The 51,752-nt window shown below is 71.7% G+C and carries 54 protein-coding genes and 1 pseudogene (1 of these 55 only partly in view); 48 read left to right on the top strand and 7 right to left on the bottom strand.

Features of this window, described 5'->3' with window-relative positions:
• From ABD205_RS11920 to ffh, 10 genes are all read left to right on the top strand, one after another.
• Positions 1–643, top strand: a 643-nt coding sequence (locus ABD205_RS11920; RefSeq protein WP_344045055.1) for a TetR/AcrR family transcriptional regulator, incomplete at its 5' end; no start/stop codon positions are given.
• Positions 644–785: 142 nt separating this feature from the next.
• A complete protein-coding gene (smc, locus tag ABD205_RS11915; RefSeq protein WP_344045054.1) occupies positions 786–4,328 on the top strand; it encodes a chromosome segregation protein SMC in 3,543 nt (1,180 codons plus the stop codon).
• A gap of 96 nt (positions 4,329–4,424) precedes the next feature.
• On the top strand, positions 4,425–4,616 hold the full coding sequence (locus ABD205_RS11910) for a hypothetical protein (RefSeq protein WP_344045053.1): 192 nt from the start codon (positions 4,425–4,427) through the stop codon (positions 4,614–4,616).
• Between the two features lie 51 nt (positions 4,617–4,667).
• A complete protein-coding gene (gene ftsY, locus ABD205_RS11905) occupies positions 4,668–5,792 on the top strand; it encodes a signal recognition particle-docking protein FtsY (RefSeq protein ID WP_344045052.1) in 1,125 nt (374 codons plus the stop codon).
• 11 nt (positions 5,793–5,803) lie between these two features.
• Positions 5,804–8,179, top strand: coding sequence for a glycosyltransferase family protein (locus ABD205_RS11900; RefSeq protein WP_344045051.1), 2,376 nt, complete (start codon positions 5,804–5,806; stop codon positions 8,177–8,179).
• A 183-nt stretch (positions 8,180–8,362) separates the two neighbouring features.
• Entirely contained in the window at positions 8,363–9,643 is a 1,281-nt protein-coding gene (locus tag ABD205_RS11895) for an ammonium transporter (protein WP_344045050.1), read from the top strand.
• Positions 9,640–9,978 (top strand): P-II family nitrogen regulator, encoded by a 339-nt coding sequence (locus ABD205_RS11890; RefSeq protein ID WP_344045049.1) that lies wholly within the window; start codon positions 9,640–9,642, stop codon positions 9,976–9,978. Before ABD205_RS11895 ends, ABD205_RS11890 begins: the two co-directional genes overlap by 4 nt.
• A gap of 119 nt (positions 9,979–10,097) precedes the next feature.
• Positions 10,098–10,436, top strand: coding sequence for a P-II family nitrogen regulator (locus ABD205_RS11885; protein WP_344045048.1), 339 nt, complete (start codon positions 10,098–10,100; stop codon positions 10,434–10,436).
• Between the two features lie 28 nt (positions 10,437–10,464).
• The gene (locus ABD205_RS11880; RefSeq protein WP_344045047.1) at positions 10,465–12,687 is read left to right on the top strand and encodes a [protein-PII] uridylyltransferase; all 2,223 of its coding nucleotides are present in this window, start codon (positions 10,465–10,467) and stop codon (positions 12,685–12,687) included.
• Between the two features lie 42 nt (positions 12,688–12,729).
• On the top strand, positions 12,730–14,292 hold the full coding sequence (ffh, locus tag ABD205_RS11875) for a signal recognition particle protein (protein WP_344045046.1): 1,563 nt from the start codon (positions 12,730–12,732) through the stop codon (positions 14,290–14,292).
• Positions 14,293–14,458: 166 nt separating this feature from the next.
• Here the strand turns inward: ffh and ABD205_RS11870 are convergent, their stop codons facing one another.
• Positions 14,459–14,821 (bottom strand): PPOX class F420-dependent oxidoreductase, encoded by a 363-nt coding sequence (locus tag ABD205_RS11870; RefSeq protein WP_344045045.1) that lies wholly within the window; start codon positions 14,819–14,821, stop codon positions 14,459–14,461.
• 46 nt (positions 14,822–14,867) lie between these two features.
• On the opposite strand from ABD205_RS11870, the gene ABD205_RS11865 reads away from it, so the two are divergent.
• The 3 genes from ABD205_RS11865 (at position 14,868) to ABD205_RS11855 (ending at position 18,566) form a co-directional block, all read left to right on the top strand.
• On the top strand, positions 14,868–15,233 hold the full coding sequence (locus ABD205_RS11865) for a hypothetical protein (protein WP_344045044.1): 366 nt from the start codon (positions 14,868–14,870) through the stop codon (positions 15,231–15,233).
• Between the two features lie 142 nt (positions 15,234–15,375).
• Positions 15,376–17,415, top strand: a complete 2,040-nt coding sequence (locus ABD205_RS11860) for a glycoside hydrolase family 3 protein (RefSeq protein ID WP_344045043.1) — start codon at positions 15,376–15,378, stop codon at positions 17,413–17,415.
• An 80-nt stretch (positions 17,416–17,495) separates the two neighbouring features.
• Entirely contained in the window at positions 17,496–18,566 is a 1,071-nt protein-coding gene (locus tag ABD205_RS11855; RefSeq protein ID WP_344045042.1) for an amidohydrolase family protein, read from the top strand.
• On the opposite strand, the gene ABD205_RS11850 is transcribed toward ABD205_RS11855, so the two are convergent.
• On the bottom strand, positions 18,563–19,984 hold the full coding sequence (locus tag ABD205_RS11850; protein ID WP_344045041.1) for a hypothetical protein: 1,422 nt from the start codon (positions 19,982–19,984) through the stop codon (positions 18,563–18,565). The genes ABD205_RS11855 and ABD205_RS11850 overlap by 4 nt on opposite strands.
• Positions 19,981–20,469 carry a hypothetical protein gene (locus ABD205_RS11845; protein WP_344045040.1) on the bottom strand — a complete coding sequence of 163 codons (489 nt, stop codon included), beginning with the start codon at positions 20,467–20,469 and terminating at the stop codon, positions 19,981–19,983. The genes ABD205_RS11850 and ABD205_RS11845 overlap by 4 nt, the downstream gene beginning before the upstream one ends.
• 213 nt (positions 20,470–20,682) lie before the next feature.
• Between ABD205_RS11845 and rpsP the strand changes: the two genes are divergently transcribed.
• The 10 genes and pseudogenes from rpsP to ABD205_RS11795 all read left to right on the top strand — a co-directional run bounded on the left by rpsP (position 20,683) and on the right by ABD205_RS11795 (position 26,550).
• Positions 20,683–21,162, top strand: coding sequence for a 30S ribosomal protein S16 (rpsP, locus tag ABD205_RS11840; protein WP_344045039.1), 480 nt, complete (start codon positions 20,683–20,685; stop codon positions 21,160–21,162).
• A gap of 2 nt (positions 21,163–21,164) precedes the next feature.
• A complete protein-coding gene (locus ABD205_RS11835; protein WP_344045037.1) occupies positions 21,165–21,407 on the top strand; it encodes an RNA-binding protein in 243 nt (80 codons plus the stop codon).
• Between the two features lie 106 nt (positions 21,408–21,513).
• Complete coding sequence (locus ABD205_RS11830) at positions 21,514–22,344, top strand: CHAD domain-containing protein (RefSeq protein WP_344045035.1); 831 nt, start codon at positions 21,514–21,516, stop codon at positions 22,342–22,344.
• A gap of 34 nt (positions 22,345–22,378) precedes the next feature.
• Positions 22,379–22,939: a ribosome maturation factor RimM gene (gene rimM / locus ABD205_RS11825; RefSeq protein WP_344045033.1), complete on the top strand. Its 561-nt coding sequence runs from the start codon at positions 22,379–22,381 to the stop codon at positions 22,937–22,939.
• Positions 22,936–23,616, top strand: a pseudogene (trmD, locus tag ABD205_RS11820) (tRNA (guanosine(37)-N1)-methyltransferase TrmD); the annotation flags it as partial. The gene rimM and the pseudogene trmD, both read left to right, overlap by 4 nt.
• Positions 23,617–23,622: 6 nt before the next feature.
• Positions 23,623–24,129, top strand: a complete 507-nt coding sequence (locus ABD205_RS11815) for a GNAT family N-acetyltransferase (RefSeq protein WP_344045875.1) — start codon at positions 23,623–23,625, stop codon at positions 24,127–24,129.
• 190 nt (positions 24,130–24,319) lie between these two features.
• Positions 24,320–24,670 carry a 50S ribosomal protein L19 gene (gene rplS, locus ABD205_RS11810; protein WP_344045031.1) on the top strand — a complete coding sequence of 117 codons (351 nt, stop codon included), beginning with the start codon at positions 24,320–24,322 and terminating at the stop codon, positions 24,668–24,670.
• Positions 24,671–24,707: 37 nt separating this feature from the next.
• Complete coding sequence (gene lepB, locus ABD205_RS11805; RefSeq protein ID WP_344045030.1) at positions 24,708–25,511, top strand: signal peptidase I; 804 nt, start codon at positions 24,708–24,710, stop codon at positions 25,509–25,511.
• Entirely contained in the window at positions 25,508–26,248 is a 741-nt protein-coding gene (locus tag ABD205_RS11800) for a ribonuclease HII (RefSeq protein ID WP_344045028.1), read from the top strand. Before lepB ends, ABD205_RS11800 begins: the two co-directional genes overlap by 4 nt.
• Entirely contained in the window at positions 26,245–26,550 is a 306-nt protein-coding gene (locus tag ABD205_RS11795; protein WP_344045027.1) for a DUF2469 domain-containing protein, read from the top strand. Before ABD205_RS11800 ends, ABD205_RS11795 begins: the two co-directional genes overlap by 4 nt.
• A gap of 13 nt (positions 26,551–26,563) precedes the next feature.
• Here the strand turns inward: ABD205_RS11795 and ABD205_RS11790 are convergent, their stop codons facing one another.
• A complete protein-coding gene (locus ABD205_RS11790; RefSeq protein ID WP_344045026.1) occupies positions 26,564–27,235 on the bottom strand; it encodes a TadE family protein in 672 nt (223 codons plus the stop codon).
• A gap of 347 nt (positions 27,236–27,582) precedes the next feature.
• Between ABD205_RS11790 and ABD205_RS11785 the strand changes: the two genes are divergently transcribed.
• From ABD205_RS11785 to ABD205_RS11710, 16 genes are all read left to right on the top strand, one after another.
• Positions 27,583–28,074, top strand: a complete 492-nt coding sequence (locus ABD205_RS11785) for a TadE/TadG family type IV pilus assembly protein (RefSeq protein WP_344045024.1) — start codon at positions 27,583–27,585, stop codon at positions 28,072–28,074.
• Positions 28,065–30,002 carry a hypothetical protein gene (locus ABD205_RS11780; protein ID WP_344045022.1) on the top strand — a complete coding sequence of 646 codons (1,938 nt, stop codon included), beginning with the start codon at positions 28,065–28,067 and terminating at the stop codon, positions 30,000–30,002. The genes ABD205_RS11785 and ABD205_RS11780 overlap by 10 nt, the downstream gene beginning before the upstream one ends.
• A 134-nt stretch (positions 30,003–30,136) precedes the next feature.
• Complete coding sequence (locus ABD205_RS11775) at positions 30,137–30,505, top strand: YraN family protein (RefSeq protein WP_344045020.1); 369 nt, start codon at positions 30,137–30,139, stop codon at positions 30,503–30,505.
• A complete protein-coding gene (locus tag ABD205_RS11770; protein WP_344045019.1) occupies positions 30,505–31,449 on the top strand; it encodes an ATP-binding protein in 945 nt (314 codons plus the stop codon). Before ABD205_RS11775 ends, ABD205_RS11770 begins: the two co-directional genes overlap by 1 nt.
• Positions 31,450–31,615: 166 nt before the next feature.
• The gene (locus ABD205_RS11765) at positions 31,616–31,795 is read left to right on the top strand and encodes a hypothetical protein (protein ID WP_344045017.1); all 180 of its coding nucleotides are present in this window, start codon (positions 31,616–31,618) and stop codon (positions 31,793–31,795) included.
• On the top strand, positions 31,795–32,037 hold the full coding sequence (locus ABD205_RS11760) for a hypothetical protein (protein ID WP_344045015.1): 243 nt from the start codon (positions 31,795–31,797) through the stop codon (positions 32,035–32,037). The genes ABD205_RS11765 and ABD205_RS11760 overlap by 1 nt, the downstream gene beginning before the upstream one ends.
• Positions 32,034–32,843, top strand: coding sequence for a hypothetical protein (locus tag ABD205_RS11755; RefSeq protein ID WP_344045013.1), 810 nt, complete (start codon positions 32,034–32,036; stop codon positions 32,841–32,843). The genes ABD205_RS11760 and ABD205_RS11755 overlap by 4 nt, the downstream gene beginning before the upstream one ends.
• Entirely contained in the window at positions 32,840–33,055 is a 216-nt protein-coding gene (locus ABD205_RS11750; protein ID WP_344045012.1) for a hypothetical protein, read from the top strand. The genes ABD205_RS11755 and ABD205_RS11750 overlap by 4 nt, the downstream gene beginning before the upstream one ends.
• Complete coding sequence (locus ABD205_RS11745) at positions 33,052–34,683, top strand: terminase large subunit domain-containing protein (RefSeq protein ID WP_344045011.1); 1,632 nt, start codon at positions 33,052–33,054, stop codon at positions 34,681–34,683. The genes ABD205_RS11750 and ABD205_RS11745 overlap by 4 nt, the downstream gene beginning before the upstream one ends.
• A 333-nt stretch (positions 34,684–35,016) precedes the next feature.
• Complete coding sequence (locus ABD205_RS11740) at positions 35,017–35,235, top strand: hypothetical protein (protein WP_344045009.1); 219 nt, start codon at positions 35,017–35,019, stop codon at positions 35,233–35,235.
• Positions 35,235–35,402 carry a hypothetical protein gene (locus ABD205_RS11735; protein WP_344045008.1) on the top strand — a complete coding sequence of 56 codons (168 nt, stop codon included), beginning with the start codon at positions 35,235–35,237 and terminating at the stop codon, positions 35,400–35,402. Before ABD205_RS11740 ends, ABD205_RS11735 begins: the two co-directional genes overlap by 1 nt.
• A gap of 212 nt (positions 35,403–35,614) precedes the next feature.
• Positions 35,615–37,450 carry an AAA family ATPase gene (locus tag ABD205_RS11730; RefSeq protein WP_344045006.1) on the top strand — a complete coding sequence of 612 codons (1,836 nt, stop codon included), beginning with the start codon at positions 35,615–35,617 and terminating at the stop codon, positions 37,448–37,450.
• Between the two features lie 349 nt (positions 37,451–37,799).
• Positions 37,800–38,075, top strand: a complete 276-nt coding sequence (locus ABD205_RS11725; RefSeq protein ID WP_344045005.1) for a hypothetical protein — start codon at positions 37,800–37,802, stop codon at positions 38,073–38,075.
• Between the two features lie 387 nt (positions 38,076–38,462).
• The gene (locus tag ABD205_RS11720; protein ID WP_344045004.1) at positions 38,463–39,323 is read left to right on the top strand and encodes a hypothetical protein; all 861 of its coding nucleotides are present in this window, start codon (positions 38,463–38,465) and stop codon (positions 39,321–39,323) included.
• Positions 39,313–40,254 (top strand): hypothetical protein, encoded by a 942-nt coding sequence (locus ABD205_RS11715; RefSeq protein WP_344045003.1) that lies wholly within the window; start codon positions 39,313–39,315, stop codon positions 40,252–40,254. Before ABD205_RS11720 ends, ABD205_RS11715 begins: the two co-directional genes overlap by 11 nt.
• Positions 40,255–40,426: 172 nt before the next feature.
• Positions 40,427–41,290, top strand: coding sequence for a TIR domain-containing protein (locus ABD205_RS11710; RefSeq protein ID WP_344045002.1), 864 nt, complete (start codon positions 40,427–40,429; stop codon positions 41,288–41,290).
• 27 nt (positions 41,291–41,317) lie between these two features.
• Here ABD205_RS11710 and ABD205_RS11705 read toward each other — a convergent pair whose 3' ends face one another.
• Positions 41,318–42,691, bottom strand: a complete 1,374-nt coding sequence (locus ABD205_RS11705) for a recombinase family protein (protein ID WP_344045001.1) — start codon at positions 42,689–42,691, stop codon at positions 41,318–41,320.
• Positions 42,688–43,023, bottom strand: a complete 336-nt coding sequence (locus tag ABD205_RS11700) for a hypothetical protein (RefSeq protein ID WP_344045000.1) — start codon at positions 43,021–43,023, stop codon at positions 42,688–42,690. The genes ABD205_RS11705 and ABD205_RS11700 overlap by 4 nt, the downstream gene beginning before the upstream one ends.
• A gap of 40 nt (positions 43,024–43,063) precedes the next feature.
• Between ABD205_RS11700 and ABD205_RS11695 the strand changes: the two genes are divergently transcribed.
• Genes ABD205_RS11695 through ABD205_RS11685 form a run of 3 tightly spaced genes read left to right on the top strand, consistent with a single transcriptional unit; the run spans position 43,064 to position 45,841 of the window.
• The gene (locus ABD205_RS11695) at positions 43,064–43,717 is read left to right on the top strand and encodes an ATP-binding protein (protein ID WP_344044999.1); all 654 of its coding nucleotides are present in this window, start codon (positions 43,064–43,066) and stop codon (positions 43,715–43,717) included.
• On the top strand, positions 43,714–44,871 hold the full coding sequence (gene dprA / locus ABD205_RS11690; protein WP_344044998.1) for a DNA-processing protein DprA: 1,158 nt from the start codon (positions 43,714–43,716) through the stop codon (positions 44,869–44,871). The genes ABD205_RS11695 and dprA overlap by 4 nt, the downstream gene beginning before the upstream one ends.
• A gap of 28 nt (positions 44,872–44,899) precedes the next feature.
• On the top strand, positions 44,900–45,841 hold the full coding sequence (locus tag ABD205_RS11685; RefSeq protein WP_344044997.1) for a tyrosine recombinase XerC: 942 nt from the start codon (positions 44,900–44,902) through the stop codon (positions 45,839–45,841).
• Between the two features lie 355 nt (positions 45,842–46,196).
• Here the strand turns inward: ABD205_RS11685 and ABD205_RS11680 are convergent, their stop codons facing one another.
• A complete protein-coding gene (locus ABD205_RS11680) occupies positions 46,197–46,832 on the bottom strand; it encodes a peptidoglycan DD-metalloendopeptidase family protein (protein WP_344044996.1) in 636 nt (211 codons plus the stop codon).
• A 391-nt stretch (positions 46,833–47,223) separates the two neighbouring features.
• Here ABD205_RS11680 and rpsB point away from each other — a divergent pair, with 391 nt between their 5' ends.
• From rpsB to ABD205_RS11650, 6 genes are all read left to right on the top strand, one after another.
• Positions 47,224–48,207: a 30S ribosomal protein S2 gene (gene rpsB / locus ABD205_RS11675; protein ID WP_344044995.1), complete on the top strand. Its 984-nt coding sequence runs from the start codon at positions 47,224–47,226 to the stop codon at positions 48,205–48,207.
• A 40-nt stretch (positions 48,208–48,247) separates the two neighbouring features.
• Entirely contained in the window at positions 48,248–49,057 is an 810-nt protein-coding gene (gene tsf, locus ABD205_RS11670; RefSeq protein ID WP_344044994.1) for a translation elongation factor Ts, read from the top strand.
• A 228-nt stretch (positions 49,058–49,285) separates the two neighbouring features.
• Positions 49,286–49,999, top strand: a complete 714-nt coding sequence (gene pyrH / locus ABD205_RS11665; RefSeq protein WP_344044993.1) for a UMP kinase — start codon at positions 49,286–49,288, stop codon at positions 49,997–49,999.
• A gap of 41 nt (positions 50,000–50,040) precedes the next feature.
• Positions 50,041–50,595, top strand: coding sequence for a ribosome recycling factor (frr, locus tag ABD205_RS11660; protein WP_344045873.1), 555 nt, complete (start codon positions 50,041–50,043; stop codon positions 50,593–50,595).
• A 34-nt stretch (positions 50,596–50,629) separates the two neighbouring features.
• Entirely contained in the window at positions 50,630–51,535 is a 906-nt protein-coding gene (locus tag ABD205_RS11655) for a phosphatidate cytidylyltransferase (RefSeq protein ID WP_344044992.1), read from the top strand.
• A gap of 96 nt (positions 51,536–51,631) precedes the next feature.
• Positions 51,632–51,752, top strand: partial view of a hypothetical protein gene (locus tag ABD205_RS11650; protein WP_344044991.1) — the beginning only. It continues 242 nt past the right edge of the window; 121 of the gene's 363 nt are visible here — the first part of the coding sequence; it begins with the start codon at positions 51,632–51,634; its stop codon lies beyond the right edge, outside the window.

The raw sequence follows: 51,752 nt of genomic DNA, 5'->3' as shown, positions 1-51,752 counted from the left end.
CGACGTGGCGCTCGCCCAGATGCAGGAGAAGGGGTACGACGCGGTGAGCATGCGCTCGATCGCGAAGGAGCTCGGCACGGGTCCCGCCTCCCTCTACGCCCACGTCGCCAACCGTGACGAGCTCGACCAGCTCCTCATCGAGCGGGTCGCCGGCGAGTTCCCCATGCCCGAGCCCGACCCGGAGCGGTGGGACGAGCAGCTCAAGCAGGCGCTGCTCGACATGTTGACGGTCTACCGCGCGCACCCCGGTGTCGCCCGGGCGACGCTGGCGATGATCCCGACCTCCCCGGCCGCCCTGCGCAACGCCGAGGGCGTGATGGCGTTGTGCCGTGCCGGCGGTGTCCCCGACCAGCTCGCCGCCTGGGCGTGCGACATGTTCGCGCTCTACATGGGCGCGGTCGCGATCGAGGAGGACGTGTGGCGGATGCGGGCCGCGACGGCCGCGGAGGACGGGGAGCCCTATGGCGAGGAGGCGGTCGTGGCCGCCGTACGCGACCACTTCGCCGCGCTGTCGCCGCAGGAGTTCCCGCTGCTCAGCTCACTCGCCGGCGTGATGACGTCCGGGAGCGGCGACGACCGGGTCGGCTTCGCCGTCGAGATCATGGTCGAGGGGCTCAAGGCACTCGCGCGTCGTTCGGAGTGACCTCCCGCCGATCGTCGGCGCCTCCAGGTAGCCTGTGACCCGCTGAGCTTCCCCCGCGACGCCGCCTGAGACCATCAGGGCTTCGTGTCCGCTCGACAGCCGCCACCTGCGCCGTGGCGGGAGATCCGATGAGGGAGCCCGCGTGTACCTGAAGAGCCTGACCCTGAAGGGGTTCAAGTCCTTCGCGTCCTCGACGACGCTCCAGCTCGAGCCCGGCATCACGTGCATCGTGGGCCCCAACGGCTCCGGCAAGTCCAACGTCGTCGACGCGCTGGCCTGGGTCATGGGCGAGCAGGGAGCGAAGTCGCTGCGCGGCGGCAAGATGGAGGACGTCATCTTCGCGGGCACCTCCGGGCGTCCGCCCCTGGGCCGGGCCGAGGTCGTCCTCACGATCGACAACTCCGACGGCGCGCTCCCGATCGAGTACGCCGAGGTGACGATCAGCCGCACCATGTTCCGCTCCGGCGGCTCGGAGTACGCGATCAACGGACAGTCCTGCCGGCTGCTCGACGTGCAGGACCTGCTCAGCGACTCCGGCATCGGCCGCGAGATGCACGTCATCGTCGGCCAGGGCCAGCTCGACACGATCCTGCGCGCGACGCCCGAGGAGCGCAGGGGCTTCGTCGAGGAGGCGGCCGGCGTGCTCAAGCACCGCAAGCGCAAGGAGAAGGCGCTGCGGAAGCTCGACTCGACCGAGGGCAACCTGACCCGGCTCAGCGACCTGCTCAGCGAGATCCGGCGCCAGCTCAAGCCGCTCGGCCGGCAGGCGGAGGTCGCCCGGCAGGCTCAGACGGTCCAGGCCGACGTGCGCGACGCCAGGGCGCGGCTGCTCGCTGACGACATGGTCACGGCCCGCACCGCGCTCGAGCAGGAGCTCGCCGACGAGTCGGAGCTCCTGTCACGCCGGGCGGAGGTCGAGGGCGCCGTCGCGACCGCTCGCGAGAACGAGGCGGCACTCGAGGCCGCGTTGCGCGAGGACCTGCCGGCGCTCGCGAAGGCGCAGGAGACCTGGTTCGGGCTCAGCGGGCTGCGCGAGCGCCTGCGTGGGACGCAGTCGCTCGCAGCGGAGCGCGTGCGCAACGCGACGTCGGTGCCGGAGGTCGAGCACGGGCGTGACCCCGAGCAGCTGGAGGCCGAGGCGGCACGGGTGCGGGAGCAGGAGCGCGCGACCGACGCTGAGGTCGAGACGCACCGGACCGCGCTGGAGGAGGCGGTCAACGCCCGCCGAGGAGCCGAGGATGCTGCCGCGGAGGAGGAGCGCCGCGTGGCCGCTCTGCACCGGGCCGCAGCCGACCGCCGCGAAGGCTTGGCGCGACTGCACGGCCAGGTCAACGCGCTCAAGTCCAGGGCGGCCGCCGCCGACGAGGAGGTCGGGCGTCTGACCCTCGCGCGGGAGGAGGCCAAGGCGCGGGCCGACCGCGCGCAGCGCGACTTCACCGCGTTGGAGACCAAGGTCGCCGGCCTCGACGCCGGCGAGGAGGGGCTCGACGCGGAGCACGAGGCCGCGTCGGCCGTCCTCGACGACGTCGAGGCACGGCTCGCCAAGCTCCGGGTGGAGGCGGCCCAGGCCGACCGCGACCGGTCCGCGCTGGGCGCCCGCAAGGACGCGCTCGAGCTCGGCCTCGCCCGCAAGGACGGCGCCGGCGCGCTGCTCGCGGCCACCGACCGCGTCTCCGGCCTGATCGGCTCCGTCGCCGCGGTGCTCAGCGTGAAGGTGGGCTACGAGGCCGCCGTCGCCGCGGCCCTCGGCAACGCGGCCGACGCTGTGGCCGTCACCGACGCAGACGCCGCCATCGGGGCCATCGACCTGCTCAAGGCCGACGACCTCGGTCGCGCGGGGATGCTGCTCGGCGGAGCGCCTGCCGATGCGCGCGACTGGCCGACGCTTCCGGGCGCCGGTGTCGCCTACGCCGTGGACGTCGTCGAGTGTCCTGAGACCATCCGGCCCGCGCTCGCACGGCTGCTCTTCAAGGTCGCCGTCGTGGACGACCTCGCCGCCGCCCGGGCGCTGATCGCCCGCCTGCCGGACGTCACCGCGGTGACTCGTGAGGGAGACCTGCTGGGGAGCCACTTCGCCTCGGGCGGCTCGAGTGCGCAGCAGAGCCTGATCGAGATCCAGGCCGCAGTCGACGAGGCGACGACCCAGCTCGCCGAGGCCGTCGCCGCGTCGGAGCGGCTGACGTTCGAGGCCTCCCGTCTGGAGGCCGAGCGCCTCGACGCGCACAAGCGGGTGGACGTCGCCCTGGCCAAGCTGCACGAGTCGGACGCGACGCTCGCCGCGGTCGCCGAGGAGCTCGGGCAGTACGGCGCGCAGGCCCGTGCCGCCCGTGGCGAGGCCGACCGGCTGGACCAGGCGATCGCGCAGGCCCTGGACTCGCGCGAGCAGGCAGTCGCCGGGCTCGCCGAGCTCGAGGCTCGCCTCGCCGGCGCTGAGGACGCGGGGGAGGAGGAGCCGTCCACCGACGACCGGGACCGGCTCGCCGAGGCGGCCCGCGACGCTCGCCAGGTGGAGACCGAGGCGCGGTTGTCGCTGCGCACCTCGGAGGAGCGTGCGCGCGCCATCCACGGACGCGCCGACAGCCTGCTCCGCGCGGCAGCCTCCGAGCGGGAGGCACGGGCCAAGGCGATCGAGCGGCGCGAGCGCCTCCTTCGCGAGGGCCGGGCTGCGAAGGCGGTCGGCACCGCGGTCGGACACGTCCTCGTCCGGCTCGAGGAGTCGATCGCCCGGGCGGCTCAGGCTCGGACCGCCGTCGAGCAGGCCAGGAGCGGACGGGAGCAGGAGCTGCTCGGCGTACGTGCGACGCTGCGCCAGCTCGGCGTCGAGCTCGAGGAGCTGGTCAGCTCGGTCCACCGCGACGAGATGGCGCGCGCCCAGCAGCGGATGCGGATCGAGCAGCTCGAGGAGAGGGCGCTCGCCGAGCTCGGACTCGACGCGGAGACGCTCGCAGCGGAGTACGGCCCGGACCAGCCGGTGCCCGTCGCCGCGACCGAGGACGATCCCGAGCCGGAGCCTGTGCCCTACGTGCGCGAGGAGCAGCAGAAGCGGCTCCGCAACGCTGAGCGCGCCCTCTCCATGCTGGGGCGGGTCAACCCGCTCGCGCTCGAGGAGTTCGCCGCGATGGAGGAGCGGCACCAGTTCCTCACCGAGCAGCTCGAGGACCTGCGCAACACCCGCCGCGACCTGCTCGACATCGTCAAGGAGGTCGACGCCCGCGTGGAACAGGTCTTCACGGAGGCGTACGCCGACGTCGAGAGGGCGTTCGACCACGTCTTCAAGCGGCTCTTCCCCGGTGGTGAGGGGCGTCTGATCCTCACCGACCCGAGCGACATGCTCACGACCGGCGTGGAGGTCGAGGCGCGTCCGCCGGGCAAGAAGGTCAAGCGGCTCTCCCTGCTCTCGGGCGGCGAGCGGTCGCTGGTCGCCGTCGCGTTCCTGGTCGCGCTCTTCAAAGCGCGTCCCAGCCCCTTCTACATCCTGGACGAGGTCGAGGCCGCGCTCGACGACACCAACCTCGGCCGGCTCCTGGAGATCTACGAGGAGCTCCGGGAGAACTCCCAGCTCCTCGTCATCACCCACCAGAAGCGGACCATGGAGGTCGGCGACGCCCTCTACGGCGTCACCATGCGCGGCGACGGGGTCTCCACGGTCATCTCGCAGCGGCTGCGCGAGGTCGAGTCGGCCTGAGGCGCCGACGCGCACGGGTCCCGGATGTCGGGACCTTCGTCCCCTGTGTGGCAGGGTAGTGAGCAGATCCGCATCCCCACTCGGAGGGACTTCCCCGTGCTCCTCATCATGATCTCGATGCTCGCGATCCTCGCGCTGGCAGCGCTCGTGCTCGTCTTCGCAGCCTTCCCCCACCGCGGCGAGTCGGTGCCCGGCGTCCCGTGGCTGGGTGACGCGATGGAGCGGGCAGCCGACGTGGCGCCGGTCCTCGACGGCGACGACCAGAAGGCCTGGTCCCTGCACTCCTGATCGACATGGTGGTGCAGAGGGCGGGTGACACCCTCTGGTTGGATTGAGGCCATGACGCTGCTGCTCCTCATCATCGTGCTGGCCGTCGTCCTGGTGGCGATCGCGGGCATCGCCCTCGTGGCCACCCCACGGCGCAGGCGGACGCCCGTCGCGCCGCCGGCGCCGCGGCCGACGGCCGACCGGGAGGCGACGCCCCCGGAGGCGTCCGTCGACACGCTCCCAGCGCCGGTGGAGGAGCCCGCGGCGCCGGTCCGCGAGCGACCTGAGGGCACGGCGTCGCGCCTGGTTCGTCTGCGCCAGAGGCTCGCCGGCTCGCAGAGCGGCCTGGGACGGGGTCTGCTGGCGCTGCTCAGCCGCGACCGACTCGACGAGGACACCTGGGAGTCGATCGAGGACGTGCTGATCACCGCCGACGTCGGCGTACAGCCCACGCAGGAGCTCGTCGAGCGACTCCGCACCCGGCTCCGGGTGGAGGGACACGCGGATCCGCGCGCGATCCTGCGTGAGGAGCTGGTCGCCCTCGTCGACCCCGACATGGACCGGCGACTCCAGGTGACCGGCTCCGACGGCAAGCCCGGGGTGGTCCTCGTCGTGGGCGTCAACGGGGCCGGCAAGACCACGACGGTCGGCAAGATCGCCCGCATCCTCGTCGCCGAGGACCGCAGCGTCGTGCTCGGCGCCGCCGACACCTTCCGTGCCGCTGCGGTCGACCAGCTCGCGACGTGGGGCGAGCGGGTCGGCGTCGAGGTCGTCAGGGGTCCGGAGGGCGGTGATCCCGCCAGCGTGGCTTTCGAGGCCGTGAAGTCGGGTGTGGAGCGTGCGATCGACACCGTCATCGTCGACACCGCCGGACGGTTGCAGAACAAGCAAGGACTGATGGACGAGCTCGGGAAGGTCAAGCGCGTCGTCGAGAAGCAGGCGCCCGTGACCGAGGTCCTGCTCGTGCTCGACGCCACGACCGGTCAGAACGGCCTCGTCCAGGCTCGCGTGTTCTCCGAGGTCGTCGCCGTGAGCGGCATCGTGCTCACCAAGCTCGACGGCTCGGCCAAGGGAGGCATCGTCGTGCAGGTGCAGCGCGAGCTCGGTGTGCCCGTGAAGCTGGTCGGCCTGGGCGAGGGGCCCGACGACCTCGCGCCGTTCAGCGCCGAGGCGTTCGTCGACGCGTTGCTGGGCTGAGCGCGCCGGACATGGCAGGCATCGTGGGCAGGGCCGCCCGCCGACTCCGGTCGCAGAGGCCGTCCGCGGCCGAGCGGCTGCTGCTCGAGAGCCCGCTCTTCGACGCCGACTGGTACGCGGCACAGGCAGGTCGGCCTCTGCGCGGCACTGCCGCGGTGCGCCACTACCTCGCCGAGGGCGTCGCGCGGGGGCTGCAGCCGCACCCCCTCTTCGATCCGACCTTCGTGCGGTCGCAGTGGACCCAGTCGCGGCTGAGCCGACTGGGCGACGGTGACCCGCTGACCTTCTACCTGCGTCGGCAGGCCTACGGCACCGCGACGCATCCGCTGTTCGACGCCGCCGGCTACGTGCTGCGCACGCCGGAGGCGGCCACGCATCCCGGTGGTCCGACGGCGCACTACGTCCAGGTCGGGGCGGCGGCCGGTCTCCCGGCGAACGACTGGCTCGCCGGCGACCTGACCGCCTGGCTCGTCGCGCGACGTCAGGAGGCCGTGCGCCGACGTGGCGCGGCCGCCGTCGAGACGGACGCCGGCGATCTCAACGACGGGGTCGCCTGGGACGAGCTGGCCGGACGCGAGCAGGACGACGCGGTCGTCTCGGTCATCATCCCGACGTACGACGACTTCGTGATGACGTTCGCCGCGGTCGATGCGGTCGTCGCGTCCGACGGCGTCGACGGGGTCGGCATCGACTGTCTCGTCTGGGACAACGGGTCGCGTCCCGAGGTGGCGGCTGCCCTGGACGCACTGCCGTTGCGCTCCGGCGCGGTCAGGCTGCTGCGCAGCGAGACGAACCTGGGCTTCGCGCTCGGCAACAACCTCGCCCTGCCGCACGCACGGGGCTCGGTGGTCGTCTTCCTCAACAACGACACGACGGTCCCTCCAGGTTGGCTTCCTCCGCTGGTGGAGGCTCTGCGCGACACCGAGGTGCTCGGCGTCCAGCCGCTGCTCGTGTACCCGACGGGCGCCGTGCAGTCGGCCGGGGTCGCCTTCCCGACCACCGGCGGCCTCCCGCACCAGCTGCTGCAGGGCTTCCCGGCCGAGGACGCGGCGGGCATCGCGGGGCAGCGGCTGCACGCCCTGACCGGCGCGGCGCTGACGATCCGCTACTCCGACGCGGTCGCGCTGCGAGGCTTCGACCCGGGCTACGTCAACGGCATGGAGGACGTCGACCTCTGTCGCCGGCTCGCAGAGCTGAGGCCCGGTCACTTCCGCGTGCTGCCCGAGCAGCCCGTGGTCCACCACGAGTCGCGGACCCCGGGTCGCTACGCCCGCTACCTCGCCAACCGGGAGCTCTACCTCGAGCGGTGGCACGGGCGCGACGAGCCCCGTGACGACGGTGCGCTGTGGGCCTCGGCGGGCTATCGGGTCATGGGCCACGAGGTTCGCCGCCGCAACCCCAAGCAGGAGCGTCGGCTGCTCGTGCCCGAGCCGGTCCTCGTCCATGAGCTCCGCTTCCGAGCGGACCCGCGTCCCTTGCGCTGGGCGATCAAGAACCCCGCCTTGTCGGGTGCCGCCGGCGACTCGTGGGGGGACACCCACTTCGCGGACTCGCTCGCCGTGGCGCTGCGCAGGCTGGGCGAGGACGTCGTCATCGATCGCCGCGGCGAGTTCGAGCGCGCGACGTCGCGACACGACGACGTCGCACTGCTCCTGCGCGGCCGGCTCCCGCTGCGACCGACCCCGGAGCAGGTCACGATCGCCTGGGTGATCTCGCACCCCGACCGCGTGACGCTCGAGGAGGTGCGCCAGTACGACCGGGTCGTCGCCGCGAGCACCTGCTGGGCCGCCGAGCGCAGCCATGAGTGGGGTGTGCGGATCGACCCGCTGCTGCAGGCGACCGATCCCGAGCGGTTCCATCCCGACGCCGCCGTCCCGGACACGGGGGAGCGGCTCGTCTTCATCGGCAGCACCGACGGCCGGGTGCGCGCGGTCGTCCACGACGCGATCGAGGCGGGCCTGGACGTCGCCGTCCACGGCTCCGGTTGGGACGGTCTGCTGCCGCCGGACGTGCATCGATCGTCGTACGTCGACAACAGCGAGCTCGCCGCGGCGTACCGTCGCGCCGGGATCGTCCTCAACGACCACTGGACGGACATGAGGCGCGAGGGCTTCGTCTCCAACCGGCTGTTCGACGCGGTGGCCAGCGGCGCGAGGGTCGTCACCGACGAGATCGACGGGTTGGACGAGCTCTTCGGCGACTCCGTCCAGGTCTACCGGTCGGTGGACGACCTGCGCAGGCTGGCGTCCCTGCCCGACCCCGACGCGGTCTTCGGTGACGATGCCGCGCGCCGCCTGCTGGCAGCCAAGGTCCGGCGCGAGCACTCGTTCGACGCGCGTGCCAAGGACCTCGTCGCCATCGCGCACGAGCTGCACGCCGGCCGGTAGCGCTCTGCGCCCACCGTCGACAGGTGGGCGTAATGCGGGCGTCACAAGCGCTCGGATCTGTTACACCCCCGAAACATCGGGTGGCGCGCATCGAAACCTCCGCGCATGAAGGTGATCCGCAGATAGGGCGAGGGTCCGGGCCGGGCCGACCACTCGCCGTCGGAAAGTCTTTCTGGAGGTTCTGTGGACGGCTACTACGCCTTCATGCTGGTGGCGACAGCCCTGGTGCTGGTGATGACCGTGCCCGCGCTTGCCCTGTTCTACGGCGGCATGACGCGGTCCAAGTCGGTGCTCAACATGATGATGATGTCGTTCGTCGCGTTCGGCATCGCGAGCATCGTGATGGTGCTGTGGGGATGGTCGGAGGGATGGGGTGCCGACGGCGTCGGCAACGGCAACGGCAAGCTGATCGCCGACCCGTTCACCATGTGGGGGCTGGACGGGGTGACCTCGGCCAACTACATCTTCGTCATCTTCCAGCTGACGTTCGCGGCCATCACGGTCGCCCTGATCAGCGGTGCGATCGCCGACCGCGTCCGGATGCTCGCCTGGGTGGTCTTCATCCCGGTGTGGCTGACGCTCTGCTACTTCCCGGTCGCGCACAACGTCTGGGGTGGCGGCTGGCTGGCCGACAAGCTCAGCGGCGGCTCGACGGTCCCGCAGGACTACGCGGGCGGCACCGTCGTGCACATCAACGCGGGCATCGCCGGCCTTGTGCTGGTGCTCGTCATCGGCAAGCGGATCGGCTTCGGCCGTGAGCCGATGCGGCCGCACAACCTGACGCTCACGATGATCGGCGCCGGGATGCTGTGGTTCGGCTGGTACGGCTTCAACGTCGGCTCGATCGTCTTCACGGGCAAGACCGAGGCCGACAACGTCAAGCAGTTCATGTCGGAGACCGGCGTCACCTTCCTCAACACCACGATCGCGACCGCGGCCGCGATGCTCGCGTGGCTGCTCGTGGAGCGGCTCGTGCACGGCAAGGCCACGTCGCTGGGTGCCGCGTCGGGCGTCGTCGCCGGCCTCGTCGCGATCACCCCGGCCTGCGGGGCCGTCACGCTCACCGGCGCGATCATCGTCGGTGTTGTCGCGGGCGCGCTCTGTGCGCTGGCCGTCGGCCTCAAGTACAAGCTCGGGTACGACGACTCGCTCGACGTCGTCGGCGTCCACCTCGTCGGAGGCCTCGTCGGCACGCTGCTGATCGGCTTCCTGTCCAGCTCGTCGGCCCCCGGCGGCATCGACGGCCTGTTCTACGGCGGCGGGCTCGCGTCCCTCGGCGACCAGATCCTGGCAGCGCTGTTCACCATCGTGTGGACCGGCGTCCTGACGGCCGGCATCGCGGTCGCCATCAAGGTCACGATCGGGTGGCGCGTCACCGAGGAGGCCGAGGTCGACGGCATCGACGGCGACCAGCACGGCGAGTCGGCGTACGACCTGGCCGGCGGGACGGGGGTCCTCGCGTGAAGCTCGTGACCGCGGTCATCAAGCCGCACAAGTGGGAGGACGTCCGCGAGGCGCTCGAGACGTTCGGCGTCACCGGGATGACCGTCAGCGAGGTCAGCGGCTACGGCCGTCAGAAGGGCCACACCGAGGTCTACCGCGGCGCCGAGTACGACATCGCGCTCGTCCCCAAGATCCGGATCGAGATCGTGGTCGAGGACGGCGACGCCCTCGACGTGGTCGGCATCATCGTCAAGACGGCGCAGACCGGCAGGATCGGCGACGGCAAGGTCTGGGTCAGCCCGATCGAGAGCGTCGTGCGGGTCCGCACCGGGGATCGAGACGCTGCCGCACTCTGACCACAACGGACACGACCCGGCTCCTACGGGGGCCGGGTCGTGGCCGCATCCGGCACAATCGGCGGCGCACAGGTCGCCACCTGGCCCCGCGGACGCGGGGAAGGATCGTGAGGAGAACCATGAAGCTCGTCACCGCGGTCATCAAGCCGCACAAGTGGGAGGACGTCCGCGTCGCCCTCGAGTCCGTCGGCGTGACCGGCATGACCGTCAGCGAGGTCAGCGGCTACGGCCGTCAGAAGGGCCACACCGAGGTCTACCGGGGTGCCGAGTACGACGTCGCGCTCGTCCCGAAGATCCGCATCGAGATCGTCGTGCCGGACGGTGACGCCGACACGGTCGTCGACACGATCGTCCGGAGCGCGGGGACGGGCCGCATCGGCGACGGCAAGGTCTGGGTGGCCGCCATCGAGGGCGTCGTGCGCGTCCGCACCGGCGACCGCGACGACGCGGCGCTCTGATCTCCCACCGGCAGAGGGTCGTCGTCCCGTGACCGCCGTCGAGCGTGCCCGACGGACGGCTGCGGCCGACGCCCTCTGCCTGCAGGCGTACGACGCCTCGGCCGGCCCCGCGCAGGGAGCGGCACTCGTCGCGGTCGGCGGCTACGGCCGCGGCGAGCTGGCGCCGTACTCCGATCTCGACGTCGTCCTCGTGCACGACGAGGGCGTCGACCTGGGGGAGACCCCGACGAAGCTCTGGTATCCCCTCTGGGACTCCGGGGCCAACCTCGACCACTCACTGAGGTCGCTGCCCGAGATGGTGTCGGCGGCCGACGGTGACGTCCGCGTGGCGCTCGGGCTGCTCGACGTACGCCATCTCGCAGGCGACCCGAACCTGACCCTGCGACTGCGCACGACCATGCTGGCGAACTGGCGCCGGCACGCGCGCGAGCGGCTCCCGGGGCTGCGCACGATGGTCCGGCAGCGTCACGAGCTGCTCGGCGAGCTCGCGCACGTGAGCGTCCCCGACCTCAAGGAGGCGGCCGGTGGCCTGCGGGACGCGACGATCCTCAAGGCGCTGGTCGCGACGTGGCTGGTGGACGTGCCGCACACCGACCTCGAGCCGCGCCGCCAGGACCTGCTCGACGTGCGCGACCACGTGCACGGCATCGCCGCGCGGGCGACCGACCGGGTCGCCCCCGAGATGTGGCGCGAGCTCGCCGAGCGGCTCGGCCTGCCGGACGAGCGCGCCGCCCAGGCCCGGGTCCGCGGCATCGGACGCCGCATCACCCACCTCTCCGGCCTCACCTGGCGGCGGGTCGACGCCCTCATCGACCGGCCCGCCGGTGTCCGGCCGCGTCGGCCGGAGCTGACGCCCCTCGGGCCGGGCGTCGCCCTGTCCGGAGGCGAGGTCGTGCTCGCGCCGGGCGCGAAGCCGGCCGAGGACCCGCTGCTCCTCCTCCGTGCCGCGGCGCTGGCCGCCGAGCGCGACGTCGTGCTGGCGCCGCCGACCGCGGCGAGGCTCGCGCGGGAGGCCGCGCCGCTCCCGGTGCCCTGGCCGCCGGAGGCACGTCGTCTGTTCGTCCGGCTGCTGGCCTCGGGCCACGGCCTGCGCTCGGTGTGGGAGACGCTCGACGAGACGGGTGCCGTCGACCACCTGCTGCCCGAGTGGGAGCGGATCCGGCTGCTGCCCCACGCATCCGTCATCCACCGGTTCACCGTCGACCGGCACGTCGTGGAGACCTGCATCGAGGCATCCACGCTGATCCGTGCGGTGGCGCGCCCCGACGTGCTGATGGTGGCGGCCCTCCTGCACGACATCGGCAAGGGCAGCCTCACCGAGCACAGCGTGGCGGGTGCGCCCATCGCCCGCGAGATCGCGACCCGGATGGGCTTCGAGCCGGCCGCCGTCGACCTGGTCGAGACGCTGGTGCGCTGGCACCTGCTGCTCGCCGCCGTCGCCACGACCCGTGACCCCGACGACCCCGGCACCGTCGAGGCGGTCCGGGCCCACGTCACCGACCCGGCGGCGCTCGACCTGCTCGTCGCGCTGACCGAGGCCGACGCCCGGGCGACCAGCCCGAAGGCGTGGTCGTCGTGGCGCGCCTCGCTGATCCGCGACCTGGCCCGCCGGGCCCGGGTGGCGCTCGACACGGGCGCGGCCCTGCCGCCGCTCGTGGTGGAGGAGATGGCCGTGCCGAGGCAGGTCCGCCGCAAGGGAGAGGCGTCCTTCGACGTGTCGCCCGTGGCCGACGGCACCCGCGTGACCGTGATCGCCCGCGACCGGGTCGGCCTGCTCGCCGACATCGCCGCCACCTTCGCGATGCAGCGGCTCAGGGTCCGCGCGGCGCGGGCCTGGGCGCAGGAGTCGTACGGCGTCTCGGTCTGGGAGCTCGACGAGGAGCCGCTCGATCCGGCGGTGCTGCGTGAGCGCTACGAGGCGATCAGCGAGCGGCGGATCGACCCGGCCAGCCGGCTGCGGCCGTCCGACACCACCACGCTCGCCCCGAGCGTCGCCGTACGGCCCGAGGCGTCCACGCAGGCCACCGTGCTCGAGGTGCGCGCCACCGACCGGCCGGGGGTGGTCTACCTCGTCTGCGCCGCGCTGGCACGGCTCGACGTCGCCGTCCGCTCCGCACACGTCGACACCCTCGGACCGCAGGCCGTCGACGTGTTCTACCTGCAGGAGGCGTCGGCCGGGGTGCTGGGCGACGAGCGGGCCGCGCAGGCCGCCCATGCCGTCCGTGCGGCTCTTTCAGGGGAACCCGTCTAGTCTTGGGCTTCGATCCAACCGCCTGATCCGAGGACACAGATCTTGTTCGCCACGCTCTCCGACCGGCTCGCCGACACCTTCAAGAACCTGCGGGGGAAGGGGCGGCTCTCCGAGGCCGACATCGACGCCACCGCGCGCGAGATCCGCATCGCGCTGCTCGAGGCCGACGTCGCGCTGCCGGTCGTCCGCGAGTTCGTCGCGGCCGTCAAGGAGCGCGCCCGCGGCGCCGAGGTCTCGCAGGCGCTCAACCCCGCCCAGCAGGTCGTCAAGATCGTCAACGACGAGCTCGTCACGATCCTGGGCGGCGAGACCCGTCGGCTGCGCTACGCCAAGACCGGTCCGACCGTCATCATGCTCGCGGGCCTCCAGGGCGCCGGCAAGACGACCCTCGCGGCCAAGCTCGCCCTCTGGCTCAAGGAGCAGGGCAAGTCGCCGCTGCTGGTGGCGTGCGACCTGCAGCGCCCGAACGCGGTCAACCAGCTCCAGGTCAACGGCGGGCGGGTCGGCGTACCCGTCTTCGCGCCCGAGCCCGGCAACGGCGTCGGCGACCCGGTCGCCGTCGCCCGCGCCTCGGTCGAGGAGGCGAAGCGCACCCTCCACGACGTCGTCATCGTCGACACCGCCGGACGCCTCGGCGTCGACGCCGACATGATGAAGCAGGCCGCGGACATCCGCGACGCGGTCCAGCCCGACGAGGTCCTCTTCGTCGTCGACGCGATGATCGGCCAGGACGCGGTCACGACCGCGCAGGCCTTCCTCGACGGGGTCGGGTACGACGGCGTCGTCCTCACCAAGCTCGACGGCGACGCCCGTGGCGGTGCCGCGCTGTCGATCGTCAGCCTCACCGGCAAGCCGGTCATCTTCGCCTCCAACGGCGAGAAGATGACCGACTTCGACCTGTTCCACCCCGACCGGATGGCCGGCCGGATCCTCGACATGGGCGACATGCTCACCCTGATCGAGCAGGCCGAGAAGGCGTTCGACGCCGACGAGGCGGCCAAGGCGGCGGAGAAGGTGGCGTCGGGCGACTTCACCCTCGACGACTTCCTCCAGCAGATGCAGCAGCTGCGCAAGCTCGGCTCGATGTCGAAGCTGATGGGGATGCTGCCCGGCATGGGCCAGTTCCGCGAGCAGCTCGCCAACTTCGACGAGCGTGAGATCGACCGGATCCAGGCGATCATCCAGTCGATGACGCCCGGCGAGCGGGCGGACCCGAAGATCATCGACGGCTCGCGCCGCTCCCGCATCGCGCGCGGTGCCGGGCGGACCGTGTCCGACGTCAACCAGCTCATCGACCGCTTCGGCGAGGCGGCCCGGATGATGCGTCAGCTCGCCTCCGGCGGCGGGATGCCCGGCATGCCGGGCGCGCCGGGTGCGGCGTTCGGGAAGCGTGCCGGCGCCAAGCAGCAGGCGAAGGCGAAGAAGGGCAAGGGCGCCCGCCGGTCGGGCAACCCCGCGAAGGCCGCGGCCGAGGCGGCAGCCGTCGACAAGAAGCCGGCCGCCGCAGCCAACCCGTTCGGCAACCCGGGCGGCCAGGAGGTCGACTACGAGGCGGCCGCCGCGCAGCTGAACCTCCCGAAGGACTTCTCCAAGTACCTGAAGTGACCGGGTGGCCCGCGCGTGCCCGCCCGCCCGCGCGCGTGCCCGCCCGAGTGCGTGCCCGAGTGCATGCCAACCCAACTGTCACCGTGATGGTTGGAGCGACGGGTGATACCTGCGAAGTGTCACCCACCGCGCAAAGTGTCACGGTGACAGTTGGGGAGGGGCCCGCTCACTCCAGCCCGAAGGCGAACACCTTCTGCGCAGTGATGCGGATGACCTCGCGCGAGTAGCCCGGGCCGAACGGCTCGACGTCCGTCAGCGCCTCGGCGGTGCCGCGGATCTCGAGCATCCGCGGCCGCCACGGGTTCACGGACGCGAGGTCGTCCACGACGAACGCCACCTGCGGATGGCGGGCGACGTTGCGGAACTTCCGGGTCGCGCCCATGCGCCGGCCGCCGACCAGGATGCGGTGCTCGTCGTCCACCCGGAAGCCGACCGGGTTGTTCTGCGGCCCACCGTCGGGCCCGACGGTGGCCAGACGGCCGAGCATCTGCGACCGGAGATAGACGAGCTGCGCGTCGGTGAACCTCATGGCCCCATGGTCGTGCGTCCAGCACGGCGCGGCTAGGGTCCGGTGCGTGTCCAGCGTCCTCGTCGTCGATGCCGCCAACGTCGTGGGTGCCCGCCCGGACGGCTGGTGGAAGGACCGGGCGGGGGCCGCGCGCCGGCTGCACGAGGCGCTCCTCGTCGCCGACGTCGAGTACGACGTGGTCGTGCTCGTCCTCGAGGGGCAGGCCAAGTCGGGCGCCAGGGCCGGGCGTGACGCCCACGTCCGCACCGTCCACGCCGCCCGCGACGGAGACTCGACGATCGTCGCCGAGGCGCGGGCCGCTGCCGAGCGGGGTGACCGGGTCGCGGTGGTCACAGCCGACCGTGCCCTGCAGGCCAACGTCGCAGGGGTCGCCACCGTGCTCAGCCCGTCCTGGCTCCTGGACCGGCTCTGAGCCGATCGGGAGCGCTCCCAGAAGTTACGGACGCGTAACGGTTGACCTGGCTCAGACGCGGGTCACAAGGTGGTCGGGCGCGGTTATCGCGCCCCGGTGTCCTCTGAGCCGAGGCGTCGGGCCATCTCGGGAGGAGGCTCACGTGGTGTCTTTGCAGCACGCCCACCATCGGTCCGGTCAGGGTCCACGGCCACGCCGCAGCAGGCTGGCCGTCGTCAGCGCCGCCACGGCGGCGACCCTCGGTATCGCATTCCTCAACGCGCCGTCGGCGGACGCCGGCCACGCACGCGACGCCGGGTCACACGGCAGTCACCACGGCCACGCCGGCGGTCACTCGCCGGCGTACCTGAACGCCAAGCTCCCCACCAAGCTCCGCGTCGCGGACCTGCTCGGCCGGATGACCCTGGCCGAGAAGATCGGGCAGATGGCGCAGGCCGAGCGTGCCGACGTGACCGATGATCCGACCCAGATCAGTCGGCTCGGCCTCGGCAGCGTGCTCTCGGGCGGCGGCTCGGTGCCGGCGGCCAACACGCCCGCGGCGTGGGCCGACATGGTCGACGGCTTCCAACGGGAGGCACTGAAGACCCGGCTGGGGATCCCGCTGCTCTACGGCGTCGACTCCGTGCACGGGCACGGCAACCTCCTGGGCGCCACCGTCTTCCCGCACAACATCGGGCTCGGCGCGTCGCGTGACGCGAAGCTCGCCGAGAAGATCGGTCACATCACCGCGATCGAGACCCGGGCGTCCGGCCCGCAGTGGGCGTTCGCGCCGTGCGTCTGCGTCGCGCGCGACGACCGGTGGGGGCGCACCTACGAGTCCTTCGGCGAGAGCCCGGCGCTGGTGCGCAGGATGGAGACCATCATCGACGGGCTCCAGGGCCGCAAGGGTCAGATGGACCAGCGCGACCACGTCCTGGCGACCGCGAAGCACTACGCCGGCGACGGCCTGACGACCTACAAGGACACCCCGGACGACGCCAACGACTACCCGATCGACCAGGGCATCGACGAGGTCTCGCGCGCCGAGTTCGCCAAGCTCGCGCTCTCGCCCTACCCGGACGCGATCCGCAAGCACCACGTCGGCTCGGTCATGCCGTCCTTCTCGAGCGTCGACTGGACCGAGGACGGGCTCGGGAACCCGATCAAGATGAGCGCCAACAAGGAGCTCATCACCGGCGTCCTCAAGCACGCGTTCGGCTTCAAGGGCCTGGTCATCTCCGACTGGAGGGCCATCCACCAGCTGCCGGGCACCTACACCGACCAGGTCGAGGTCTCGGTGAACGCGGGCATCGACATGTTCATGGAGCCGTTCTCCGGTGACACGGTCGGCTACCCCCAGTTCATCCAGACGCTCACGCAGCTGGTGAACAGCGGCGCGGTGCCGATGAGCCGGATCGACGACGCCGTACGCCGGATCCTGACCGTGAAGTTCGACCTCGGCCTCTTCGAGCACCCGTTCACCGACCGCAGCCTGATGAACACGATCGGCAGCCCGGCACACCGGGCCGTCGCGCGGCAGGCCGTCGCCGAGTCGCAGGTCCTGCTCACCAACCACGACCGCACGCTCCCGCTGTCGAAGCAGGCACCGGTCTACGTGGCCGGCAGCAACGCCGACAACATCGGCAACCAGGCCGGTGGCTGGACCCTCACGTGGCAGGGCAGCCCCACCGGGGTCATCCCGGGCACCACGATCCGGGCTGCCATCGACGCGGCCACCGACGCGCCGGTGACCTACAGCCAGGACGCCTCGGCTCCGGTCCCCGCGGGCGCCAACGGTGTCGTGGTGGTCGGCGAGACGCCGTACGCCGAGGGGCCTGGCGACGTGAACGGCCCCGCATGGGCGCCGAACGGCATCCAGACGATGCAGCTCTCGGCAGCCGACCAGGCCGCCATCCGCACCGTCTGCTCGGCCGCGGCCACCTGCACGGTGCTCGTCGTGTCGGGTAGGCCGCTGATCATCCCGCCCGACCTGCTCGGCCAGATCGACGCGCTCGTCGCATCGTGGCTGCCCGGCAGTGAGGGAGCGGGCGTCGCCGACGTGCTGTTCGGCGCCCGTCCGTTCACCGGGAAGCTGCCGGTCACCTGGCCGCGCACGCTCGCCCAGGAGCCGATCAACGTCGGTGACGCGAACTACGACCCCCTGTTCCCGTACGGCTGGGGGCTGACCACCGGACGGCGGTGACAACGGCCGGGACGTCATACGGAGTGGGCCCTCTGGGAGCCGATCCGTATGACGTCCCGGCTGCCGGTAACGTGCCTCGCATGACGGTCCTGCGGTTCCACGGTCCGGTCCTGCCGAGCGGTGAGGTCCGCGACCTGTACGTCGTCGACGGCCGCGTCACCTACGAGCACCAGGCCGGCGCCGAGACGGTCGCCTCCGGATGGATCGTGCCGGGTCTCGTCGACGCGCACTGCCATCTCGGCCTCGGCGCCGACGGCGAGGTGAGCCGTGAGGAGACCGAGCAGCAGGCGATCGCCGACCGCGACGGCGGGGCGCTGCTCGTCCGCGACTGCGGTACGCCGGCCGACACCCGCTGGATCCAGGACCGCGACGACCTGCCGAGGCTGGTCAGGGCGGGTCGGCACGTCGCCCGCACGCGTCGCTACATGCGCAACTTCGCCGACGAGGTCGAGCCCACCGACCTCGCGACCGCGGTCGCCGAGCAGGCCAGGCGCGGAGACGGCTGGGTGAAGCTGGTGGGGGACTGGATCGACCGCGAGGCCGGCGACCTGACGCCGTCGTTCCCGGCCGAGGACTTCGCCGAGGCGGTCAAGGTCGCCCACGAGGCGGGCGCGAAGGTCACCGCCCACTGCTTCGGCCGCGACGTCCTGCCCGGGCTCATCGAGGCGGGCATCGACTGCATCGAGCACGGCACCGGCCTGACGCCCGACCTCGTCGGTGCGATGGCCGAGCGCGGCACCGCGCTGGTGCCGACCGTGGTCCAGACCGAGATCTTCCCCGGGCTGGCCGCCGCGGCCGAGGGCAAGTTCCCGCAGTACGCCTCGACGATGACCGACCTCTTCGCGCGGCGGCGCGCCACCCTCCTGACGGCGTACGACGCGGGGGTGCCGCTCTTCGCCGGCTCCGACGGGGCCGGCGGTCAGCGGCACGGCGTCCTCCACGAGGAGGTCGTGGCCCTGCACCGCATCGGCCTCCCGGCCGAGGTCGCCCTCGGGGCGGCGTCCTGGCGGGCGCGGGAGTGGCTCGGCTTCTCTCCGGACCTGGCCGAGGGGAGCGAGGCCGACTTCGTCGTCTACGACACCGACCCGCTGGCCGACCTGACCGTGCTGGCGCGGCCGTCGGCGGTCGTCCTGAGGGGCGCGGTCGTCTAGCCGAGGAGCACGACCGCGGCCACGACCGCGACCAAGCCCGTCACCAGCGCCTGCGCCACCGTCAGGATCCGCAGGCCGGGCTCGGCCCGGCGGCCGGGCCGCGCGAGGTCGAGCAGCACGGCGGCCATGACGGCGAGCAACGGCGCGAAGGACGGCCAGTAGCGTCCGCTCGAGATGTGCACGAACGGCTGCACCAGGGCTGCCGCGCCGAACAGCTTCAGGAGCAGGAGCGCCAGCTGGTCGCGCACGCCCCGGCGGACGACGACCAGCAGTGCCAGCGCGAAGGCGACCAGGAGGGCGCCGTACAGCACGACGGTCGGCCAGGTGACGAGACGGATGTGGGTGGAGTCGGCCGGCGGTGCCGGTCGCGCCTCGAAGCGGCGCGCGAACCCGCCCGGCTTGAAGACGAACCGCCCGAAGTCGCCCCGGACCTGGGCGATCCAGGAGCGCAGGTCGGAGTCGCGGAGCGCGTAGGCGGACATCTCGCGCTGGACGTCGACCTCGCTCTGGCCGGTGAGCGCCGCGATGCCCCGCGAGTAGCGGATCGAGCTGGTCCAGATGCTGCCCGGCGGGCACGGGCCGAAGCACACGTCGTCGACGTGACCGAAGGCGACGGCACGCGAAAGCGGGAGGGTCGTCGTGGTGACGACGCGGGCACCGAGGTAGTGGCTGGCCGTCACCGACCACGGCGCCAGGAGCGCGACGAAGACGACACAGGCCAGGGCCGCGGCCACGAGGCTCCGCCGCCACGTCGCCCGACCGAGGAGGAGCGTCCCGACGAGGAGCAGTGCGAGCGCCCCGAGCGACGCGGGGAGGGAGCTGGAGCGCAGGTACAGGAGGCCGGCGGCGAGGACGCCGATCCAGACGCCGGTCCGCAGGCGCAGTGGCCGGCCGGCGTACCAGTCGAGGCCGACGCGGAGCAGCTCGAGCACGAGGACGACGAGGACGAGACCCGCCATCAGGTCGGCCCACAGTGCGTAGGAGAACTGCGCCCACATCGGCACGCAGCCCGTGACGAGCAGCAGGCCCGCCGCACGAGCGCCCAGGCGCCGGTGGACGAAGACGGCCAGAGCGAAGAGCGCGACCGTGGTCAGTACGCCGAGGTAGAGCCGCGTCGTGGCCGCGTCGGCGTGTGGCGAGAGCAGGTAGAGCGGGGCCAGCAGGATCGCGTTGCCGGGCAGGAACGAGCCGTCGCTGACCAGCGAGTCCCGCACGAGCGTGGTGTCCGGAGCCTGGAAGGTCGCGACCTGGCGCATCAGGTCGGCGATCGCCTGGCCGGCCTCGTGGTAGTAGATCTCGTCGCCGGTGAAGGACGCATGGCCCGTGCGGGGCCACAGCCAGATCTTCACGGCCACGTTGGCGACGACGAGCGCCAGCAGGAGCGGGTGGCGCGCGATCGCCGCCGCCAGGCGCCTCACGACGCGCTCCCGTCGGGGCACGGCGGTCGCGTGCGAGACATCGTCACGCCGCGCGGGAGGTCGAGGACGATCGTCGACGTCACGGGCGTGCCGGCAAGGGCGCCGGGCAGCGGGACGACCCGTACCGTGACCGTCCGGCCCTCGTGGTCGGTGAACCGGGCGGGGGTCCCGACCGGCCAGGAGCCGGCGGGCCGCCGCCATCCGCTCCCGGGGAGCGCGCGGTCGAGGTCCGTCGCCACGTCGGCGGCGGGTGTGCGCACCACCTGGACGCTGACGGTGCGGGGCGACGAGGAGCCGGCGTGGGCAGGCCGCACCCCGGTGACGATCCAGCGGAACGGCAGGTCCGGCGTACCCTCGAGCGGCCAGCAGTACGCCGACGTCCCCGTCCAGGGCTCCGACCGGTGCCGGACGGTCCCGGCCGGGTGCGCGGGTGCGCAGCCGGCGAGCAGTGCCAGCAGTACGGCGGCAGTGGCCCAGCGGCGCACTCGCCCTCCTTCGTCGAAGTGATCGTCGCGGAGGACGTTATCGGTCGGATTTCTGCCCCTGGCTCGACCTCTGGCAGACTTGTCTGTCGAGTCCTGCAACGGGCGGCCCCTCTCACCGGCCGATGCAGTGTCCGCCGAGGAGCGGGCGCCGGTGTTCCCCACCTGGTCGTGCGATCCTCACCCACACACGAATTCCGAAGGAATACCACAGACGTGGCTGTCAAGATCCGTTTGAAGCGCCTGGGCAAGATCCGGGTGCCGCAGTACCGCATCGTCGTCGTCGACTCCCGCAAGAAGCGCGACGGCCGGGTGCTCGAGGAGATCGGCAAGTACCACCCCAAGGAGGACCCGTCCTTCATTGCGGTGAAGTCCGACCGCGCCCAGTACTGGCTCGGCGTCGGCGCTCAGCCGACCGAGGCCGTCGAGGTCATCCTCAAGGTCACCGGCGACTGGCAGAAGTTCAAGGGCCTGCCCGGCACCGAGGGCACCCTGAAGGTCGCCGCGCCGAAGCCCGACAAGCTCGAGCGCTTCAACAAGGCCCTGGCCGAGGCTCACTCCGCTCCGACCGCCGCGGCCACGACCAAGGCGTCGAAGAAGGCTGAGAAGAAGGTGGAGGAGGCTCCGGCCGAGACCACCGAGGCTCCGGCCGCCGAGGCCGAGGCCCCCGCCGCTGAGCCCGCTCCCGAGGCCTGAGCATGCTCGCCGAGGCGCTCGAGCACCTCGTCCGCGGCGTGGTCGACCACCCCGACGACGTCGTGGTGCGTGACAAGCAGCTGCGCCGCGGTTCGATCCTCGAGGTCCGGGTGCACCCCGACGACCTCGGCAAGGTGATCGGCCGGGGAGGCCGCACGGCCTCCGCGTTCCGGACGGTCATCGGAGCGCTGGCCGGTAAGAACGGTGCTCGCGTCGACTTCGTCGACGTGGACCGGCGCCGCTAGGCCTCGCAGCTCAGCTCGACACCGGACGGGCGTCACCCTTCGTGGGTGGCGCCCGTTCTGCGTCTCCATCGCTACGGTGGTGCCCCGCCCGCAGAGGAGGCCGCCGATGGGTCGACGCGATGAGCCGCTCGCGGCATACGTGGGCGAACAGGCCCGCCGGATCCTCGCCGGAGTCCCGCGACTGCCGGACGCTGAAGCGGTCCACCGCACGCGCGTGGCGACCCGCCGGCTGCGAAGCACGCTGAGGGTCTTCGCGCCCCTGCTCGAGCTCGCGCCCGCGGACGTGGCGTGGGCGGACGAGGAGCTGCGCTGGTTCGCCGGGTTGCTGGGCGCGGTGCGCGACCGGCAGGTCCAGCGGGCACGGTTCGCCACGGCGCTCGGCGAGCTGCCGCCCGAGCAGGTGCTGGGATCGGTCGCGGCGCGGATCGAGGGCACCCTGTACGCCGAGCAGGTCCAGGCGCAGGAGGAGATCGCGAAGGCGATCGGGTCGCCCCGATACGACGCACTGTGCACGGTCCTCGAGGCGTGGCGGGTCGACCCACCGGGAGCGGACAGTGATCCGCGCGCGCTGCGCAAGCGCGCCCGGAAGGCGGCCGAGAAGGCGGAGCGGCGACTGGTCGCGGCGTGCGCGAGCGGCGCCGACGTCGAGCTGCACAGAGCACGCAAGGCGGCCAAGCGGGCGCGGTACGCCGGGGAGCTGCTCCGGCCGCTCGGGCACGGCAAGTCGCAACGCAAGCGGTTCAAGGTCGTCCAGGTCCTGCTCGGTGACTTCCAGGACGCGGTCGTCGCCGAGGCGACCCTGAGGCGCCTGGTGAGCGGGGTCCCGGCCGGGGAGAGCGGCTTCACGTTCGGGCTGCTCCACGCGCACGAGCGCGCGGAGGCCGAGCGGTTGCGAGGGCTGGTGTGCGGGCGGGGCGGAGTCCCCGGTCAGCTGTGACCCCAGGGTCGGATGTCCCGTCGGCTACGCGAGAATGTCCTCCGTGGAGTCCATCGAGGTCCTGATCGGCCGCATCGGCAAGCCGCACGGCATCCGTGGTCACGTGACGATCGACGTCCGGACCGACGAGCCGGACCGGCGCTTCGCCGACGGCGCACGGCTGCGTGCCGTGCCGCCCAAGGGCTCGGCCTTCGGCCACCCCGTCCTCACCGTCGCGGCGAGCCGCTGGCACCAGGGCATCCTGCACCTCCTCTTCGAGGAGCTGTCGGGTCGCGAGGCCGCCGAGTCCGCGCGGGGCGTGCTGCTCTACACCGACATCCCCGCCGACGCCTCGCCCGACGACCCGGACGAGTACTACGACCACCAGCTCGTCGGCCTGGCGGCGTACGACGTCGACGGCACCCGCCTCGGCGAGGTCACCGGGCTCTTGCACGGTGGGGCGCAGGACCTGCTCACGATCCGCACGGTGGACGGCCGCGAGGCGCTGGTGCCGTTCGTCAAGGCGCTCGTGCCCGTGGTCGACCTGGCCGAGCGCAAGGTCGTCATCGAGGACCGCCCCGGGCTGGTCACGCCGCTGCCGGAGGAGGACGAGTGAGGCTCGACTACCTCACGATCTTCCCCGACTACCTGACGCCTCTCTCGTTGAGCCTGCCCGGGAAGGCGATCGACAGCGGTCTCCTCGAGGTGCACGTCCACGACGTGCGCGGCTGGACGCACGACCGGCACCGCACGGTCGACGACACGCCGTACGGCGGCGGAGCGGGCATGGTCATGAAGCCGGAGCCCTTCGGCGAGGCGTTCGACGAGCTCGGCGTGGACCGGGGGACGGCGATCGTCTTCACGACGCCGAGCGGCGAGCCGTTCACGCAGGCGCTCGCGACCGAGCTGGCGAGCCGCGAGCGGATCGTGTTCGCCTGCGGGCGCTACGAGGGCATCGACCAGCGGGTGCTCGACCACGCCCGCACGGTCGCCGACGTGCGTGAGATCAGCATCGGTGACTACGTCCTCAACGGGGGAGAGGTCGCCGCCCTCGCGATCACGGAGGCGGTCGTGCGCTTGCTTCCGGGCTTCATGGGCAACGCCGCGTCCCTGGCCGAGGAGTCCCACTCGGGGGAGGGATCGGGGCTGCTCGAATACCCCGTCTACACCAAGCCCGCCACCTGGCGCGGGCACGACGTCCCGCCGGTGCTGCTCAGCGGCGACCACGCCCGGATCGCGGCCTGGCGCCACGAGCAGCGACTGCAGCGCACCGCGGAGCGCCGGCCGGACCTGCTCCACGTGAGCAGCGCCGCCATCGACTGGGACGTCGTGCCCGCGACGCGGAGCGATGCGGGCGAGATCCTCACGCTCCAGCGCGCCTGCTGGCTCGCCGAGGCGTTCGACGCGCAGTCGCTGGAGATCCCCGCCCTGCAGGAGGACCTGGCGACGGTCGTCGCCGAGCTCGACCGCTGGCAGACGTACGTCGTCCGCTCCGGTGGCCGGCTCGTCGGCTCGGTCCGCGGGCGGATGGACGACGGGCCGGACGGTGAGCGGGTCTGGGACATCGGCCGGCTGATGGTCGCCCCCGACCTGCAGGGGAGGGGCCTGGGGCGGCTGCTGCTCGAGCACATCCAGGCGGTCGCTCCGGCCGAGGCGACGTCGTACTGGTTGTTCACCGGCGCCACGGCCACCCGCAACCAGCGGCTCTACAAGAAGGCGGGGTTCCGTCTCCGGCCGGACATCGAGCCACCGCCGCTCGCCGTCGTCATGACCAAGCGCCGCCGCGGACGGATTTCGGGCTCCTGACGGCACTGTGGCAGACTCATCGCTTGGCCTCGTCGGCCGAAGGACAGCTCCGGGCACGATCGAGCGGAGTGTCTGCGTCGGGCTCCTGCCACAGGGGGAACCGCACGCCGCCGGCCAGCAGCACGAGGTCCGCATCTGAACAGCACGTTCCCACACCGCGGCTGACCTGTGGCATCTGTGAGGAGAGATCATGAGCAACCTGCTTGCCGAGATCGGCAACAACATCAAGCGCGACGACGTCCCGGACTTCCGCGCCGGCGACACCGTCAAGGTCCACGTGAAGGTCGTCGAGGGCAACCGCTCCCGCGTCCAGATCTTCCAGGGTGTCGTGATCCGCGTCCACGGCTCCGGCGTCGGCCGCACCTTCACCGTCCGGAAGGTCTCCTTCGGCGTCGGCGTCGAGCGCACCTTCCCGCTGCACTCCCCGATCTTCGAGACCCTCGAGGTCGTCACCCGCGGTGACGTCCGCCGGGCGAAGCTCTACTACCTGCGCAACCTGCGCGGCAAGAAGGCGAAGATCAAGGAGCGTCGCGAGGCCTGATCAGGCCGATCGGTCGGAGTCTCCTTAGACTCTGCGCGTGACTTACGAGGACCGCGATCTCACCACCGCCGAGACGGATGGGGGGTCGCGGTCCTCTGTTTCTCGCCGGCCCTCCCGTGGGCGTGCGGCGCTGCCCGTCTGGCAGGAGACGCTGCTCCTCCTGGCCGGCGCGCTGGTCCTCGCGATCGTGATCAAGGCGCTGTTCGTCCAGGCGTTCTACATCCCGTCGGAGTCGATGGAGCCAGGGCTGGTGAAGAACGACCGGATCCTGGTCGAGAAGCCGTCGTACTGGTTCGGCGGGACGCCGGCGCGCGGCGACGTCGTCGTCTTCAAGGACCCGGGCGGCTGGCTCGGCCCCGAGGATGTCTCGCAGGCGTCGAACCCGGTCACGCAGCTGCTGACGAAGGTCGGCCTCTACCCGTCCGGCGGCCACCTGGTGAAGCGCGTCATCGGAGTGCCCGGCGACGTCGTCGAGTGCTGCGACAAGCAAGGTCGGCTCCTCGTCAACGGCAAGGCGGTCGACGAGTCGGCGTACGCACGCCCGGGCGGCAACGGCTGCGACCCCGGGACCGCCGGTGTCTGCTACGGACCGATGCCCGGCGTGAAGCACTGGAAGACGCCGCCCGTCCCGAGGGGCATGCTGTTCGTCATGGGCGACAACCGGGCCCACTCGGCCGACTCCTCCTACCATCTCTGCACGGCTGCCGAGACCGACTGCTCGGACTCGCCGTGGGTCGCCTCCGACCTCGTCGTGGGCAAGGTGATGGCCGTGGTGTGGCCGGCCAGCAAGTTCCGCATCGAGCACGCTCCGGACAGCTTCGACGAGGTGCCCTCGAGATGACGGCCGCCCCGACGCTCCGATTCGAGCGCACCCTGCTGCGCGGAGGTGTTCGCCACCTCGCGGCGTGCGACGAGGTCGGTCGCGGCGCGCTGTGCGGTCCGGTGACGATCGGCATCGTGGTCGTCTCCGAGACGACGCGGACGGCGCCGCAGGGGGTGCGCGACAGCAAGCTGCTCACCCCCGAGGCCCGGGAGCGGCTCGCGCCCCGGATCCAGCGTTGGGCGGCCTGCTGGGCGGTCGGGCACGCGACTCCGGCGGAGATCGACGAGTTCGGCATCATCGCGGCGCTCCGACTCGCCGGGCACCGCGCCCTCGGACAGCTCACGCTGACGCCCGACCAGGTGCTGCTCGACGGCAACCACGACTACCTCACCCCGCCCGAGCAGGACGCGCTCTTCGGAGCGCCCGGGCCGGTCGAGGGGCTCGTCGAGGTCGTGCCGCCGGTGCTCACGCGCATCAAGGCCGACCTGACCTGCGCAGCGGTCGCGGCCGCCAGCATCCTCGCCAAGACGGCGCGCGACGCGCTGATGGTCGAGCTCGACTCGCAGCACCCGGAGTACGGCTGGGTCGAGAACAAGGGCTACTCGGCGCCGGCCCACATCGACGCGCTCGCGCGGTTCGGGCCGACGGCGCACCACCGGCGGTCCTGGAGCCTGCCGGGGGTGGTCGCCGGACTAGAGTCGGAACTGCCCGTCGTCGTACCGATCGAGGCTCCAACGAATGAGGAGAGTGCATGAGCGCCGAGGACCTCGAGAAGTACGAGACCGAGATGGAGCTGACGCTCTACCGCGAGTATCGCGACGTCGTCGGCATCTTCAAGTACGTCGTCGAGACCGACCGTCGCTTCTACCTGTGCAACCAGGTCGACGTGAAGGCACGCAGCGAGGGCGGGGACGTGTTCTTCGAGATCTCGATGACCGACTGCTGGGTCTGGGACATGTACCGCCCGGCGCGGTTCGCGAAGAACGTCAAGGTGCTGACGTTCAAGGACGTCAACGTCGAAGAGCTCCAGCCGGCGGAGATCGACCCGCCCAAGTGACCCCGGTCGGGCGCTACCGGACGGAGTCCGTCCGGACGGTGTCCGCGCCGCCGCCCACACGTGCCGAGCAGCTGGTCGGCCCCGTCGAGTCGAACGAGAACACCGCATGGTCGGTGATGTCGACCCCGCGCGAGAAGAGCCCGGTGTGGAACTCGTGCGTCGCCTTGAGGTAGATCCCGACCGAGTCCTGGCTGTCCACGCATGCTGAGATGTCGTCGGCCAGCCAGCTGCCGCTGACGTACTCGAACGTCCGGTGCTCCGGGCTCCAGCGGTAGACGACGCAGGCGTTGACGCAGGATCTGAAGCCGGTGCTGTCCGCCTTGCCGGGGTAGCCCTTCGCGTTCGCCTTGTAGACCCACAGCTCGTCGATCGCGTCCTTGGACAGGCGGGCGTCGGAGTGCACGATCGCGGTGGCTGCGGCGTCCGCGAGCTCCGGCGCGTTCTCGACCGAGCAGGCGGGCGGCGCGCAGAACTCGGACGGCTGGTGGGACTGCTCGCGATGGTCTGCCAGGGCCGACGCCGCCGTACGGCCGCCGGCGCGCACCAAGGAGGCCAGTGCTGCGTCGTCCTTCTTCAGGAACGCCATCTCGACGATCCCGAACACGATCACCAGCAGGAGCGGCGCGACGAGCGCGGTCTCGATGATGACCGCGCCGCGACGACCGGATCCCGATGTCCTGCGCATGCTCGGTGCTCCCTCCCCAAGAGACGGCCCCCGAGGCGTCAAGTTAGGGGCTAAGGGCCCGGTCTTGTGGGCGATTGGCGCCGAGTTCATCCCAACGAGCCAGGCGGGCATGGCCCACCCGGGCCAGACCGGTCGGGACCCCGGTGGCCCGGGACCGGCATGCCGAGGAGGTGGCACGGATCCATCGGGCGAGGGCGTGCTCACCTGAACGGTTGACGCCGAACTCGGGAAGGGGTCCCCCTTCGAGTAGTCCGAACGGGGCATTTCCTCGACCGGGGGACCAGCAAATGCCCCCAAGGGCCTCGACTCTGATGCCAGAGCGCGCCCTGAGCCCTACTCTCAGCGACGTGGCAGGCTCGGAGAAGCGATCCGTTCGGCGGCGTACCGATCACGGTGCGGCCGCCGTGGAGTTCGCCCTGTTGCTGGTCCCGCTGCTCATCATCGTGTTCGGCATCATCCAGTACGGCTTCTACTTCTGGACGATGCAGGGCGGCGCTGACATCGCACGCGACGCCGCTCGCCGGGCAGCCGTGGGCGACCCGGTCGTCTGCACCGACTTCAAGTCGTACGTGACCGGGAAGATCAACGGCTTCGTCGGCTCGGGGAAGGTCGTCACGATCTCCCGCAGGTACGTGCAGAACCCGTTGATCCCGGTCGCTTCCCGGAACAGCGCCACCGAGATCCGCGTCAACGACACCGTCAACGTGGCGGTGAAGTTCAAGGGCTACGACTTCCACCTCCCGTTCGTGCCGTTCCCGAAGGACGGGATGGTGACCGCCTCGGCCGAGGCCAGGGTGGAGAGCGTCGACACGCAGCCCGGGGCGCTGACATGCACCTGATCCCGCCGCGCCTGCGCGCGCGGCTCTCCCCGTTCTCCCGGCACGATCGCGGCGCGGTCGCGGTCGTCGTCGCGATCCTGTCCGTCCTGCTCTTCTGCTCCGCCGCGCTCACCGTCGATCTCGGCAACGCCTGGTCGCGGAAGCGGTCGGTGCAGAAGCAGGTCGACATCAGCGCCGTGTCCGCCGGTATCGGGCTGCCTGCGTCGGCGAGCCTCGCAGGTCACGAGCCGGCGACCATCGCCGCCGCCGTCGCCTCGTACCTCGTGAACAGCGAGAACCAGGTCCACGGGTCGTCGACGACGATCACGGGAGCGCAGCTCCTGGACGGGGTCACGAGGAACGGCGAGATCACCTGGCTCAACGCCGACCGAACGACGTGCAACCCGAGCGTCACCGCCTGCCTGGCCATGCGGGTGCTGTCCCCGGTCGCGACGGTCGACTTCGGCCTGGCCGGCATCATGGGCTTCCACAAGAAGAACGTGCAGCGCACCGCCACCGTCGTGGTCGAGTCCGTCCTGCCCGACATGCAGGACACGCTCCCGTTCTGGCTGCCGCAGGGGTGCGGCTACGGGGCGGCCCTGGCCGACACCACCGGTGGCTCGGCCTCGTCGCCGACCCCGACCCCGACGCCCACGCCGACCCCGACCCCGACGTCGAGCCCGACCGCCACCGCGACTGCGACGGCGACGGCGACAGCGACCGCCACGGCCCCTCCCGACGCGGTCGGCACCCACGTGCTCTCCGGCTCGAACTACACCGTCGCCCAGGGCGGCTCGGTGCTCATCCACGGGCTCACCATCAGCAACATCGACACGAAGAAGACCGACCGGGCGACGATCCGCATCTACTCGCCCGACTTCTCGCGCTTCATCGACTACGCGGCCCAGGACAAGCAGGTCATCACCAACCCGCTGAACGTCCCTGACTTCACCGTCAAGACGGAGCTGACCGCCACCGCCGGCGTGTGGCACGTCTACGCGTACATCCAGCCCAAGGGCAACGTCGCGCCGAGTGTGTCCACCACCTCGCTCACGCTCACGGTGACGGGCACGGCGACGCCCAGCCCGACGAGCTCGTCGACGACCAGCTCGTCGCCCATCGCGTCGTCCTCGCCGACGGCGAGCGCGAGTCCGTCGAGCGTGCCGGTGGGCTGCATCGGCTCCGACCGGGGTGAGTTCGGCCAGCTGTCGAGCCCGCGCAAGGACGAGAGCAACCTCCAGAAGGCGTTCGCCCGCAACATCGCCTACGGGCTGGACCACGAGATCCAGCCGTTCTGCACCACCCCCGGGAACTCCTGCCCTCCGGACCCGAGCAAGGACTGCGGAAAGGCCGACGGCGACATCCCCGGCGGCATCGTGGACAACGTCTCGGCGAACGGGAAGAACTGCATCGTCGGCGACACCGGCAACGACGGTCCGAAGACCTACGACGGTCTCTTCGGCAGTGGCGGCATCCCGCGGGGACGTCTCGACGTCGCGAACGGCGCGACCCGCTGCCCGAGGACGCCCGCCTCGGTCCGGCCGAACCTGGTGATCGGCGGCAACACGATCAACAACGACGTGCTCTCCTGCTTCCTGACGCCGGGTCACACGCTGGACGACATCGCACAGCTGAACGGCGTCGACCCGAGCATGCTGGACCCCTCGGTGACCGAGTCGCCGCGCTTCGTGTGGCTGCCGGTCGTCTTCGCCAACGACCGGGCGCAGAAGAACTTCCAGCCGATCAAGGAGTTCGTGCCCGCGTTCATCACCGACGAGACCCAGACGTCGGCCGCGACGGCTGCGAACGGCACGGACATCAACGGCTCGTCGGTCAAGGTGCTCCGGGTGTTCGTGTTCAACAAGGACGCCCTGTCGGCCGACGCGCAGCACAACAGCGTCCACTACAACCCCAACATCGGCCAGGCGGTCGTCCGCCTCATCGACTGAGGACGGGCCACTTCCCGTCCCCAGCCGGGACCGCCCGTCGGGCCGTCCACAGCTGACGCCGGCGTACAGCGCGGTCGTCGGAGGCGCCCTCGATGCTCGTCGTACTTCAGCGATGAGCTCGGGAGGTCGGCGGCATGAGCACCACAGCAGCGGCGCGTTCGGCGTTGGGACGGTACGGCGAGTCAGTGGCCGAGAGGCATCTGACCGCGGGCGGGATGGTCGTCCTCGACCGCAACTGGAGGTGCGACGAGGGCGAGCTCGACCTGGTGCTGCGCGAGGGTGACCTGCTGGTCGTGTGCGAGGTGAAGACGAGACGCGGCTCCGTCGGCGGCACGCCGCACGAGGCGGTCGGGGCCGAGAAGCTCGACCGGCTCCGTCGGCTCGCCGAGCGGTGGGCGGTCGAGCACGGGCTGCACCCACCCGGGATCCGGATCGACCTCGTGGGTGTCATGCGGGCCACGCGCGGTGCCGCCAGCGTGGACCACGTCCGCGGGCTGTTGTGATGGGGTTCGCTCGCACGCACACGGTGGCGCTCCAAGGCGCCGTGGGCCACCTCATCGACGTCCAGGCGGACGTGTCGCCCGGTCAGGTCGGGACGACACTGGTCGGCAGGGCCGACGCGACCCTGGCCGAAGGGCGCGACCGGGTCCGCATGGCCGTGGTCAACAGCCGGCTCGAATGGCCCTCGACCCGCAGGATCACCGTGCTGCTCTCGCCGGCCGACCTGCCCAAGACCGGCACGCACTACGACCTGGCCATCGCCGTCGCCGTGTTGGCCGCCGCCGACGTCGTGCCCCGTGGCGCGCTCGAAGGGACGGTCTTCATCGGTGAGCTGAGCCTCGACGGGGGCCTGCGGTCGGTGCCCGGCGTGCTGCCGATGGTGCTCGCCGCGTCACGACGCGGTGTCCGCTGCGTCGTCGTGCCGGAGCCACAGGCACGCGAGGCGGCGATGGTGCCGGGCGTCATCGTCCTCGGTGTGCGATCGCTGGGCCAGGTCGTCGCCGAGCTGCGTGACGAGGAGGTGCCGAGCGCTCCGCCCGTGCCGGACCCCGCCTCCCACTCCTACCTGGGCTGGCGCGGCCAGGCGCGGCTCGACGAGCTCGACATGTCCGACCTGGTCGGGATGCGCGAGGCGAAGTTCGCGGCCGAGGTCGCCGCGGCAGGTGGACATCACCTGCTGCTCACGGGGCCGAAGGGCTGCGGCAAGACCTCGCTCGCCGAGCGGATCCCCGGGATCCTGCCCGACCTCGACGCCGAGGAGTCGGTCGAGCTGACGGCGATCCGCTCACTGGCCGGCTCGCTGGACCCGGCCGCGGGGCTGGTGAGGAGGCCGCCGTACTCCGCACCGCACCACGATGCGACGAAGCCCAGCCTCGTCGGCGGCGGCAGCGGCCGGGTCCAGCCGGGCCTGATCAGCCAGGCGCACGGCGGCGTCCTGTTCCTATAGAAGGAATCTTAACCCGGTTCTGCCCAACGCGCACCCTGGCAGCCGGAACTGGGACCTGACCTGTCGGAACAACCTGCTCCCCGCGACTCGGGGGAGAATTGACGTAGACACCGGACTGGCGTGAGGGCCGCGGAGTCGACAGATCAGTCGACCTCCAGGAGCGCCCATGCTGAACATCCCGCCGTCACCCCTCTCCGTCCGGAGCGCCCACGCCCGCCTCGCGGCCCTCAGGAAGTACCGGGCCAAGGACGACCCCCGCGTGGTCGAGGCCCGCCGCGACCTCGTCATGGCCCAGGCCGCCGCCCTCGTCACCGAGGCCGCCGCGCTGATCGCGGGGCAGTCGTGATGATCGAGCCCTACCGCCGCGCCGCCGCCGCCTTCGGCGAGTCCGCCGAGCCCCTGAACGACCTCGTCTACGCCCCCCAGACACCCGCCGCGTCGCAGCCGTCTCCGTCAAGACCCGCGACGCGGCGGGTCAACACCCTCGCCGCCCGTGCCCGGCTCGCCCAGCGCATCTCCAACTGGGCCAGCATGCCCGAGACGGTCAAGGACCGCCTCATCGCCCGCGAGATGAAGGAGCAGTCATGAAGGCCCCGATCGGCCCTGCACCGTGCAAGATCTGCGGCGTCGAGACGGGTCAGCGGCTCGCCTGGCAGCAGCACACGGGCTTTCCCCCGCACGCCCTGCCGCAGTTCTTCGAGGTCGGCGTGTGCGACGACTGCGTGAGCCTCCGGCCGGACGAGTCCGGCGTGGCCGTCCGCGCCGCCCTCCGCGTGCTCGGCCGGTCCGAGGACCGCTGGGACGCCGCCGCCCCGTTTTTCAACGACGCGCTGGGGGAGGCCCTGTCCAAGGTGCTGTACGCCAGCCAGAACCTCGCGGACCCGCAGGCGAAGGCGTGGGCCCACGTCGACCGCGGCCTACGCCGCGACCTGCGGCGCGCGTACGCGGGGGTCCTGAAGGCCCGCGCCTTCGAGGTCCGGCGCCCGGTGCTGCCCGAGGCGGCCACCTTCCGGCCGCCGGTCGGGTACCGGGGCTGCGGCTTCTGCGGCGTCGGCGAGTCCCGCGACTGGCACGGTCCGTCCTGGACAAAGACCCTGACCCAGGGCCCCGACCTGCGCGAGTACGTCGTGTGCGACGACTGCGTCAAGGCGCTGCAGGCCATCGGCGCGGTCGGCACCCGCGCCGTCGCCAGGGCGTACATGACGGCCCAGGGCCTCGCCTACGACGAGGAGGACCCGCCGCTTGGCCTGCGGGCCTGGCTGGACACCGGCCTGCCGCCGTCCGCCGAACCGTGGGCCCACGCCCAGGTCCACTTCAAGGAGCGCCCGCCGAACCTCGCCGACGCCCTGGCCCGTGTCGCCGCTCTTGAGGCCGCGTTGAGGGGGCAGTCGTGATCCGCGTCGAGGGCCTGCACCGGGAGTGCCAGGCGAGGATCGACCTCTACAACCTCCTCACGCCCGAGCAGCGGAGGGAGCACCCGAACGCCGTACCGGAGCCGCCCTGCGGCGCCTGCCATGCGAAGTGGACTGCGGCGCTCGCGGCCGACCAGGGCGACTTCCTCCTCATCGTCGAGTCGGCTCACGGCGTCATCACGGGGCCGCTGTGACGGCGCCAAGGCTGTGCCGAAACGGCCTGCACGACCTGGACGACCTGGAGAACGTCTACGTCACGCCGAGCACCGGCCTTGAGACGTGCTACCCGTGCAGGCTGGCCACCGAGCGGGAGTACCGCGAGGCCAAGAAGGCCAGCCCGCAGGCGCCGGTCGAGCCCTGGAGCGACGCCGTCGCGCTGCTCAACGCCTTCCGCATCGACGCCGGGCCGAAGTCGCGGGCCGCGCCGTGGGAGTCGGTGGCGACCAAGCAGCAGGTGGACGACGCGTACGCCGTGATCCGCGAGCCGGGCTCGTGGCACATGTGGCTCCGGCCGCGCGGCGGCAGCAAGACCCAGGACGCCTCCCTGGTCGCGCTGGCCTGCCTGCTGACCATCCAGCCCGCCAACAGCCGGTCCCTGGTGTACGCCGTGGACAAGGACCAGGCGGCGCTCCTGATGGAGAAGTTGACCCACCTGACGCAGCCGCTGGTCGACCAGGGCCTCCTGAAGGTGATCGCCGACAAGGTGGAGAACCCGGCCACGGGCGCCACCCTGACCATCGAATCGGCCGACGCGCCGTCCGCCCTGGGGCACACGCCCTGGCTCGTGATCGTGGACGAGTTCTGCGCCTGGAAGGACACCCGCGGGGCCCGCATGCTCTGGCACGCCGTCGTGTCCGCGATGCCGAAGAGGCCCGACAGTCGCCTGCTTGTGATCTCGTCCGCGGGCGACCCCGGCAACTGGACGCACGAGGTCGTGAAGAAGGCCCGCGAGGGCGCCGACGGCCACTGGCGGTTCTCGTACATGCCCGGCCCGTGCCCGTGGTGGTCGGCGCGGGACGTCGAGAAGCAGCGCGGCGCCCTCAGCGACGCCGCCTTCTCCTGGTACGTCCTCAACGAGTTCGCCGCCGCCGAGAACGCCCTCGCGTCGGCCGACGAACTGGCCGACGCCGTCGCGCGCGGCGTCGCGTCCCGGCCGTACGACCCGGCGCAGCGGTACTGCATCGGCGTCGACCTGGGCCGCAAGGTCGACGCCTCCGTGGTCGTCGTGGCCCACCGCGAGGGCGACCGCGTGGTGGTCGACCACGTCGACCGCTGGCTGCCGACCAAGGCCCGGCCGGTCCGGCTGGAGACCGTGGAGGCCGCGATCCGCCGCCACCACGGCGCGTACGGCCGCCCGCACATCCGCATGGACCCTGCCAAAGGCGAGCAGATGAGCCAGGCGCTCAGCGAGTCCGGCGTGGAGGTCGAGGAGTACGCGTTCCACGAGGCGAGCATCGACCGGCTGGCCAGCAACCTGTCCCGGCTGTTCGGCGAGCGCCGCATCTCCGTGCCGGACGAGAAGGACCTGCTCGACGAACTCGGCGCCGTCATCGTCAAGACCTCGCCCAGCGGCCGGGTCCGGCTCGACCACCACTCCGGCAAGCACGACGACCAGGCGGTCGCGATCGCCCTCGCCGCGCACTGGCTCATCTCGCAGCCCTTCTGGGGCGCGCCCTCCATCAACAACGTCGAGGACCTGAAGCGCGCCCGGAGCATCAAGCGTGACCGCCGCTCCCTGCCGATGGGCACCGCCCGCGGCCTGCCGGACCACCGCGCCACCGCACACTCCCACCTGGCCCAGATCATCAGGAGAGCACTCTGAGTCTGCGACTGTGCCTGCCGCAGAGCTGCCCCTCCTGGGCCCTGGGTGGGTGGGCCCAGGAGGTCGGCTCACCTGAGGCGAGACCGCTCGAGAGACGGCGAGGAGGGTGCAGCCGCGGTCGTCCCAAGCAATCCAAGGGATAATTGAATTGGCGGCCGGAACCCGACAGCGAAGGCCGAGCGAAACCACGCTGAGCACCAGGTAGAGCAGCCGGGCAACGATGGGCCCCGGAAGTCCCCACAGGGGGCGCTGAGGAACAGTAGGCCGTAGCCGCGTCGGGCGGAGCAGGAGCCGAAGGCCCCTCGGAACGTGAGTTCCGAGAGGACCCCTGCCATGCCGCACGACCCCCGTGTCCAGAAGGCGCTGTCCCGCGTCGCCCGCGCCACGCGTCACCCCGCCAACGTCGACCCCGCCGAGATCGCCGAGGCCCGCGCCGCCCTCGCCGAAGCCAAGATCCAGGCGTACATCGAGAAGGCCGTCGCCGAGGCGCCGCCTCTCTCCGCCGAGCGCCGGGCCCGGATCGCCCGGCTCCTCACCGCGGACGGTGCGTGATGACCGGCCAGGAGAGGACCCCGGAGGTCCACGCCTTCCCCGAGGAGTGCTGCAAGGACCTGACACTCTGCGGCGCCAAGCCCCTGCCCGGCGACTACGTCAACGGCTTCGCCCGCGACTGGACCTGCCCGGAGTGCGTCGCGATCGCGGAAGCGGGCAGGCGATGAGCCCGGCCGTGCTCGCCCTCCTGGCCTGTCAGGTGGCCAACGGCGCCCTGTGGGTCGTCGTCTTGGTCCGAGGCTCGTGATGGGCAAGCGGAACGAGGCGGGCCTCACCGCCCGCGAGCGCAAGAACGCCAAGAGGCAGGAGCGCAAGCGCGTCCACCGGGACCGCTACGCGAAGGCAGACGACCAGGGTGGGTCACAGAAGGGATCTAACGATGACTGACCCGGACTTCGAGGCGTGGGACGCCGCCCAGGCCGAGATGACTGCCCACGAGCGGGTCGTCGAGGCGCTGGAGCGCGGCGGGAGCCGGGCGGACGAGGGCCGGCCGGACTTCTGGAACTGCCCGGCGCACGAGGACAGGAACCCGTCGCTGCACGTCGAGGACGCGCCCGACCGGGTGCTCCTGCACTGCTTCGCGGGCTGCTCCCAGGAGGCCGTCGCGGGAGCCCTGGGGATCGGGCTCGGCCAATTGTTCAACGAGCGCGCGACGTACACCTACACCGACGCGGACGGCACGCCCGTCAAGAGCGTGAAGCGCCTGCCGGGCAAGAAGTTCGTGCAGACCGGCGACACCGCTGCGGTCCTGCTCTACCGGCTGCCTGCCGTGCTCCGGGCGGTCGCCGAGGGCCGCACCGTCTGGCTGGTCGAGGGCGAGAAGGACGTCCACAGCCTGGAGGTCGCGGGCGAGGTCGCCACGACCTGCTCGGGGGGCGCGAACGCCTGGCACAAGGTCGACGTCTCGCCCCTCTACGGAGCCCACGTCGTCGCCGTGCTCGACGCCGACGAGGCCGGGCAGAAGTGGGCCAACCAGGTGCTCGACACCCTGGACGGCCAGGCCGCCTCGCTGACGTTCCGGCAGGCGGCCCACGGGAAGGACGTCACGGACCACCTGCTCGTCGCCGGGACCGACACGCTGGTCGAGGTCACCCCGGCCGAGCGCACACCCCACGACCTGGCTGTGGCTGGCGAAGTGCGACGCCTCCGGGCCCAGCAGGAGGCCAGGGCGGCACTGGCTGTGGAGGAGGCCAGGGCGGGCCGCCTGGGTGGCACAGGGTGGTCCCCTGTGGACCTCCGGGACGTCCTGGTGGGCCTGCGGGACGGCACCATCGACCGCCCCGCCCCCACGCTCGGCGACTTCGGCGACGGGTGCCTGTTCTACGCCGGGCGGATCAACGGCGTCCACGGCGACAGCACGGCGGGCAAGACCTGGACCGCCCTGGTCACGGCCGCCCAGGAGATCGCCAAGGGCGAGACGGTGGTCTACGTCGACCTGGAGGACTCGGCCGAGGGGGCGCTCGCCCGCCTGGTGCTCGACCTCGGGGTCGAGCCGGACGACGTCGCCAAGCGGCTCGTCTACCTCCGCCCGGACGAGCCGCTGACCCTGGTGTCGACGGCGGCGCTGCGGGCCCTGCTCGCCGAGCGGCGGCCGTCCCTCGTGGTGGTCGACTCGACCGGCGAGGCGCTGGCCCAGGCGGGCGCCAACCCCAACGCCGACGACGAGGTCGCCCGCTGGTTCCGCACGCTGCCGCTGCTCGCGGTCGAGGCGGGCGCCGCGGTGCTCCTGCTCGACCACGCCACCAAGGCGGGCGACAAGGAACTCTGGCCGATCGGGTCACAGCGCAAGCGGGCTGCGATCACGGGCGCGGCGTACCTCCAGAAGGTCGCGGCGCCGTTCGGCCGCGACCAGGACGGCAGGGCGGTCCTGGTGTGCGCGAAGGACCGGCACGGCAACTACCCGCTGGGCCACCGCGTGGCGGCGCTGCGGGTCCAGGGCGGCGTGATCTCGCTGGCACCGGAGGGCACCGCCGCCGCCGACTTCGGTGATAAGACGAACGCCGACAAAGAGCGCGTCAGCCGGGCGTTGGAGGCGGCGGGGAGGCCCCTGTCGGGGTCGGCGGTCGAGACGGCCGCGGGCGGCAACAAGGCCAGGGTCCAGGCGGCGCTGGCGGCACTGGTCAAGGACGGGTGCGTGACGGTCGCGACCGGGGAACGCAACGCGAAGATGCACACGCTGGTCCGGCCGTTCCACGCAGACGGGTTGCTGTTGTGACTTCCCCCCGGTGGGGGTGGTCGACTCTGTCTGCCCCCGCGGTCAGGGCTGACCCCCACCTCCCCCCTCCTAAGGAGTGGGGGGAGGAGGCGTGGTCGTTCAGCCCCCTGGACGACCTCCCCTGGGGGAGGTCGGGGGAAGTGGGGGGAGGTCAGCCCTGGGGGGTCGCGTCTGCCTGGTCGCGGCGCTCCGGGCGGCTCCGTGTGATCTTTCCGGTATGAAACCTGGTCGACCGCCCGCCCTGTCCGTCGCGGACGTCGAGCGCCTGCGGTGGCTTCACGCCCGGCCGACGTGGAACCGGCCACGCCAGGACGAACTGGCCGCCCTCTTCGGCGTCGACGTGCGGACAGTGAGAAAGGCACTGCGCGGGGCACCCCCGTACGACTTCGGGACCCCGCGGCGGACGCGGGACAGAGCGCGGGACCGCCGGTACGAGACGGAGCAGCGGGACGCCCCGTTCGCGTACCAGCGACCGAGCCACCAGGCGGCGACCGGGCACGGCGCGAGCAACCGACCGATCCCCGGCATGCGCGACTCCAGCGTCCCGCTCCCCGTCCAGCGGTGGGAGGGGAAGACGACCCGGCGGCTGTTCGTGCCGGACCCGACGATCACGCCCGCGGAGTGAACCGGCCGCCGACTCGCCCTGGTGCGGGTCGCCGCCGTAGCGGGCGAGTCAGCGTGCCCCGGTGCCGGGGAGTTGCCCCGGTGTCGCGTTGAGTCCAGCGTCAGGCTCGCTTAGATCGAATAGTTCGAGCCGCCCCGCTCAGAGAGCGTGCCTTGAAGTCGAACGTGTGTGCATACTCGTGTGAACTCGCGGGCCAGACCTGGGATCTCGAGGGGCGTACGGCAGCACATGCCGTTTGACCTGGGAAGACGGTGTGACGACGGACTCGGAAGGCTCCGGAGACGTCGTGCGGAGTTCGGAACAGGACACGCCGGTACAAACAACGCTTGACATGCGAGGGGAGTTCACGTCTACCCTGGGAGTCCAACGACGCCCAGGAGGCAACGAATGACCGAGGCACCGACCGCGGACGCGGTCACCGAGAAGGCGGACGCGAGCGACGCCGAGCCCGCGAGGCGCGGCAAGGGGTTCCCGACGATGGACCTCGTGAGCGCGGCGGAGATGGTCCACACGGTCGGGGGGCACGGGGCAGAGGTGTCGACCACGGCCTTCGCGCAGTACCTGGGCCACTCGACGCCGAACAGCGGGCCGTTCAAGAGCAAGTTGGCCGCGTTCAGGGACTGGTCGCTGGTGACCACGAGGAGCGGCCGCGTCCTCCTCACGCCCCTCGGCAAGGAACTGGCCAGGGCCGACGACCCGGCGGCCGACCTGGCGCTCCTCAGGCGCGCCTTCGACTCGTGCAAGATCTTCAAGGACTTCTACGACAACCAGGCCAAGGGGGTGCCGATCAAGCGGGAGGTCCTCGGCCGCCGCGCCACGCTCGACCTGAGCGTCAGCCCGACGTCGCAGGACAAGTTCGTGGCGACGTTCGTGGACAGCGCCACGGCTGTCGGGCTCGCGACGTCCGACGCCGAGGCGGGCACCGTGACCTTCCACTCGGCGGCGGCCGCCGAGCCCGCTGCCCCCGAGCCCGCCGCGGCCCCCGAGCCTGCGGAGGCCGACCCGCAGGTCGAGGCCCAGGGCGGTACCGACGCGACCCCGCCGTCCCCGCCTCGCACGCCCGTCGCCTCGGGGTCCGGCGCTCCGGCGGTCCTGCGCCAGGTCTGGCCGACGGCCACCGGGGAGATCGTCCTGGCCGTCCACTCGACCGAGCCGCTGCCCGCGTCGGCGTTCGCGCTCGTGGGGAAGGCCGTGCAGGCGGCCTCCGACCTGGCGGAGTCCATCGGGAAGCCCGACAATGCTTCCTGACCGGGGCTGGAAGACCTACGAGGACGCCCTGCGCAGGGTCGGCGAGCGCCGCCCCGAGAACGCGGACGAGCCGCTGCTGGCGTTCCTGGACGTGATCGGGCTGGTGACCGGCGACCCGCGGGCGCTGACCGAGGACGGGTCGGCGTACTTCGCTGCCCGGTTCATCCGGGGGGACGAGGACGCGGCGGGCGCGGTCCTGCACCGGCGCGTCATGGCCCACCCGGCCGCCACCGCGATCACCCAGTTGCTGGCAGGCGTGCCCGGCGCCGACCGCGACCGGGCCGAGACAGTGCTGCGCAGCCAGGGCTTCCCGGGCGTGACGGACCGGTCCGTGGGGTCGCTCCTCACGCTGATGGACCGCGCCGGGCTCGTCGAGTACAACCCGCGGAAGGCGTCCCTGCACGTTCTGGACTCGCCCGCCACCGCCGTGGGCGAGGCGGTGCCGCCGAGCGTCTTCATCTCGCCGAGCACCCCCTACGGGAACAAGGTGTGGCTCCGGCGGGTGCTGGCCGAGTGCGAAGGGTCGATCGACTGGCTCGACAAGCACTTCATGCCGGTCGCGCTGGAGGCACTGTGGGAGGCCGTGGACGGGTCCCGGGTCAGCCGGGTCCGGGTCCTGTCGCTGCGCCTGTCGGAGCACGAGGGGAAGCGGCCGCTCCGGCAGTACCGCGACCTGCGGAGGGAGTTCGCCGAGCGATCGGTCGCCCTGTCGTGGCGCACGATCGACTCGACGAAGATCAGGGACACGCACGACCGCTGGATCATCGGCGACGGCTCGGCCCGCAACGTCCCGAACGTCAACGCGATCTACACGGGCCAGCACTCCGAGCTGATCCTGAGCGGGCAGCGGGACGAGTTGGCGCGCCTGTACGACGGTTACTGGGCCCATGCCGTGCCCTTCGACCAGGCCGAGGGCGCGTCCGCCGCCTGAGCCCGGCCTGGCAGCGAGGCCCGCGGCGCCCTGGCTAAGCGCTGGGGCCTCGCCGGGCCTCACGCGCCAGACGACCGCGACGCGACGCGGGAGTGTCGGGGGCCCTCTCGCGTCGGGTATTCAGCGCCCAGGAGGGGAGCGCCGCCCGGCGTTCTTGACTAGTCTCCGCAGCGTGGGCGAGCAGCGCGACGTCAAGGTCTTCATCAGTTGGTCCGGCGACCTTGCCCGCGAGGTCGCGGTCGCGCTGCGTGACTGGCTGCCCCTCCTCTTTGACCACGTCGAGCCCTGGGTCTCGGACACCGACATCGCCGCGGGCCAGCGCGGGCTCGTGCAGATCGAGGCGGAACTCCGGGAGACCCAGTTCGGGATCGTCGTCGTCACGGCCGAGAACCAGCACGCTCCGTGGCTGAACTTCGAGGCTGGAGCACTGAGCAAGACAGTCCCTGGAGCGGAGTTCGAGCAGCGGGTCGTACCGCTGCTGGTCGACCTCGCGCGCCCCACTGACCTGACCGGCCCCCTCGCACAGTTCCAAGCGAAGGTCGCCGACAAAAGCGGAACGCTGGCTTTGCTCCGGAGTCTGGCGGCGGTGGCAGGCGTCGGGGAGGGCGTCATCACGGCCCGGTTCGCCGCCTACTGGGACGCCCTAGAGACGACAATCGCAGCGGCCAAGGAGGTAGCCGCCAAGAACGGTAAGCCCAGGCAGCCGTCGCGGGACCAGGCGGACGTCTTGGCCGAGATCTTGCTCCACGTGCGGCGTCTTCGCAGCCAGGTGGGCGACCTGCCGCTGCAGGACACACCACGCGAGAAGGTCCTCGCGGTGGCGCGCGAGGCCGCGACTTGGCACAACGTCCGAATAATGAACTACTCGGTGCTCGCCGACGGGGGTCTCCGGTTTTCCGTCGTGGCAACGGGGTTGGAAAGTATGCCTCCGGACGTCGATGGCTTCGCGAACGCCCTGCGCCTCGGTCTGGAGAACGACAATGTCGAAGTCATCATGAACGGTCGGCGCGCCCCACTGTCCGAGGGCGGATCCTGACCGGAGGGACATGCAGGGCCCGGCGCGTCAGCGCCAGACCACCTCGACGCGGTCCGGCGTCCAGCGCGCCCCCCGGTGCGGCGCCTTCGCCACGACGACGGCCTGGACCAGCGTGTCCACGACCGCGCGCTGCCGGTCGACGTCGAGCGCCGGAAACGCGTCCGCCGTCGCGACCACGGGCCGCGGCGGCGCCTTCGGCCGGGCCTTCTCCAGGGCCGCCTGCTCGGCCTCCAGCGCCTGCACCTGGGGGAAGGTGACCGCGCCGGAGAGCACGCCCGAGTTGAACGCCGCCATGAGCTCGGCCACCTGGCCGGGGATCGCCCGCAGCCGCGCCTCGCCCTCCCACTCGGCCGCCGCGACCGGCTCCTCGGCGAGGTCGACGTCGGCCAGGCGCCGCTCGACCAGCGCCGCGATCAGGGCGTCGGTCTGCACCCCGGCGACCGTCACGCTGTGGCCGAGGCCCTCGGAGCCGCAGGCGTAGGCGTGGGCGCCGCGGGACGTCCGGTAGCCGTGCATGCCGCCGCCGCACACGCCGCAGCGGGCGATGCCGGAGAGCAGGTACCGCTGGCCGCCGACGCGCGCCCTCGGCCGCCGCCCGTCGAGCGCGGCCTGCAGCGCGTCGAAGGTCGCCTGGTCGACCATCGGCGCCCAGACGCCGCGCACCCTCTCGCCGCTCGCGTCGCGCGCGACCTGCTTCTGGTGCGTGCGCCACCCGGCGAGCCGCGGGTTGCGGAGCACCTGGCGGACGGCGGTGTGGTTCCACGCCTTGCCTCGGGTCGTGGTGACCCCGGCCGCGTTCCAGCGCCGCGCGACCTCCCGCGTCGGCACGCCGTCGATGACGTCCTGGATCGCACGCCGCAGCAACGTCGCCTCCTTCGGGTGCAGCGCCACCTTGTCGTCGCCCCAGCCGAACGGGCGCGTGCCCTGGTTGGGCGCCCCGCGTTGCGCCTTCTGGAGGAACGCGCGCCGCAGCCGCTCGGCGGTGACCTCGGCCTCGTGCGCGTCCACGCTGGCCTTGATGCGCGCGACCATCCGGCCGCTCGCGGTCGACAGGTCGTCGTCGCCGGAGGCGACCGTGTGGAGAAGCGTGCCGTGCTGCTCGTGGAGGGTGATGAGGTCCTCCAGTTCGAGCGGGCGCCGCGTGAGCCGCGAGTTGGCGTAGGCGACGATCACGTCCACGCCGCCGTCGCGCGCCGCGGCGAGCATCGCGTCGTACGCGGGGCGGGCCTTCTTGCTGAGGGTCGACGCCGAGATGTCGTTGTCGACGTACGGCGGCTCGACCAGCGTCCAGCCCTCCCGTGCGACGAGCGCCCGGCAGTCCTCCTCCTGGCGGGCAACGCCCAGGCCCTCCTGCTCGGCGTCGCGTGAGATGCGGCAGTAGATCGCGGCGCGCTTGCTCACTGGTCGTCCTCCTCGTCGTCGGCCCGCTCCCACGGCTCGACCACGACGGCCGTCCCGCTGTTCCAGTGGGTGTCGGCCCAGTCGCGCTCGTCGTAGGGGTCCTCGCCCCGGTAGTCCTCGTCGCGCAGCAGGGAGACGGCGTCGGGCCGACCGTCGGCGACGTCGCCGCTCGTGACCACCACGTCGCCGGGCAGGTACCACCCGCCGGTCACCCGCTGGATGTTGTGCGTCTGTCCGTCCACCGTGACCTGGCCTAGCGTGTCGAGCGGCGCTGCCTCCAAGGCGGCCTCCAGGGCGGCGGGGTCTGTCGTGTCGAGGTTCTGCACGTACATGTCGGTTCCTCTCGGGGAACTGGCACCGGGCCAGTATATCTTGCATCTCGACGAGTTCCCGCTCTTCCGCACCGACGTCATCGACGCGCTCCGCGAGCCTCTGGAGAACGGCGACATCACGGTCGCCCGTGGCGAGGAGACCGTGACACTGCCCGCCCGGACGATGGTCGTGCTGGCCTCGAACCCATGTCCCTGCGGCAACAACGTCACGACCACCGGACACCTCTGCACCTGTCGGCCGAGTGAGATCCGGGACTACAACCGACGAGTGCGGGGCCCCATCGTCGACCGGATCGACATCACGCGGGCGCTGCAGCCACCCGCTCCCGGAGACGGTGACGCGCACGAGCGTCGCGACACCTCCGAGACCATCCGTGTCCGCGTCGCCGAGGCCCGCATGCGTCAGATCGCCCGATTCCGGGGAGAGGAGTGGCGTCTCAACGCGCAGGCGCCGAGTGCAGCCCTGCGCGAGCGTTGGCCGCTGACGCCACAGGCCGAGGAGACGCTGGTCGGCGCAGTCGTCAGCGGGAGGCTGACCCGGCGGGGCTCCGTCCGGGTGCACCGGATGGCCTGGACCGTCGCGGACCTCGCCGGGGTCGTCACACCGGGCACCGACGAGGTCATGACGGCGCTGGCGTTGAGGTCCGGCGACCCGCTGCGCCACGACGTGCTCGAGGCGGTGACCGCGCGATGACGTCGTCGTCCGGCCTCGACGACGTGCAGGCGGAGCGACTGGCGAGGGTGACGCTGAGCCTGGTGTTCGAGCCGGGTGATCCGCGCGCGGCCAAGCTCTGTGCCGAGCTCGGAGCGCGAGAGCTGGTCGACCGGCTCCGATCCGACCGGGCGGCCGCCGACATCACGACGGACGCCGGGACCCGGCTCCCGTTCGTGGAGCCGGAGCGTGATCTCGAGCGGGCCGCGGTCATGGGGCTCCGCTTCGTCATCCCGGGCGATCCCGAGTGGCCCACCTGCTTGGACGGGCTGGCCGCCGCACCGCCACTCGCGGAGAGGGGTGGTCCGCCGCTGGGGCTGTGGGTGCGCGGGGCCCGCCGGCTCGACGAGCTGAGTGACGCGATCGCGATCGTGGGGAGCCGCGCGGCGACGACGTACGGGACGGACACCGCCGCGAGGATCGCCGGCACGGTCGCGACGGACGGCTGGGCCGTGATCTCCGGCGGCGCGTACGGCGTCGACCAGGCCGCCCACCGTGGATCGATGGGCGTCGGCGGGATGACCGTCGCGGTGATGGCTCACGGCCTGGACCGCACTTACCCCGCGGGCCACGTCGACCTGGTCGACGCCATCGCGGAGCGCGGGCTCGTCGTCTCCGAGCTGGCGCCGGGGTCCGCGCCCACACGGATCCGCTTCCTCGCCCGCAACCGGCTGATCGCCGCGCTCGCCCGGGGGACCGTCGTGGTCGAGGCCAAGGTGCGCAGCGGGGCCCTGAACACGGCGAACTGGACCGGCCGGCTGCATCGACCACTGATGGGCGTGCCCGGGCCCGTCACGAGCGCCTTCTCGGCCGGCGTACATGCGCTCGTGCGCAGCGGAGCAGCCACGCTCGTCACGTCAGGGGACGAGGTGCTCGAGGTGGTCGGCCGGGTCGGTGAGCACGCGCTCGCCGAGCCACGCGCCCCGGAGCGGGTCCGCGACCGACTGACCGTCCGACTGCAGCAGGTCCTCGACGCGGTGCCGGTCGGGCGACCTGCACCGACGGACGGCGTGGCACGCACGGCGGGGATCGGGATCGTGGAGGCGCAGCGCGGGCTCGACAAGCTCGAGCAGCACGGACTGGTGTCCTTCGCAGAGGGAGGCTGGCGGCTCACCGACGCGGCACTCGCCCACTGAGGCGGTCGGTCGGGCCTACACTCGCTGTGTGACTGCTGAGGCTGGTGAGGCCGACTTGCTGCCGGAGGCATTCGCTCGCCTGCTGGTCGACTACGAGAGGCATCTGCGCTCCGAACGAGACCTGACGCCGCACTCCGTGCGCGCCTACATCGGAGACATCGAGAGCCTGCTCGACCATGCGCACAGGATGGGGATCGCCTCGATCGGCGAGCTCGACCTGCGCGCGCTGCGCAGCTGGCTCGCCAAGCAGCAGACGACGGGTCGCGCCCGAACCACGATCGCCCGCCGCGCGACGGCGGCACGCGTCTTCACGGCCTGGCTCGCCCGCACCGGACGGATGCCCGCCGACGTGGGCGCCAGCCTCGGGTCGCCGCGTGCCCATCGGACGTTGCCGCCCGTGTTGCGTGCTGACGAGGCTGACGCGCTGATCCGATCGGCGTCGGAGCTCGCGGATGACGGCAGCCCGGTCGGCTTGCGTGACGTCGCGATGCTCGAGCTCCTCTATGCCACCGGGATCCGCGTCGGTGAGCTCGCCGGACTCGACGTCGACGACCTCGACCGCGAGCGCAACGTCCTTCGCGTCCTCGGCAAGGGCCGCAAGGAGCGCACGATCCCGTACGGCACTCCGGCCGCTCACGCCCTCGACGCGTGGTTGGTCCGCGGTCGACCCGGCCTGGTCGCCGAGGGCGCGGGGGCGGCGTTGTTCGTCGGCACGCGCGGGCGCCGCATCGACCAGCGCGCGGTCCGTACCCTCGTCCACCGTCGTATCGCCGATGTGCCGGGCGCACCCGACATCGGGCCGCACGGGCTGCGCCACACGGCCGCCACCCACCTCCTCGAGGGCGGCGCCGACCTCCGATCGGTCCAGGAGCTGCTGGGCCACGCCTCGCTGGCGACGACGCAGCTCTACACCCACGTCTCCACCGAGCGGCTCCGTCGGGCCTACCAGCAGGCCCACCCGCGCGCGTGACGCCGAGTCGGCGCGTCCTCGCACGCCGGAGACCCCGAGTCGGCGCGTCCTCGCACTTGTGTTGGGTCGAGTCGGCGCGTCCTCGCACTTGTGTTGGGTCGAGTCGGCGCGTCCTCGCACTTGTGTTGGGTCGAGTCGGCGCGTCCTCGCACTTGTGTTGGGTCGAGTCGGCGCGTCCTCGCACTCCTGAGGGGCCCAGTCGGCGCGTCTTCGCACTCCTGAGACCCCGAGTCGGCGCGTTCTCCGCGACTGTGGGGCTGAGGGCCTGCGAGGTTGCGCCGACTCGGCATCTTGAGGGTGCGAGGTTGCGCCGACTCGGCATCTCGAGGGTGCGAGGTTGCGCCGACTCGGCTAGCTATGTGCCGGGCGGGAAGCGCAGGAGCTGCAGCGGAGCGCGCCAGGCGGCGTAGGGCGGCGCGGTGCCGGTGGCGGCCGGCACTGACGCGTCGACGGGTCGGTCGCGCCAGAGCGGCAGCAGCCGCACGGGCGCCGAGCCGACCAGCCGGAGCGGGTCGAGGTAGGTGCCGTCGGCGTCGCGGATCCAGCCCCAGTGCAGGCATGCGTACGGCGGGCAGTGTGACTGCGTGCGGGTGAGCGCGCCGATCGGTGCGCCGGCCGTGAGGGTGACCCCGACTCGGACGGCCGCGGTGACGGGCTCGTAGGTCGTCCGGGTCACGCCGTCGTCGACAACGACCACGCCTCGGCCGGCCAGCGTGCCGGCGAAGCTCACGCGGCCCGGCAGCGCCGCCACGACCGTCTGGCCGACTCGGCCCAGCAGGTCGACGCCTCGGTGACCCGGGCCCCACGCGGAGGTCGGCGCGGCGAACCGCTCGACGATCGTCGGCACGGGGGAGAGGGGCCACACGCCGACCGGATCCGGCTCCCCGGCGCCGCTGGCCGGGCATGGGCCGAGGATCAGGATCCCGGTCAGCAGGACGACGACGATTTGGCAGCCGGGGAGCCGGGTCAGGGCGGCGGTGGACGACCTCATGGAGCGACGATGCCCGGCCGCGGAGCGGGGTCGCACCGGACGGCGTACGGGCGGGGGAGAACCGTGGATCGGGAGCCCGGTGTGGACAGCCTCTGGCCCGGTGCACAGAGATTCGCTCCGCGCGGGCGATCCGACTACTCTTGACCGTGCAACCCGTATGGGTTGACTTCGCACGTCCGCAGACCGCGACGGCGCTCGACTCCTGAGCGCCGACCACCCGTGGGCGCGTCCCTCAGTCCTGAGCGATCGGGTCGGGGCGCGCGTGGGCGTCAGGGCCCGGCTGAACACGAACCGGGCGGCAACTGAAAACCGACCGGAGCCGCTTCCGGCCCGTCCTCGACAGCAAGGACGGGCAGACGGAGTGCGGCCCCACCACAAGGAGAGAACCATCATGGCAGTCGTGACCATGCGCCAGCTCCTCGAGAGCGGCGTCCACTTCGGACACCAGACCCGTCGCTGGAACCCGAAGATGAAGCGCTTCATCATGACCGAGCGCAACGGCATCTACATCATCGACCTGCAGCAGTCGCTGGCCTACATCGACCGCTCCTACGCGTTCATCAAGGAGACGGTCGCCAAGGGCGGCGTCATCCTGTTCGTCGGCACGAAGAAGCAGGCGCAGGAGGCGATCCAGGAGCAGGCGACCCGCGTCGGCATGCCCTTCGTCAACCAGCGCTGGCTCGGTGGCATGCTCACCAACTTCCAGACCGTGCACCAGCGGATCAACCGTCTGAAGGAGCTCGAGGAGCTCAACTTCGACGACGTCGCGGGCTCGGGTCGCACCAAGAAGGAGCTGCTGCAGCTCAAGCGCGAGAAGGACAAGCTGGAGAAGACGCTCGGTGGTCTGCGCGACCTCGGCCGCACCCCCAGCGCCGTCTGGATCGTCGACACCAAGAAGGAGCACCTCGCCGTCGAGGAGGCTCGCAAGCTCCGGATCCCCGTCATCGGCATCCTGGACACCAACTGCGACCCCGACGAGGTCGACTTCCCGATCCCGGGCAACGACGACGCCATCCGTGCGGTCGGCCTGCTGACCCGCGTGGTCGCCGACGCCGTCGCCGAGGGCCTCATCGCCCGCTCCGGCGCCAAAACCGCCGAGGGCACCGAGCCGGCGGAGCCGCTGGCCGAGTGGGAGCGCGAGCTCCTCGCCGGCGCCGAGGGCACCGAGGGCAAGGCCCCCGCCGCTGAGGCGACCGAGGCCCCCGCCGCTGAGGCGACCGAGGCTCCTGCCGCTGAGGCGACCGAGGCTCCTGCCGCTGAGGCGACCGAGGCTCCTGCCGCCGAGGCGACCGAGGCCCCCGCTGCTGAGGCGACCGAGGCTCCTGCCGCTGAGGCCGCCGCGGAGACGACCGCCGAGGCTCCGGCCGAGGCCTGATCCGCTCCCCGTACACCGACGTACTCGAAGAGGAAGACACATGGCTTACACCGCAGCCGACGTCAAGAAGCTCCGTGAGCTGACGCAGGCCGGCATGATGGACTGCAAGAAGGCGCTCGACGAGACCGACGGCGACTTCGACAAGGCCGTCGAGCTGCTCCGCGTCAAGGGTGCGGCCAAGGCCGCCGCCCGTGCCGCCGAGCGCGAGACGTCCGCCGGTCTGGTCGCGACCTCGGGCAACGCACTCGTCAGCCTGCTGGCCGAGACCGACTTCGTCGCCAAGAACGAGGCGTTCGTCAAGGCCGCGCAGCAGATCGCCGAGGCCGCCGACGCCCACAAGGCCGGCGACGCCGAGGCGCTCAAGGCCGTCTCGCTCGGCGACCAGACCGTCGGCGAGGTCGTCGACGAGCTCGCCCGCACCATCGGCGAGAAGATCGAGCTCGGCCAGGTGGCGTACTTCGACGGCAACACGACCGTCTACCTGCACAAGAAGGCGTCCGACCTGCCCCCGACCCTCGGCGTCCTCGTCGAGTTCGAGGGTGACGAGGCCGCTGCGAAGCAGGCCGCCCAGCAGGCGGCCGCGCTCAAGGCGCAGTACCTCACCAGCAGCGAGGTCCCCGCGGACGTCGTCGAGGCTGAGAAGGACGTCCTCACCAAGAAGACGCTCGAGGAGGGCAAGCCCGAGGCTGCCGTCGCCAAGATCGTCGAGGGTCGCATCAACGCCTTCTTCAAGGAGATCGTGCTCCTCGACCAGGAGTCGGTCTTCGAGGCCAAGAAGTCGGTCAAGCAGGTGCTCGACGCGGCGAACACGTCGGTTTCGCGTTTCGCCCGCTTCGAGGTCGGCGCCTGATCTGACGACTCCTGGCACGCACCCGGCGGCGTTGTCGGCCCTCGGCGGCCGCTTCGCTCCAAGGCGGCCTTCGGGCCTCCGCCTTGCCGGGCGCGCACCATGAGCCCTCAGATGATGGAATAGGTTTCACCTGACGTACGAGGAGGCCGGTCCGATGACACATCAGCTGTTCATCGGGCCGGCCTTCTCGCCTGTCCAGCCAGACTCAGCCCACCGAAAGGTCACCGCGTGACGGCGTACAAGCGTGTTCTCCTCAAGCTCTCCGGCGAGGTCTTCGGCGGCGGGAAGGTCGGCGTCGACCCCGACGTCGTCCAAACGGTCGCCAAGGAGATCGCGGCTGTCGTCGAGGCGGGTGTGCAGGTCGCGGTCGTCACCGGCGGTGGCAACTTCTTCCGAGGCGCTGAGCTGCAGAACCGGGGCATGGACCGCGCCCGCGCCGACTACATGGGCATGCTCGGCATCGTCATGAACTGCCTGGCGCTGCAGGACTTCCTCGAGAAGCTCGGCGTCGACACGCGCGTCCAGACGGCCATCACGATGGGCCAGGTGGCCGAGCCGTACATCCCGCGCCGCGCGATCCGCCACCTCGAGAAGGGCCGGGTCGTCATCTTCGGTGCAGGGATGGGCCTGCCGTTCTTCTCGACCGACACGGTCGCCGTCCAGCGCGCGCTGGAGAGCAGGTGCGACGTCGTCCTGGTCGCCAAGAACGGCGTCGACGGCGTCTACTCCGCCGACCCGAAGAAGGACCCGACGGCGGTCAAGTACGACGCACTCACCTACGACGAGGCCATCGGCCAGGGCCTGCGGATCATGGACCAGACGGCGTTCGCGCTCTGCGGCGAGAACAAGCTGCCGATGGTCGTGTTCGGCATGAAGCCCGAGGGCAACATCCTGCGCGTCGTGCAGGGTGAGAAGATTGGCACCCTGGTCAGCGCCGGCTGAGGCCGCGCGACCAGCGAGATCTCAACGAAGGAGCACCGGTGATCAACGACACCCTCAACGAGGCCGACGACAAGATGAACAAGTCGGTCGACGCGACGCGCGAGGACTTCGCGACCCTGCGCGCCGGCCGGGTCACCCCCACGGTCTTCAGCAAGCTGACCGTTGAGTACTACGGCACGCCGACCCCGATCCAGCAGCTGGCCACGTTCACCAGCCCGGAGCCCCGCGTCATCGTGATCGCTCCCTTCGACATCTCGGCGATGCCGAACATCGAGAAGGCCATCCGTGACAGCGACCTCGGCGTGAACCCGTCCAGCGACGGCCGCGTCCTGCGTGCCGTGTTCCCGGAGCTGACCGAGGAGCGCCGCAAGGACTACATCAAGCAGGCGCGAGAGAAGGCCGAGGGCGGCCGCGTCGCCGTCCGCCAGGTCCGCCAGAAGGCGAAGCAGAACCTCGAGAAGCTCGAGAAGGACGGGGAGATCGGCAAGGACGACCTCACCGGTGCCGAGAAGCGGCTCGACGCGATGACCAAGAAGCACACCGACGCCATCGACGACCTGCTGAAGCACAAGGAGGCCGAGCTGCTCGAGGTCTGATCCTCGCGCATCCCGGACTCCGAGAGTGACCGACATGTCTGTGCCCGCCCCCGCCGCCGACCACCCCGAGGGCGGTCGGCCGAAGAACGGCGGGGCAAAGGACCACGGCCGGGCGGGACGAGACCTCAAGGCCGCGATCATCTCGGCCGTCGTCCTGCTCGCCGCGATCGCGCTCTCGCTGTTCATCTGGAAGACCCTGTTCATCCTGATCGTGGCGACAGCTGTCGTCGTCGCGGTCTGGGAGATGCGCAAGGGGCTGCTCGCCAAGGACATCGACCTGCCCGAGCAGCCACTGATGGTCGGCGGCGTGGTCATGGTGGTCGTGGCCTACTTCTGGGGCACGGACGCGCTCGTGACGGCGACAGCCGTCTCGGCGCTCGTCATCATGCTGTGGCTGTTGCGCCGCGGGGTGGACGGCTACGTCAAGACGGCGACCGGGTCGGTGTTCACGCTCGTCTACGTGCCGTTCCTGGGCTCCTTCGTCGCACTGATGCTGGCCGAGGGCGGCACCTGGCGCGAGACAGGCGTGGACGACGGCGTGAAGGGCATCATCACGTTCGTGCTGGTCACGATCGCCTCCGACATCGGCGGATACATCGCCGGCGTGCTGTTCGGCAGGCATCCGATGGCTCCCGTCATCTCGCCGAAGAAGTCCTGGGAGGGCTTCGCCGGCTCGGCCGTCTTCACGACCGTCACCGGTGTGCTCCTCGTCGTGTTCCTCCTCGACGGCGCCTGGTGGGTCGGCGTCGCGCTGGGTCTGATCGCGGTCGTCATGGCCACGCTCGGCGACCTCTGCGAGTCGGTGATGAAGCGCGACCTGGGCATCAAGGACATGAGCCACGTCATCCCCGGGCACGGTGGCCTGATGGATCGGCTCGACTCGCTCCTCGCCACGATCGCCCCGATCTGGCTCCTCCTGCACTACGCCGTCTTCAACTAGGCCCCCCGCGGGGCGCACCCGCGCGATATGTCCCGCGGTCGGACGTGAGGTGGCGTTATTGTCGAGTGACACATCCTCGATCGTGGGGAAGGACCGATGAGCCAACTGCGACCACAGACCGCTGACGGCGAGGTCGACGTGTCGGACGAGCGTCGGCCGAACTGGTGGCACCGCGACCACCCGATCTTCACGCCGCTGAGCGGCTTCTTCTCGGGCC

This window comes from Nocardioides panacihumi (assembly GCF_039530925.1).
GTDB classification, from domain to species: Bacteria; Actinomycetota; Actinomycetes; order Propionibacteriales; family Nocardioidaceae; genus Nocardioides; species Nocardioides panacihumi.
The sequence above is the reverse complement of the archived record's forward strand: the minus strand, read 5'-3'. Positions and strand labels throughout refer to the sequence as shown.

Coding starts and splice junctions, on each gene's coding strand:
- ABD205_RS11680 (WP_344044996.1), bottom strand. CDS start 46,832: ATGAGGTCGTCCACCGCCGCCCTGACCCGGCTCCCCGGCTGCCAAATC.
- ABD205_RS11760 (WP_344045015.1), top strand. CDS start 31,795: ATGATCGAGCCCTACCGCCGCGCCGCCGCCGCCTTCGGCGAGTCCGCC.
- ABD205_RS11900 (WP_344045051.1), top strand. CDS start 5,804: ATGGCAGGCATCGTGGGCAGGGCCGCCCGCCGACTCCGGTCGCAGAGG.
- ABD205_RS11700 (WP_344045000.1), bottom strand. CDS start 43,023: ATGTACGTGCAGAACCTCGACACGACAGACCCCGCCGCCCTGGAGGCC.
- ABD205_RS11655 (WP_344044992.1), top strand. CDS start 50,630: ATGTCTGTGCCCGCCCCCGCCGCCGACCACCCCGAGGGCGGTCGGCCG.
- ABD205_RS11770 (WP_344045019.1), top strand. CDS start 30,505: ATGGGGTTCGCTCGCACGCACACGGTGGCGCTCCAAGGCGCCGTGGGC.
- ABD205_RS11765 (WP_344045017.1), top strand. CDS start 31,616: ATGCTGAACATCCCGCCGTCACCCCTCTCCGTCCGGAGCGCCCACGCC.
- ABD205_RS11735 (WP_344045008.1), top strand. CDS start 35,235: ATGACCGGCCAGGAGAGGACCCCGGAGGTCCACGCCTTCCCCGAGGAG.
- ABD205_RS11720 (WP_344045004.1), top strand. CDS start 38,463: ATGACCGAGGCACCGACCGCGGACGCGGTCACCGAGAAGGCGGACGCG.
- ftsY (WP_344045052.1), top strand. CDS start 4,668: ATGACGCTGCTGCTCCTCATCATCGTGCTGGCCGTCGTCCTGGTGGCG.
- ABD205_RS11715 (WP_344045003.1), top strand. CDS start 39,313: ATGCTTCCTGACCGGGGCTGGAAGACCTACGAGGACGCCCTGCGCAGG.
- dprA (WP_344044998.1), top strand. CDS start 43,714: ATGACGTCGTCGTCCGGCCTCGACGACGTGCAGGCGGAGCGACTGGCG.
- tsf (WP_344044994.1), top strand. CDS start 48,248: ATGGCTTACACCGCAGCCGACGTCAAGAAGCTCCGTGAGCTGACGCAG.
- ABD205_RS11830 (WP_344045035.1), top strand. CDS start 21,514: ATGGGTCGACGCGATGAGCCGCTCGCGGCATACGTGGGCGAACAGGCC.
- rimM (WP_344045033.1), top strand. CDS start 22,379: ATGTCCTCCGTGGAGTCCATCGAGGTCCTGATCGGCCGCATCGGCAAG.
- rplS (WP_344045031.1), top strand. CDS start 24,320: ATGAGCAACCTGCTTGCCGAGATCGGCAACAACATCAAGCGCGACGAC.
- ABD205_RS11835 (WP_344045037.1), top strand. CDS start 21,165: ATGCTCGCCGAGGCGCTCGAGCACCTCGTCCGCGGCGTGGTCGACCAC.
- ABD205_RS11775 (WP_344045020.1), top strand. CDS start 30,137: ATGAGCACCACAGCAGCGGCGCGTTCGGCGTTGGGACGGTACGGCGAG.
- ABD205_RS11885 (WP_344045048.1), top strand. CDS start 10,098: ATGAAGCTCGTCACCGCGGTCATCAAGCCGCACAAGTGGGAGGACGTC.
- ABD205_RS11730 (WP_344045006.1), top strand. CDS start 35,615: ATGACTGACCCGGACTTCGAGGCGTGGGACGCCGCCCAGGCCGAGATG.
- ABD205_RS11870 (WP_344045045.1), bottom strand. CDS start 14,821: ATGAGGTTCACCGACGCGCAGCTCGTCTATCTCCGGTCGCAGATGCTC.
- ABD205_RS11855 (WP_344045042.1), top strand. CDS start 17,496: ATGACGGTCCTGCGGTTCCACGGTCCGGTCCTGCCGAGCGGTGAGGTC.
- ABD205_RS11755 (WP_344045013.1), top strand. CDS start 32,034: ATGAAGGCCCCGATCGGCCCTGCACCGTGCAAGATCTGCGGCGTCGAG.
- rpsB (WP_344044995.1), top strand. CDS start 47,224: ATGGCAGTCGTGACCATGCGCCAGCTCCTCGAGAGCGGCGTCCACTTC.
- ABD205_RS11780 (WP_344045022.1), top strand. CDS start 28,065: ATGCACCTGATCCCGCCGCGCCTGCGCGCGCGGCTCTCCCCGTTCTCC.
- ABD205_RS11795 (WP_344045027.1), top strand. CDS start 26,245: ATGAGCGCCGAGGACCTCGAGAAGTACGAGACCGAGATGGAGCTGACG.
- ABD205_RS11800 (WP_344045028.1), top strand. CDS start 25,508: ATGACGGCCGCCCCGACGCTCCGATTCGAGCGCACCCTGCTGCGCGGA.
- ABD205_RS11740 (WP_344045009.1), top strand. CDS start 35,017: ATGCCGCACGACCCCCGTGTCCAGAAGGCGCTGTCCCGCGTCGCCCGC.
- ABD205_RS11790 (WP_344045026.1), bottom strand. CDS start 27,235: ATGCGCAGGACATCGGGATCCGGTCGTCGCGGCGCGGTCATCATCGAG.